Source organism: Halococcus dombrowskii (assembly GCF_022870485.1).
Taxonomy (GTDB): Archaea; Halobacteriota; Halobacteria; order Halobacteriales; family Halococcaceae; genus Halococcus; species Halococcus morrhuae.
This window is the reverse complement of sequence record NZ_CP095007.1, coordinates 57,672-113,505: the sequence shown is the minus strand read 5'-3', so window position 1 is coordinate 113,505 and position 55,834 is coordinate 57,672. Positions and strand designations below refer to the sequence as shown.

General features: G+C 54.8%; 55 protein-coding genes and 10 pseudogenes (2 of these 65 only partly in view). 27 read left to right on the top strand and 38 right to left on the bottom strand.

The annotated features are described in order from the left end of the window. A protein-coding gene (locus MUK72_RS16845) for a DUF4013 domain-containing protein (RefSeq protein ID WP_244706431.1) crosses the window boundary here: on the bottom strand, positions 1–7 show its start. Its footprint begins 725 nt before the window's first position; 7 of the gene's 732 nt are visible here — the first part of the coding sequence; it begins with the start codon at positions 5–7; the stop codon falls past the left edge of the window. A gap of 223 nt (positions 8–230) precedes the next feature. Here MUK72_RS16845 and MUK72_RS16840 point away from each other — a divergent pair, with 223 nt between their 5' ends. After that, positions 231–1,811 (top strand): lamin tail domain-containing protein, encoded by a 1,581-nt coding sequence (locus tag MUK72_RS16840; protein WP_244706429.1) that lies wholly within the window; start codon positions 231–233, stop codon positions 1,809–1,811. 3 nt (positions 1,812–1,814) lie between these two features. Next, the gene (locus tag MUK72_RS16835) at positions 1,815–2,120 is read left to right on the top strand and encodes a DUF3006 domain-containing protein (protein WP_244706427.1); all 306 of its coding nucleotides are present in this window, start codon (positions 1,815–1,817) and stop codon (positions 2,118–2,120) included. Positions 2,121–2,239: 119 nt separating this feature from the next. Here the strand turns inward: MUK72_RS16835 and MUK72_RS16830 are convergent, their stop codons facing one another. The 7 genes from MUK72_RS16830 to MUK72_RS16800 form a co-directional block, all read right to left on the bottom strand. Then, a complete protein-coding gene (locus MUK72_RS16830; protein ID WP_244706425.1) occupies positions 2,240–2,905 on the bottom strand; it encodes a hypothetical protein in 666 nt (221 codons plus the stop codon). Positions 2,906–2,912: 7 nt separating this feature from the next. Then, positions 2,913–3,929 carry a DUF7983 family protein gene (locus MUK72_RS16825; protein ID WP_244706423.1) on the bottom strand — a complete coding sequence of 339 codons (1,017 nt, stop codon included), beginning with the start codon at positions 3,927–3,929 and terminating at the stop codon, positions 2,913–2,915. 150 nt (positions 3,930–4,079) lie between these two features. Continuing rightward, a complete protein-coding gene (locus MUK72_RS20575; protein ID WP_483306171.1) occupies positions 4,080–4,220 on the bottom strand; it encodes a DUF7577 domain-containing protein in 141 nt (46 codons plus the stop codon). Between the two features lie 168 nt (positions 4,221–4,388). Continuing rightward, entirely contained in the window at positions 4,389–4,619 is a 231-nt protein-coding gene (locus MUK72_RS16815; protein WP_244706419.1) for a hypothetical protein, read from the bottom strand. Between the two features lie 49 nt (positions 4,620–4,668). Further along, the gene (locus MUK72_RS16810; RefSeq protein WP_244706417.1) at positions 4,669–4,983 is read right to left on the bottom strand and encodes a non-histone chromosomal MC1 family protein; all 315 of its coding nucleotides are present in this window, start codon (positions 4,981–4,983) and stop codon (positions 4,669–4,671) included. A 98-nt stretch (positions 4,984–5,081) separates the two neighbouring features. After that, positions 5,082–5,519, bottom strand: coding sequence for a TRAM domain-containing protein (locus tag MUK72_RS16805; protein ID WP_244706415.1), 438 nt, complete (start codon positions 5,517–5,519; stop codon positions 5,082–5,084). A gap of 93 nt (positions 5,520–5,612) precedes the next feature. Beyond that, positions 5,613–5,894: a helix-turn-helix transcriptional regulator gene (locus tag MUK72_RS16800; RefSeq protein ID WP_244706413.1), complete on the bottom strand. Its 282-nt coding sequence runs from the start codon at positions 5,892–5,894 to the stop codon at positions 5,613–5,615. A gap of 415 nt (positions 5,895–6,309) precedes the next feature. Here MUK72_RS16800 and MUK72_RS20485 point away from each other — a divergent pair, with 415 nt between their 5' ends. Then, positions 6,310–6,465, top strand: coding sequence for a DUF7563 family protein (locus tag MUK72_RS20485; RefSeq protein ID WP_425311105.1), 156 nt, complete (start codon positions 6,310–6,312; stop codon positions 6,463–6,465). An 80-nt stretch (positions 6,466–6,545) separates the two neighbouring features. Here MUK72_RS20485 and MUK72_RS16795 read toward each other — a convergent pair. The 3 genes and pseudogenes from MUK72_RS16795 to MUK72_RS16785 all read right to left on the bottom strand — a co-directional run. Next, positions 6,546–6,743: pseudogene (locus MUK72_RS16795) on the bottom strand (AMP-dependent synthetase); the annotation flags it as partial. A gap of 14 nt (positions 6,744–6,757) precedes the next feature. Continuing rightward, positions 6,758–7,777 (bottom strand): transposase, encoded by a 1,020-nt coding sequence (locus tag MUK72_RS16790; protein ID WP_244706411.1) that lies wholly within the window; start codon positions 7,775–7,777, stop codon positions 6,758–6,760. A gap of 363 nt (positions 7,778–8,140) precedes the next feature. Continuing rightward, positions 8,141–8,494, bottom strand: a complete 354-nt coding sequence (locus MUK72_RS16785) for a hypothetical protein (RefSeq protein ID WP_244706409.1) — start codon at positions 8,492–8,494, stop codon at positions 8,141–8,143. A 414-nt stretch (positions 8,495–8,908) separates the two neighbouring features. On the opposite strand from MUK72_RS16785, the gene MUK72_RS16780 reads away from it, so the two are divergent. Beyond that, positions 8,909–9,766 carry a ParA family protein gene (locus MUK72_RS16780; RefSeq protein ID WP_244706407.1) on the top strand — a complete coding sequence of 286 codons (858 nt, stop codon included), beginning with the start codon at positions 8,909–8,911 and terminating at the stop codon, positions 9,764–9,766. Further along, a complete protein-coding gene (locus tag MUK72_RS16775; protein WP_244706405.1) occupies positions 9,766–10,188 on the top strand; it encodes a DUF7970 domain-containing protein in 423 nt (140 codons plus the stop codon). The genes MUK72_RS16780 and MUK72_RS16775 overlap by 1 nt, the downstream gene beginning before the upstream one ends. A gap of 235 nt (positions 10,189–10,423) precedes the next feature. Here MUK72_RS16775 and MUK72_RS16770 read toward each other — a convergent pair whose 3' ends face one another. Then, entirely contained in the window at positions 10,424–11,749 is a 1,326-nt protein-coding gene (locus tag MUK72_RS16770; RefSeq protein ID WP_244706403.1) for an orc1/cdc6 family replication initiation protein, read from the bottom strand. A gap of 838 nt (positions 11,750–12,587) precedes the next feature. On the opposite strand from MUK72_RS16770, the gene MUK72_RS16765 reads away from it, so the two are divergent. Continuing rightward, on the top strand, positions 12,588–13,382 hold the full coding sequence (locus MUK72_RS16765; RefSeq protein WP_244706401.1) for an IS4 family transposase: 795 nt from the start codon (positions 12,588–12,590) through the stop codon (positions 13,380–13,382). A gap of 194 nt (positions 13,383–13,576) precedes the next feature. On the opposite strand, the pseudogene MUK72_RS20480 reads toward MUK72_RS16765, so the two are convergent. Next, positions 13,577–13,903 (bottom strand): annotated as a pseudogene (locus tag MUK72_RS20480) (IS66 family transposase); the annotation flags it as partial. A gap of 184 nt (positions 13,904–14,087) precedes the next feature. Here MUK72_RS20480 and MUK72_RS16760 point away from each other — a divergent pair. Further along, a complete protein-coding gene (locus MUK72_RS16760; RefSeq protein WP_244706399.1) occupies positions 14,088–14,654 on the top strand; it encodes a DUF6166 domain-containing protein in 567 nt (188 codons plus the stop codon). Positions 14,655–14,747: 93 nt separating this feature from the next. Here MUK72_RS16760 and MUK72_RS16755 read toward each other — a convergent pair whose 3' ends face one another. Next, positions 14,748–14,984 carry a hypothetical protein gene (locus MUK72_RS16755; protein WP_244706397.1) on the bottom strand — a complete coding sequence of 79 codons (237 nt, stop codon included), beginning with the start codon at positions 14,982–14,984 and terminating at the stop codon, positions 14,748–14,750. Positions 14,985–15,214: 230 nt separating this feature from the next. Continuing rightward, complete coding sequence (locus MUK72_RS16750; RefSeq protein WP_244706395.1) at positions 15,215–15,730, bottom strand: hypothetical protein; 516 nt, start codon at positions 15,728–15,730, stop codon at positions 15,215–15,217. 521 nt (positions 15,731–16,251) lie between these two features. Here MUK72_RS16750 and MUK72_RS16745 point away from each other — a divergent pair. The 5 genes from MUK72_RS16745 (at position 16,252) to MUK72_RS16725 (ending at position 21,810) form a co-directional block, all read left to right on the top strand. Further along, positions 16,252–17,637 carry an ATP-binding protein gene (locus MUK72_RS16745; RefSeq protein ID WP_244706393.1) on the top strand — a complete coding sequence of 462 codons (1,386 nt, stop codon included), beginning with the start codon at positions 16,252–16,254 and terminating at the stop codon, positions 17,635–17,637. A gap of 325 nt (positions 17,638–17,962) precedes the next feature. Next, positions 17,963–18,352 (top strand): hypothetical protein, encoded by a 390-nt coding sequence (locus MUK72_RS16740; protein ID WP_244706391.1) that lies wholly within the window; start codon positions 17,963–17,965, stop codon positions 18,350–18,352. 221 nt (positions 18,353–18,573) lie between these two features. Beyond that, a complete protein-coding gene (locus MUK72_RS16735; RefSeq protein WP_244706389.1) occupies positions 18,574–18,747 on the top strand; it encodes a division/cell wall cluster transcriptional repressor MraZ in 174 nt (57 codons plus the stop codon). A 117-nt stretch (positions 18,748–18,864) separates the two neighbouring features. After that, the gene (locus tag MUK72_RS16730) at positions 18,865–20,058 is read left to right on the top strand and encodes an ISH3 family transposase (RefSeq protein WP_425311104.1); all 1,194 of its coding nucleotides are present in this window, start codon (positions 18,865–18,867) and stop codon (positions 20,056–20,058) included. Positions 20,059–20,484: 426 nt separating this feature from the next. Further along, on the top strand, positions 20,485–21,810 hold the full coding sequence (locus tag MUK72_RS16725) for a site-specific integrase (RefSeq protein WP_244706386.1): 1,326 nt from the start codon (positions 20,485–20,487) through the stop codon (positions 21,808–21,810). A gap of 17 nt (positions 21,811–21,827) precedes the next feature. Here MUK72_RS16725 and MUK72_RS16720 read toward each other — a convergent pair whose 3' ends face one another. Further along, entirely contained in the window at positions 21,828–22,055 is a 228-nt protein-coding gene (locus MUK72_RS16720; RefSeq protein ID WP_244706384.1) for a hypothetical protein, read from the bottom strand. Positions 22,056–22,408: 353 nt separating this feature from the next. On the opposite strand from MUK72_RS16720, the gene MUK72_RS16715 reads away from it, so the two are divergent. From MUK72_RS16715 to MUK72_RS16705, 3 genes are all read left to right on the top strand, one after another. Next, positions 22,409–23,623, top strand: a complete 1,215-nt coding sequence (locus MUK72_RS16715) for an IS701 family transposase (protein ID WP_244706382.1) — start codon at positions 22,409–22,411, stop codon at positions 23,621–23,623. Positions 23,624–23,768: 145 nt separating this feature from the next. Next, positions 23,769–23,951, top strand: a complete 183-nt coding sequence (locus MUK72_RS16710; RefSeq protein ID WP_244706380.1) for a hypothetical protein — start codon at positions 23,769–23,771, stop codon at positions 23,949–23,951. A gap of 375 nt (positions 23,952–24,326) precedes the next feature. Next, on the top strand, positions 24,327–24,623 hold the full coding sequence (locus MUK72_RS16705; RefSeq protein ID WP_244706378.1) for a hypothetical protein: 297 nt from the start codon (positions 24,327–24,329) through the stop codon (positions 24,621–24,623). 107 nt (positions 24,624–24,730) lie between these two features. Here MUK72_RS16705 and MUK72_RS16700 read toward each other — a convergent pair whose 3' ends face one another. Then, positions 24,731–25,000 (bottom strand): MarR family transcriptional regulator, encoded by a 270-nt coding sequence (locus MUK72_RS16700; protein ID WP_244706376.1) that lies wholly within the window; start codon positions 24,998–25,000, stop codon positions 24,731–24,733. 130 nt (positions 25,001–25,130) lie between these two features. Here MUK72_RS16700 and MUK72_RS16695 point away from each other — a divergent pair, with 130 nt between their 5' ends. Beyond that, on the top strand, positions 25,131–25,559 hold the full coding sequence (locus tag MUK72_RS16695) for a DUF7344 domain-containing protein (RefSeq protein WP_244706374.1): 429 nt from the start codon (positions 25,131–25,133) through the stop codon (positions 25,557–25,559). Between the two features lie 81 nt (positions 25,560–25,640). On the opposite strand, the gene MUK72_RS16690 is transcribed toward MUK72_RS16695, so the two are convergent. From MUK72_RS16690 to MUK72_RS16670, 5 genes are all read right to left on the bottom strand, one after another. Beyond that, positions 25,641–26,339 (bottom strand): M48 family metalloprotease, encoded by a 699-nt coding sequence (locus tag MUK72_RS16690; protein ID WP_244706372.1) that lies wholly within the window; start codon positions 26,337–26,339, stop codon positions 25,641–25,643. Further along, complete coding sequence (locus MUK72_RS16685) at positions 26,336–26,698, bottom strand: hypothetical protein (protein ID WP_244706370.1); 363 nt, start codon at positions 26,696–26,698, stop codon at positions 26,336–26,338. The genes MUK72_RS16690 and MUK72_RS16685 overlap by 4 nt, the downstream gene beginning before the upstream one ends. A 231-nt stretch (positions 26,699–26,929) precedes the next feature. After that, positions 26,930–27,331, bottom strand: a complete 402-nt coding sequence (locus MUK72_RS16680) for a hypothetical protein (RefSeq protein WP_244706368.1) — start codon at positions 27,329–27,331, stop codon at positions 26,930–26,932. Positions 27,332–27,693: 362 nt separating this feature from the next. Further along, positions 27,694–28,863 carry an ISH3 family transposase gene (locus MUK72_RS16675; protein ID WP_244706366.1) on the bottom strand — a complete coding sequence of 390 codons (1,170 nt, stop codon included), beginning with the start codon at positions 28,861–28,863 and terminating at the stop codon, positions 27,694–27,696. A gap of 202 nt (positions 28,864–29,065) precedes the next feature. Further along, complete coding sequence (locus MUK72_RS16670) at positions 29,066–29,464, bottom strand: helix-turn-helix domain-containing protein (protein ID WP_244706364.1); 399 nt, start codon at positions 29,462–29,464, stop codon at positions 29,066–29,068. A 153-nt stretch (positions 29,465–29,617) separates the two neighbouring features. Here MUK72_RS16670 and MUK72_RS16665 point away from each other — a divergent pair, with 153 nt between their 5' ends. Both MUK72_RS16665 and MUK72_RS16660 read left to right on the top strand, forming a co-directional pair. Continuing rightward, entirely contained in the window at positions 29,618–30,268 is a 651-nt protein-coding gene (locus MUK72_RS16665) for a DUF7509 family protein (protein ID WP_244706362.1), read from the top strand. Between the two features lie 136 nt (positions 30,269–30,404). Further along, complete coding sequence (locus MUK72_RS16660; RefSeq protein ID WP_244706360.1) at positions 30,405–30,695, top strand: hypothetical protein; 291 nt, start codon at positions 30,405–30,407, stop codon at positions 30,693–30,695. A gap of 508 nt (positions 30,696–31,203) precedes the next feature. Here MUK72_RS16660 and MUK72_RS16655 read toward each other — a convergent pair. Continuing rightward, positions 31,204–31,485, bottom strand: coding sequence for a helix-turn-helix transcriptional regulator (locus tag MUK72_RS16655; RefSeq protein WP_244706358.1), 282 nt, complete (start codon positions 31,483–31,485; stop codon positions 31,204–31,206). A 160-nt stretch (positions 31,486–31,645) separates the two neighbouring features. On the opposite strand from MUK72_RS16655, the gene MUK72_RS16650 reads away from it, so the two are divergent. Continuing rightward, the gene (locus MUK72_RS16650) at positions 31,646–31,951 is read left to right on the top strand and encodes a hypothetical protein (RefSeq protein WP_244706356.1); all 306 of its coding nucleotides are present in this window, start codon (positions 31,646–31,648) and stop codon (positions 31,949–31,951) included. 44 nt (positions 31,952–31,995) lie between these two features. Here the strand turns inward: MUK72_RS16650 and MUK72_RS16645 are convergent, their stop codons facing one another. The 6 genes from MUK72_RS16645 to MUK72_RS16620 form a co-directional block, all read right to left on the bottom strand. Further along, positions 31,996–32,163 (bottom strand): DUF1931 domain-containing protein, encoded by a 168-nt coding sequence (locus MUK72_RS16645; RefSeq protein ID WP_244706353.1) that lies wholly within the window; start codon positions 32,161–32,163, stop codon positions 31,996–31,998. 104 nt (positions 32,164–32,267) lie between these two features. Further along, complete coding sequence (locus tag MUK72_RS16640) at positions 32,268–33,002, bottom strand: CPBP family intramembrane glutamic endopeptidase (RefSeq protein WP_244706351.1); 735 nt, start codon at positions 33,000–33,002, stop codon at positions 32,268–32,270. Between the two features lie 106 nt (positions 33,003–33,108). Next, positions 33,109–33,603: an Lrp/AsnC family transcriptional regulator gene (locus MUK72_RS16635; protein ID WP_244706478.1), complete on the bottom strand. Its 495-nt coding sequence runs from the start codon at positions 33,601–33,603 to the stop codon at positions 33,109–33,111. Positions 33,604–33,825: 222 nt separating this feature from the next. Continuing rightward, positions 33,826–34,359: a hypothetical protein gene (locus tag MUK72_RS16630; RefSeq protein ID WP_244706349.1), complete on the bottom strand. Its 534-nt coding sequence runs from the start codon at positions 34,357–34,359 to the stop codon at positions 33,826–33,828. An 8-nt stretch (positions 34,360–34,367) separates the two neighbouring features. Further along, a complete protein-coding gene (locus MUK72_RS16625) occupies positions 34,368–35,933 on the bottom strand; it encodes a sodium/proline symporter (RefSeq protein ID WP_244706347.1) in 1,566 nt (521 codons plus the stop codon). A 219-nt stretch (positions 35,934–36,152) separates the two neighbouring features. Further along, positions 36,153–37,625 (bottom strand): CoA-acylating methylmalonate-semialdehyde dehydrogenase, encoded by a 1,473-nt coding sequence (locus MUK72_RS16620; RefSeq protein WP_244706345.1) that lies wholly within the window; start codon positions 37,623–37,625, stop codon positions 36,153–36,155. Between the two features lie 179 nt (positions 37,626–37,804). Here MUK72_RS16620 and MUK72_RS16615 point away from each other — a divergent pair, with 179 nt between their 5' ends. After that, positions 37,805–39,142 carry an aminotransferase family protein gene (locus MUK72_RS16615; protein WP_244706343.1) on the top strand — a complete coding sequence of 446 codons (1,338 nt, stop codon included), beginning with the start codon at positions 37,805–37,807 and terminating at the stop codon, positions 39,140–39,142. A gap of 179 nt (positions 39,143–39,321) precedes the next feature. On the opposite strand, the pseudogene MUK72_RS16610 reads toward MUK72_RS16615, so the two are convergent. Next, positions 39,322–40,459, bottom strand: a pseudogene (locus MUK72_RS16610) (M20 family metallo-hydrolase). A gap of 314 nt (positions 40,460–40,773) precedes the next feature. Further along, positions 40,774–41,952 (bottom strand): M20 family metallopeptidase, encoded by a 1,179-nt coding sequence (locus MUK72_RS16605; RefSeq protein ID WP_244706341.1) that lies wholly within the window; start codon positions 41,950–41,952, stop codon positions 40,774–40,776. Between the two features lie 187 nt (positions 41,953–42,139). Here MUK72_RS16605 and MUK72_RS16600 point away from each other — a divergent pair. Continuing rightward, positions 42,140–42,959 (top strand): annotated as a pseudogene (locus MUK72_RS16600) (IS5 family transposase). A gap of 68 nt (positions 42,960–43,027) precedes the next feature. On the opposite strand, the gene MUK72_RS16595 reads toward MUK72_RS16600, so the two are convergent. The 3 genes and pseudogenes from MUK72_RS16595 to MUK72_RS16585 form a co-directional block, all read right to left on the bottom strand. After that, complete coding sequence (locus tag MUK72_RS16595) at positions 43,028–44,464, bottom strand: sodium:solute symporter family protein (RefSeq protein ID WP_244706339.1); 1,437 nt, start codon at positions 44,462–44,464, stop codon at positions 43,028–43,030. Continuing rightward, on the bottom strand, positions 44,464–44,715 hold the full coding sequence (locus MUK72_RS16590; protein WP_244706337.1) for a hypothetical protein: 252 nt from the start codon (positions 44,713–44,715) through the stop codon (positions 44,464–44,466). The genes MUK72_RS16595 and MUK72_RS16590 overlap by 1 nt, the downstream gene beginning before the upstream one ends. Before the next feature lie 341 nt (positions 44,716–45,056). Then, positions 45,057–45,768 (bottom strand): annotated as a pseudogene (locus tag MUK72_RS16585) (IS630 family transposase); the annotation flags it as partial. Positions 45,769–45,880: 112 nt separating this feature from the next. Between MUK72_RS16585 and MUK72_RS16580 the strand changes: the two are divergent. Then, positions 45,881–46,702, top strand: a pseudogene (locus MUK72_RS16580) (IS5 family transposase). A 71-nt stretch (positions 46,703–46,773) separates the two neighbouring features. Here the strand turns inward: MUK72_RS16580 and MUK72_RS16575 are convergent. Next, positions 46,774–46,974: pseudogene (locus MUK72_RS16575) on the bottom strand (IS630 family transposase); the annotation flags it as partial. 394 nt (positions 46,975–47,368) lie between these two features. On the opposite strand from MUK72_RS16575, the gene MUK72_RS16570 reads away from it, so the two are divergent. From MUK72_RS16570 to MUK72_RS16555, 3 genes and pseudogenes are all read left to right on the top strand, one after another. Beyond that, positions 47,369–48,610, top strand: a complete 1,242-nt coding sequence (locus MUK72_RS16570) for a Zn-dependent hydrolase (RefSeq protein ID WP_244706335.1) — start codon at positions 47,369–47,371, stop codon at positions 48,608–48,610. A 729-nt stretch (positions 48,611–49,339) separates the two neighbouring features. Beyond that, positions 49,340–50,490 (top strand): annotated as a pseudogene (locus tag MUK72_RS16565) (ISH3 family transposase). A gap of 445 nt (positions 50,491–50,935) precedes the next feature. After that, positions 50,936–51,226 (top strand): annotated as a pseudogene (locus MUK72_RS16555) (IS4 family transposase); the annotation flags it as partial. 356 nt (positions 51,227–51,582) lie between these two features. On the opposite strand, the gene gdhB reads toward MUK72_RS16555, so the two are convergent. Next, positions 51,583–52,881: a glutamate dehydrogenase GdhB gene (gdhB, locus tag MUK72_RS16550; protein WP_244706332.1), complete on the bottom strand. Its 1,299-nt coding sequence runs from the start codon at positions 52,879–52,881 to the stop codon at positions 51,583–51,585. 454 nt (positions 52,882–53,335) lie between these two features. Here gdhB and MUK72_RS16545 point away from each other — a divergent pair, with 454 nt between their 5' ends. Next, positions 53,336–54,304, top strand: coding sequence for an IS1595 family transposase (locus MUK72_RS16545; RefSeq protein WP_244706330.1), 969 nt, complete (start codon positions 53,336–53,338; stop codon positions 54,302–54,304). A 99-nt stretch (positions 54,305–54,403) separates the two neighbouring features. Here the strand turns inward: MUK72_RS16545 and MUK72_RS16540 are convergent, their stop codons facing one another. Continuing rightward, positions 54,404–55,186, bottom strand: a complete 783-nt coding sequence (locus MUK72_RS16540; RefSeq protein WP_244706328.1) for an ABC transporter ATP-binding protein — start codon at positions 55,184–55,186, stop codon at positions 54,404–54,406. Between the two features lie 67 nt (positions 55,187–55,253). On the opposite strand from MUK72_RS16540, the pseudogene MUK72_RS16535 reads away from it, so the two are divergent. Further along, positions 55,254–55,504, top strand: a pseudogene (locus MUK72_RS16535) (IS5/IS1182 family transposase); the annotation flags it as partial. Here the strand turns inward: MUK72_RS16535 and MUK72_RS16530 are convergent. Then, on the bottom strand, positions 55,500–55,834 hold the 3' portion of the coding sequence (locus tag MUK72_RS16530) for a PIN domain-containing protein (RefSeq protein ID WP_244706326.1). It continues 181 nt past the right edge of the window; 335 of the gene's 516 nt are visible here — the last part of the coding sequence; its start codon lies beyond the right edge, outside the window; it ends in the stop codon at positions 55,500–55,502. The pseudogene MUK72_RS16535 and the gene MUK72_RS16530 overlap by 5 nt on opposite strands.

Sequence of the window (55,834 nt, the reverse complement as noted above, 5' to 3'; positions counted from 1 at the left end):
CGTCCATGTGAACCGATTGAAGTTATGTACCACTGCCAATAAACCTTGGTAACAATTCACTTGGCCTCTGCACTCAGCGTTCGGCACCGCCGGTGAACAGCAGAAATGAACGCAACCAGAGATCAAAACAGTCCATTCCACCAACAACAAAACCCTCCCCAACCGTTTATTACGCTGCACTCTGTGAACAACATATCCACTATGAGCCGAGATACCCGTGTGAGCCGACCATGAACCGCCGCACACTTGCCGTATTTCTCCTCGGCATCCTCGTCGTTCTCGCTGGCTGTGCCGGTACTCCCGGTGGTACTCAAACCGCAGCGACCGCTGGCACCGACCTAACTACTGCCTCTATACAGACGGAACCCACAGCCGGCACAGCAGCCACACACAGCGGAACACAAACACCTTCCAACGCCGACACCACAAGCGTACCCTCGGACGGAGACACCACCACGACTGCTGCCGCCGCCACACAATCGAACGCCTCTCCAGAAGGGACGCTTGACATCCACTACATCAATGTCGGACAGGGTGACGCCACCCTCATTATCGGGCCAACCAACGAAACCATGCTCATCGACACGGGCGATTATACCGATGATGGCGAAATCGTCCTCGACTATCTCCGCCAGCACGATATCAACCGTATCGACTATTTGGTAACCACTCATGCCGATGCCGATCATATCGGTGGCCACGAAGCCGTTATCGACTACTACGAAACCCAAGCCAACGGCATCGGTGCGGTCTACGATCCCGGTCTCGCCTCCAATTCGCAGACCTATCAAGAGTATCTCGATGCCGTTGAGAAACACGGTGTTCAACTCTACGAAACCCGTGCTGGTGATTCTATCCCCTTTGAAGGTGTGAACACTGAGGTCCTCGCTCCGCCCGAACCGTATCTCGACAGCGAGCAGCGCAACGAAAACAGCATCGTCCTCCGACTCACACTTGGCCAGACGAGCTTCATGCTCCCCGGAGACGTCGAGGCGGACGGTGAGAGCTACCTCGTCGACGAATATGGTGGCGGTCTCCAGTCGACCATTCTCAAATCGGCTCATCATGGTAGTGCCGGCAGCAATACCGGGCCGTTTCTCGATGCTGTTCAGCCACAGGTGGCGGTCATCTCCAGTGCGTATGACTCACAATACGGCCATCCTGCCGAGGAAGCACTCCAACGGCTCGCAGATCGTAACATAGACGCCTACTGGACTGCCACCCACGGGAACATCGTCATGAGCAGCGATGGCGAAACGATCTCCATCGCCACCCAGCAGACTGCGCCCACCGACCCCAACTCGCTCCGCAATGGAGAACCGGTCGAACCCGGCTCCGATACCCCGGTCGAACAACGCACAACGATCACTGTCAGCACGGAGCCAACCCAAACCCCGGCTCCGACCTCAACGCCAACAGTAACTCAGACAACCACCGAGACCGAGAGTACGCCAACACCGACTGAGACATCCGCCACTGCCAGATCATTAGCTGTCGCCGAAATCCACGCGGATGCCGAGGGCGATGAGAGCAACAACCTCAACGACGAGTACATCGTCTTCGAAAACACCGGGAGTGAAAACCTCGACCTCTCAGGGTGGACCGTCGCGGATGCGGCCGACCACGAGTACACGATTCCCTCGAACACCGTTCTCGGGGCTGGTGAGACGATTACGCTGCACACCGGCGATGGGACCAGCACCGACACCGATCTCTACTGGGGTTCCGGGTCGGCGATCTGGAACAATGGCGGCGATACGATTATCGTCACAAACGACCAAGGCAAGCCCGTCATCAAGGAGGACTACTGAACGATGCCAGCCGACGGCAAGTACACGGCAGTGGTTGACCGCTTCGAAGGAGACCTCGCCGTGCTGTTGCTCGAACGCGACGGCGAAACGGTTGACGACATCCCTCTCCCACAGACAGAACTACCGGAGAATGGTTGCCACCAAGACGCGATTCTGTACGTGAGCGTCGAGGATGGGGAGGTACGGAACGCGACCTACAAAGCTGAGGAGACTGCCCAGCGTACAGAGCATTCCCAATCGCGATTCGACCGGCTCTCGCAACGTCCCTCCGAATCAGAGGCAGAAACGGATGCTGATCCGGAGCGATAGATACAGCCAGTCCGCCCGTCATCTCTGTGGACCGTGGGGTTGTCGGATCAGTTGTGGGCGTCGATTTCGGCGAAGCAGTGCATTCGTCAGGAAGAAACCACCATCTAGCGGCAGGAATTTCACTCGGAACGCAATGTATCGAGCCGCCATTTGTGCTCGCTGCCGGGCGTCGGCTCACCTACCCATTCCAGCCACTCACCGACCGCCGCTGCCGAGAGACCGACCCGACGACGCCATGAGGACGCTGTGAAGCCCGCTCGGTCGAGGGCAGCCACGAGCGCGTGACGTTTCCGCTCGTCCATCGCCGCGAGCGATATTTGGGCGGTTCCGCCGTCGCGTCCCGCCGGCGACAGCGACCCATCGCAGGCGTACCAGACGCGCGCGGCTTGGCGTGTGAGCCGCCACCCCGACTCTGGCGGTGCCGAGCGCCACGACAGATACTCTCCGAGCTCGGGATGAGACATGGTTTGGAGACGGTAGACCCGCGCACCGTCCTTGTGATACCGGGAGACGCCACGCGAGAGCCATCCGAGTTCGCCGTGTAGCCACTCGATGTGAGCGCGGCGGACTGACTCGACACGGAGATTCGGCGACTCACGTCCACCGAGAGAGCCATCACCGAGGAGCAATCCCCGAACAGTCTCGTGCTGGTGGTCCGAGAGCGGTCGGTGGTCGCAGTCACGGGCTTTGGTCCAGTGCTGGGAGAGCGAGCGATACTCGGAGCCACACTGCCCGCATGAGCGGGTACGGTCGTCGATGATCCAGTCGCGTCCGGTGGCACCCATCCCCCATTCAACCCCCTTCCGCTTGAACGTCGAACGTACTGCCCGGCGCAAACTCGGTGAGGTCCTCGATCTCCTGTTCCAGCCGATCGACCTCTTGACGAAGCACCTCCGCCTCGGGATCGTCGCTCACCGCCAGCCGGTCTTTGAGCCCCTGCAAGCGCGTCTCCTTACGCTCTTCGTCCACCTCGGCTTTCCGGACGTACTCGCTCTCGGAAACATCGTAAACGGCCGACTCGGGCATTGGGACGACATCCAGTGCTTCCTCGACCTTGCTCCGGTCGACACCGAGCAGTTGCTCGCGATCGATACCAGTCTCAGCGAACGCGTCGAGCACTGCCTCGTCGTCTTTGAGTGAGCGGTTTCGGCGCGTCGTCCGCTGGATCGACCCGTACTGGCCGTGCAGCGGGCGGTCGTGCCCGACGCGTTCCAAGAGAACGTCAGTCACGTCCTGTCGCAGGTCGTTGGCGTTGCGTTGGACATCCGATAACAAGGTGTAGAGGTTCACCAGCACGGGCGTCTCGACGCTTTCGAGAGCGCTCATGTCCTCGCGTTCGAGCGCGTCGATCAACAATAGCATATCCGAATAGACGTCGATCTCGGGCTCCTCGCGCCCGCTGTCCTGTTCGTCGTCCGAACCCGCGGCCATCGACAAGTGGGGTGAATCATCCAGTACGGCGCTTTCATCTGCCTCATCGAGCTCGGTCAGCGTGTTCTCACGCTCGTCGAGGACGTAGCGCGGGTGGAGTGCAAGCACCGCCGCGTAGGGCTCTGCTTTCGGTGGGAGACGTTCGAGTTCGTAGCCGTCGACGGCCTCGCGTGTGTGCTCAGCGAGCGCTGCGAACTGCTCGCGTTGCAACGGTTGTGAGTCACCCGAATCGACGTCCTCGATGATGATTCGCTGGTCCTGAACATCGGTGATCTGGAATCGCTTCGACGCCAACGACGTGATCAACGTCGCGTCGGCGGGCAGTTCCTCACACCGCTCGATCAGCGTCCCCCACGTCGCGCCGAACGGAATCGCCATAGGCACCACTCAGAACGTCACTGTCTAAAGAGTCGTGGGCGACAGACCGGATTTCGAGTGAAAAACCCGGCTCTCTGGCGCGGTTCACCCCTCACACCACGTCGCTGTGGACGGGCACGGGACGGGCGGGACGAAGCAGCTCCTCCCAGTTCATGAAGCAATTTCATAGGACGCGATCTCGGTTGATCCGCATCCCGGGCAGAAATCGGCCTCCGGCTCGACGTTCGCACCGCAGTGACGGCACTCAACGATCGACTCCTCTGTCGTTCGCGAGAATATCCGTCTGATCATCTGTATCATGAAAGGGAAGGAGCGTGTGACACGCTTGTTCGAGGTCCGGACCCGTTCCGTCCCTCGATATTCAGCTATCCACCGGACGATGATAGAAGCTTTCCAAGCGGACTGAAAGTGAAATTCCGCCAGAGACGACCTGCTGGCTGTGTCTCGGCAAGTTTCCACTCACTCGTCGGTCGGTGTGATTCGGACGGCCTCATCGACATAGTAGATATGGCCACGGCTTTCGAGTTCGGTCAGCGCTGCTTGGGCGTCGGCTTCCCCAAAGCGCTCGTCGGCCCGAATCACTTCGAGAGCCTCGTCTTTCGCAAGCTTCTCGCCAGACCCACCCGCCGCGTCGGTCAGCAGCGCAAGCGTGTCTTCAGCGAACGGCGGCAGTCGCCGCTCTTCGTTCATGCAGGGAGTTTCAGCTGGCTGTATATGAATCTGTATCCGTCCGCTGTGTTTACAGCTCGTCGAGATACTCGATGCCGTCTTTCGAGACGTTCGCTTCAGTGATCGTCTCGGGCATCCAGTCGGGTTTGTCCTCGGGTGCTTGCTCACGCCACGCCCATCCATCGTAAATGTGGAGTTTCTTCGTTCCCTTCTCCCGCAGACGAAACCTCTCTCGGCTCGCTTGGGCTTCGCTATCGGCTGGGTCGAGTCGCCGAGCGGCTTTGAGTGCCGCCTGTCGTGGCGTCTGCCCGGAGAAAACGCTCGTTTCCTCCCCGGTCTCCTCGCGCAGTGCGAAGTTTCGGTGGTCGTCTGACGTGCTGGTCATGAGTTGTTCCGGGTGAACACACTACAGATACAGTGATAAATGTACCTGCGTCTGTCGGTTTCTCTCGACAAATACTGCCCTCTTCGGTTGAAAGGGAGTTACTGGCCTTCAGACATCTCGCCCTGATCTCGACCTGATCGAACCTCTGCGAACGCGACGTTCTCGCGGACTTCAGTGATCTCGACGGTCACTTCGTCGCCGGGACGCGCTCCCGGTACGATCAGCACGTATCCACGATCGGTCTTCGCTATTCCATCACCCTGATCGCCCAACGACTCGATGGTCACCTCGCGGATCGCTCCTTCAGACACGGGTGGCTTCGAAGTCGCTGAAGTTGCCGAATTCGTCGATGGGTCCTGCTGGTCGTCGCTTCCCGCGGGCGCTGCATCCTCGAGGATCACTACTCGATAGGTCTCGCCGGCCGTAATCGCTCCCACGTCGAACTCCTCCTTTGGAACCTCAATCGTGTAGGAATCGCCCGTCTCGGTGACTGAATCGGTGAACAGACATGCCAGCCGATCGGGGATCTCGACCATTAGGCGTCCTCGCCGCCGTCACCGGTCATTGCTGTTCCCGAGCAACCGCTTCCGAAAGCACGTGTCCGAGAGATTGTAACACTACGCATGACTTCACGTTTCTGGCGAGACGTATTGGTCTTCCCACTCTCGGCGGGCCTCGATTTCGCGCTGTCCACGCTGGGTTACCTGATAGTAGTTCGTTCGTTTGTCGAGTTCACCTTTTTCGAGCAGTCCTTTGTCGACGAGCGTGTCGAGGTTCGGGTAGAGTCGTCCGTGGTGGATCTCCTTCTCGTAGTACCCTTCGAGTTCCTCTTTGAGCTCGAGGCCGTTCGGTTCGTCCTCGCTGGCGGTGACATACAGCAGGTCGCGCTGGAAGCCAGTCAGATCACACATGTCTCTAATATGGTTGTTCTACCAGTAAAATATATCGATATACAGATAACGAGTGAGCTATCCAGCACGACTCATGCTTCGAACTATCGAAAACCGTGCGAAGAAGGCATTGTACCGCTAACTCAGATCACATACAATCTCGGAGAAAGCTGCTTGCGTCCAGACCGATTCCGAGCAGGCGACCGTCTCTGTGTCGCGCTCTCGCCTTGTGTACAATCGAAGGCATAGAGGACTATCGAGCGCTACATAAGGTTATCAATCAACAACGGAAAGTGGGAAATCTGTTTCCGGCACGCAGTAACCCCAGATATCATTCAGCTCATCCGCACTCTCCAGCATCTCGAACGTTCATCCGCAACACAAATTTCGAGGTCGGGGCGATAGAATGAAGTTCTGGGGGTTAGCGGACTCTACTATGCCAGATTGTCTGAATTGTGGAGAGTTCGTCACCGAGCAGTACGTGCGTGTGTTCGCTCCGACTGGGATGAACACCGTACGCGTTTGTCCGAACTGCCCTGGCATGGTGCGGGAAGGAAATGAGGTACGTGAAGCAAAGGCACCTCGGCAGTAATTGCTAATCGACTACCTCTGAATCAGGTGAATGGTGATTTCTGAAACAACTCGCCGTGATGTTCAAGGAGATGATCGTTATGCTTTGACCACAGTCCCGCGCTCGTCGTGGAGGCTGGCGACTGCGGCGGCCTCGGTAACGGCCTCGTGATCGACGAGTGCATCCTCAACCTCGAACGGCCCGATCCGGTAGCTAGAGGGGATGATGATGTCATCGGCGCGACCTTCGAAGAAGAAATATCCGCCCTCATCACGTGTAGCAAGATCGCCGGTCCGATGACCCTGTTCGGTAATTACCACGGCTTCGCTTTCCTGAGGTTGGCGGTTGGGTTGTCGAGGCGGTTCGCTAGTGCGGTGAGGAGGCGGTCGATCAGCACCAGACCGACGTGTGTTTCTACCCGCTGACGGCCTTGTACGCGGAAGCTGAGGCGGCGGTCGTCCTCTTTGGCCGTGCTGAAAAAGCGTTCGACGGCGATTCTGCCGTCGAACGCGTCCTGTAGTGCAGTACGGTCGAGCTGGATATCGCTCTCTTCGGCAAATGCTTCGATCCGGAACACGATGTCGAGCGGATCGGCAGTATTCCGCGGGTTGTACGTGCAGACCGGCAGGATCTGCCGGTCTACACACCGGTCGTGAAACTCCAGCGTATCAAACGCCGAATCGCCGAGAACAGTCGTGACGTCCGTGTTGACGATGAGACGCTCGAAGCATTCGAGCGTCGCGGTTTCTGGGTGTTGTTTACGCTGGACCACGACTGCGCCAGCGGGGAGATCGCTGGCGCAGTCGACCGCGACGAGCAATCCGTAGCCGTAGACCCACTCCTCGGAAGCTGATTCCCACATCCACACACCGTCAGGATCGGTGCGTGAACACGGGAGATGCGTTGAATCGAATGCGAAGCGATCGCCATAGAGGCCGACCGAATCGAGCAACTGCACGATTCGGTCGAAGACGCGCTGAATGTAGGGTTGGAGCCTGTTCCAACACTCCCAGATAGTGCTGAGGACGGGCGTCTCATCGTCGAACTCGCAGATGAGACGCCCGATCATCGAGTCGAAACATTCCTCGAGTTCGCGGAACTGGAACTTGACTTCGGCCGTACAGAGCAGCAGCCCGCGGAGCATCTGTGATCGGTCGTACTTCGGATTTCGTCCGGGACCGTTGTCCATCCACTCATCGAGAAAATCGAGGTCAAGCGCCGCGATGACGCGGCGCTTTGCCGATCGGAGCACCTTTGCAACCGGCGTGTCATCCAACACATCGGCCGGCGAGGCAGTTTGAGAGGACATACTTAAACTGCTACTGCCGGCCACTTTTGCCGTCTCATTCGTTCATAGAATCAGCAGACGGCGACCCGATCATGAACCACGATCAATTACCGAACAGGGTCTCGCCGGTCCGATAGTAATCATCCAAGGGTCTGCTCTTCGAGGTAGAGTTTCCCGTAGTAGCCGTCGAAATCCCCAGCGGGTCGACCAAGACGGCAATCTCACCGATCTCGCCGTCATCGACTGATTCTTCGTCATCGACATCGAGCAACGTCGCATCAACGGGATGTCCCAATAGCAGCTGTCCGGACGCGGCAGAAGCGGGTGATCCTCTTGGCCCCGGTGTTTCGGTGCTTCTTACCAACGATTTTGAGGAACACGGCGTTTAAACTGTTGGTAAGAACGCAGTCAGCGCTCGTCGGTTCGCCCGAGGCACTCCCAGTTGCGATCGGTTCCCGACCCGGTGACACGCCAGTCGTAGGGACCGTGTGGACAGCCACCGCAGTCTTTTCCGCACTGCTGAAGTTTCGAGACGATCAGGCCCTCTCCAACCTCGTTCTTCTCAACGTCGACCATCGTATCGCCCTCATCGAGGTCGGCCTCGATCGGTTGCGCTTCGCGGTGATCGGCGAGGTCGTTACACCACGCGGCAATTTCTCGCAGCGTCTCGTTATCTTGACGTACGATCGGTTCATAAACGTATGTCGCGACGTCAGTAGGTGGGGCGGGTTCGGGCGTGTCGACATCAGTCGTTCGGCTCATTTTCTTACCAACAATTGGAACCATACTGTATTAAAATTGTTGGTAAGAGTCCGAGAGAAGGCCGAAGCGCGGCATGAAGTATCAGAAAACGAATTACAACTCTATCCCGTTTCGGCGTGATAAGGCTACCGAGCAACGTGAACAGTAACGTCCCGCGTACTCTATGAAAATAGCTGCCAATCCCTACAACTGACTGTGAATTTTAGCTGTACTTCCCATTACGGATCGGCCTGTGTATGTGGTTATGCTTGTGATGTTCCGTTAATAAAATACGCTATGAAGTATAGCCATGTGATACAATCATAGAGTATAACTATATGGTATAGTCATAGAGTATAGCTATGTGATATAGTTGAGCGGCGTAGCTACCTTGTCTGACTAAGTTTTATACACACGCTCTACAACTACACACGTATGTTGACGTATGCTCCTGTGTCGGAAGCAGGTGGGGTAGGAAAGACAACGACGGCAGCGACGCTCGCCGTCAGTCACGCTCGGGCAGGCAACGATGTCCTTGCGATCGACCTGGACACACAGAACGGGAGCCTGAGCTATCTCTTCGGGCCCGAGTACAACCGTGGGGATCCGACCACCGACAACCTCGTTCGGCATCTCGTCGGACGGCCCAAGGGAACCTTCGCTGATCTCACCCACAGCGTCGAACATGGTGTCGATCTCGTTCCATCTCACAACATGCTCGAAGATGTTCATGAGTTCCTCCTAAACGAAAAAGACCAGGCGGAGAAACTCGGTGAATCCTACAGTATGTATCACCAGCTCCATCGTGTTTTGAACGAAGCGGATGTTCACGGACGCTATGATGTCGTCATCATCGATTCAGCTGGGAAGGCCGGCCCGTTACTCTATAACGCACTCGTTGCCGTTCGCAACGTCGTCATTCCGTTTGAGGCCACGGCGAAGGGTCAAGAGTCGATCGACGGTCTCGACAATCTCGTCGGTGGTCTCGAAGCAAGCGTCGACGTCGATGTTGGCGTTCTCGCGGTCGTCCCGATCGGGTATAAAGACACGCGTGATCAAGAAGAAATCCTTGAAGAACTTCGAGAGAGCGGATTTTCGGTTCCCGTCGTGATCGGCGAGCGCGGCTCGCTCATGGAGGGCTGTTGGAAACAGCAGTGCAGTCCGTACACGTATATCGAACAGCATCGAAGCCGAAAGCGTGACTACGAACTTCACACCTTAGAGCAGTTCGACGAACTCGCTCGCCACCTCGAAGCCGAGGTCGGACTCGAAACCAAGGAGGTTATCGCCTGATGGGACTCAAATCGGGCTCGCGCGATGCGGGCTACGACGATGGCGAAAGCGAACCCAAACAGTCGGACCGCCGAGAGCGAAACCACGGGGGAACGGCCCCCAGCGAATCGAGTGCAGAACGAATCGGAAATGAAGAACAGTCCCCGGCAGATAAGGCAAAAACGGTTGATCGACCGCGCATGGAGTCAATCCCGTACAAACTCCGCCGGGAAAAAGTAAATGAGGGACGCGAACAGGTGCCATACTTCCTTCGAGAGGACGTCATCGAGGCTGAAGGAGAGTTGCAAACAACACTTGAGGAAACACTCGGTGAGAACGTCTATAAGTCCGATTACAGGGAGGCGGCGATGATCGTTGCACAGCGAAATCCCGGACTCGTCGCAACAGTGCTTCGAGAGTGGGGATACGATCTGGAGAGATAACGGACTATCGGCATTCTCCCCGTTCTGAAGGGCAAGGCTCTGTTGCTGGCGAATAACTGTTGGACTCACTGTGGACGATCAGTTCTTGTAGCAGGTTTTGCGGTGCAACGAAAGTCCAAATAGTACGGCAGACCCACCCCTATCGATTTGTTCCGGTAGCGTAAGTAGAGACATTCAGTTGGACCCTCTCACCTCTATCGATTTGTTCTGAAGCGAACTCACTCTGGAAAGGATCTCACTTACCGAGTTGTGCGTTGACGACAACACGGAGTTCATTCTCATCGACGTTGTTGAACCGAGAATCCTTCTGTAACGTCTCGATGATTGTCTCCGGGTTCTCACCGAAGGTGAACTCAAGATAACTTCCGGAATGAGGCCCCTGGCTCTGTCGTTCAGTCTCGACCAACGAGTACGTAGTGAGCTCTTTCATCTTGTTTACATACGTTTCTTGATGGTACTGTGTCGACCCGAGAGTATCCGTGAGATACTGATAAACTACGTAGCCGGCAGGGCTTTTCGCCGCACCCGTACCGGTCTCGCAGGCGACAGCCGCCGTTGCAAAGAGACAGAGCTTTTTTTGGGTGCTGATGCCACGGGTCACCTCTAGAACCCGATTTCGTTCGACCTTGTTTTGTGCCTCTCGAATGTGGGTTTCACGGACGCTATCCACGTTTGCTTTCTCAGCGAGTGAACCCGCCGTTCGTAGCAGGTCGATCGCTTTTCGGGCGTCACCATTGGTTTGTGCGGCGAATGCCGCAGCAAGCGGAATGACGTCACCACTGAGTGCGCTCTCATAGAACGCGTCTCGGCGTGCTTGGAGGATTTCCCTGAGTTGGCTCGCGTCGTAATCGCTGAAATGTACGTCTTCAGGTGTAAACGAACTGAGCGCACGGCTCCCGACGTTTTCCATCATCCGCGTATCATTGGTGATCGCAGTCACTGAGACTTGAGCAGTGATTTCGTCCGTGCTACCGGCGCGAGAGAGCTGATAGAGAAGGCGTGAAAACGCTGGTTCGTCCATGTCACGCCGACCGACGAGCATATCCAGTTCATCAAGGATGAACACGATCGTGTCGTAGTGTTCGTTAATGAGACGGTAGAGCTCGCGCCATTTCTTTTTGTTCGGGATACCGTGCTCGGGGACTTCCACGGTCGCCCCGACGTCGTTTGCCACCTTCCGTGCAAGTTCATAGACGGCTGAGCCGAGAGTGCCCACGTTCTGGCAGTTCATCTGGATGACACCAAAGCGAATGTCGCGACTCTCGCAGAGTTCGAGGATGTTCTTACAGACAGCGTTGATGATAAGCGACTTTCCCGTCCCGGATGGTCCGTAGAGAAAGAGGTTGGGTGGTTGCTCGTTGCCGATCGCGACGCGAAGGTGCTGTGTTATATTGGTGAGCTGTATATCACGACCCACGATACGTTTCTCGTCAACGATCTCATTCGGTTCGAGCAATGATCGCTTCTTGATTAGGTTCGCGGCTTCTTCTTGTTCCAGAATGAGATTCTTGATCGAACCGATCGATTCAGTGGATTCGCCCGAACTGTGCTCCGTAGGCATATTCGTGGCAGTCATTCACAACACAAAAATCTTCCCTTATCGATTTCTTTCTAGTCGTCATAGTAGCCAAGGACGGTGTTTAGAGTCTTTAAAATATTTCTTATCTCGACCTCCAGCGATTTGTTTGTGCTGCATGATAAACTATGCTGTGCGGCAGTGGTGTCGTTGAATAATGAGATCTCGAACACACCCACACCCCTATCGATTTGTTCTGGAGGAATGAGTGTGGGGAGGGGGGGGAGAGGGTGAAGACCAAACACGGGTTGGGATGAGACGCGAGATCTCGATTAGGGAAAATTCTCGTAGCGGTCCACATGGGATCTCTACTCATGTTATCCGTGATCCAACCCTGTTGTCTCGGTTGATACCGCACTCATTTCTCTCTTTGCTACCGCGTTTTTTCTCTCTCTATTCTAGTTCTAGTCTATCCTTGGTCTAGATAGACGTAATTCACTCTAGGTTGATGTAATACACACACCCCTATCGATTTGTTTTGCTTGGTTTACGCGTGGTGACTCTAATCAGATGAATACGTGCTATGTAGACGTCAAAGCCGGAGAGAAGCGGGTTCAACCTGTATTCTCATACAACCGTTTCCCACCTGATTTTCAGCCCCCCTTCCCTTTCCCGTTGGAACAAATCGATAGAGGTGTGGGTGTGTCCGGTGTAAGCAGAACCACCGGGACTGTACGGATGCGCTCGACAAGGGCACGCGTTCAGTCCCATCAGAGACACCCGCACTCTCTCATCAGTCAGATATTGCCGGCACTACGCGGGGCCGCTGAGCATCCCGACATGGCCGGGCAACGCATCCGTTCAACTCGCTACTGGTCCATGGGTGGAGAACACGTTGCTGCTGTTCGACCAGGCATACTTCGATTATCGGACGATGGACCTGATCGACGCCAACGGCGGCTGGTTCCTCACGCGGCTCAGATCCAACGCAAACCCGGAGATAACGGCTAAATACAGGAAATGGCGTGGTGACGCCATTTCCCTCGAAGGCAAGCAGGTACAGGACATTCTCGATGATCTTCACCGCGACGTCATCGACGTCGACGGTGAAGTCGGATTCAAACGACGCATCTACAACGGCACGCGCAGCCGTGCCGTCGAGACGTTCCGTGTCGTCGGCGTCTGGAACGACGAGGAAGAACGGTATCATCTCTACATCACGAATCTGTCCGCTGAGGACTACAGCGCGCCTGATATCGCGAAGCTCTATCAGGCGCGCTGGGAGGTGGAACTTCTCTTCCGAGAGCTCAAGACCACGTACGGACTTGACGAAATCAACTCGGGAAAACCGGAGGTTGTGGAGGCGTTGATCCTGATCAGGCTGCTCTCGCTCATCGTGAGCCGCACGCTCAGAGAACTGTTCATCGAGATCATCGAAGCACAGCAGGACGAGGAGAGCGACGACGTGGAAGCGTCGTCGCTCCTGCCTCGGGAACGGTGGGCGCGAGCGTTCGGACGGCACAGTGACCGGATTCTCCGCCGAGTCGCCGAGCGACTCGGCTACGAGCCGCCAAAGTTGGTCGAATCGCTGATGAACGATGCGCTAGACCCGAACACGCACCGCATCTCGTTGCTTGACGAGGTGCAGTACGAACCGTTCGACGCTGACCTCGCGTAATCCGGCGTGATCGGGCTGGATTCGCGGGACTCCTTAGCTACATCACTCGCGTTTGTCGAGAATTTCGGAGCGCTCACGCCGGTGAGCGCTCCTCAACGGGCTCTGATCCAGCGACCGATTGCATTCTCCGATTGGAAAAGCAGATTCCTGACCAATTCGTCTCGGTCACAACAGGATTAGCCTAGAACGGATGGACCAGGGTTGCGTCCAGGTCCGGACGAGGAGTCGCTGGCGGCGTCGGAGTCGCCGCCAGCTTCGTCATTTTCCTCGTCTTGCTCCGACTCCTCATTCTGTGGCTGTTGTCCGGCACCGTCCTGTTGGCTGGACGGCGTGTGAGCATTTTCGTACTTCTTGAGGCGGTTTTCAAGCTCCTCGATTCGTTCGTTTTGGGCGGCGTTTTGCTGACGAAGAAACGCGTTCTCAGCGAGAAGAGCGAGATCTCGCTGAGGAAGGATCGTCCGACCCGCAGAACGGATCGCCGAGGTCGAACGACCCGGCGATCCGTCAGGCCCGGAAAGCACGATTAGCAGCCGTTCGTCCTACTCTTCCCTGAGAGCTACGATTTCGACTCGACTGTTCCGCTAAACACCTACGGACTACCTCTCGAATCTCGAGTTACTTGCCATTCGCACCACGGAGTGGAATGAACGCTTACCGTCGAGAATCTTGAGGCACTTTAAATATATCCGATTCAGTTGTTCTCCTATGCATGAGCGCGTAGCGTGGATGCGACCAGTTGATATCGCGATCTTAGAATTACTTGATACTATTCCAACTCTCCAACTTACCGCAGGGAATATAGCTACTAATATAGACTATGAGCGAAACTATGTGAACAAAAGATGTAGGAAGCTTGCAGATGAAGGGCTTCTCAATCGTGAGGATCTTGGCGACCCTTATTATGACATCACATCTGAAGGTGTAGCTGTCGTTGATAATGATACGGATCCTGAGGAACTCAGAAGTGATTATCGCGTGTATCGAGGCGAGCGGACGGACGAGGGCTGGAACAAAGTGACAGTCAACGGAGAATCTCTCGGCCCGCGTACTGATCTTGTCAAGCAAGAAACTCCGGCCTTTGAATGGGGATACTATGGCAATGGTCCGCTCCACCTGTCCGTGGCGATGCTTGCTGATGTCGTTGGAGACGACAAAGCCAACGAATGGAGAGAACGGTTCTGTAAAGATCTCGTATCAGACTTTTCTGACACATGGGGGTTATCTGCTATAGAAATCAAAAATTACGTAGACAGATGTGAATCCGACTCTTGATCAAAAGTGCGCAACAGAACTCATTCGTGTCCTGTTATTCCGTCGGGACTCTCACGAAACGCCGCGAGCCGATCCAGCAGATGTCGAAGGCATTCACTCGGCCGCGCTCGGCTTTCCGACCGAGGCGCTCGACGGGCTGGCCGCCGAGACCGGCACACCGGTTCTGTTCGCCGCCGACGGTCCCCAAGACGTGATGGCCGACGCGCGTACGTCATCCAGGACGCCGAGCGGCCCAGCAGCGATCTCGACGAGAACGGACGGCTCACACTGACCCACTCTGGCGAGGGTCTCTGCGGCGTGCTCGATACCGTCGCCTATCTCGCCGAACACGATATCGACGCCGAGTTCGCCGAACTCCCGTGACCCGACCTCGATAAGGTCAACCTCAACGACTACCCCAACGATGGATCGACGACGGCTCGCTCAACTCCGTACTCGCCAGCGCGAAGCCCGCCCGAGAGCATCCCGTTCATGACCCACAGGACGCCGCGATCGACGCTACCACGCGCGACCGGCTCGATCCGCTCGGTGACGACAGTTCTGACTCCGGCTACTCAGCCCTATTCGACCTCGATATTCGCGATACGAGTAGTCTCGATGTCGACTATCAGGATCCGAATCCCTTGGGCTATCACGGCGAGAGCGAGACGTATTTCGTCGTCATCGACGAGCACGACGTCTCTTACGACCACAAGTACAAAGCCGCCTACAACGCGCTCACGTACCTTCTGTGAGACGCCGACGAGCGCCCACCCGATAGCCCTAATAGACGCCTCGATGATGCCGAGGTGTTCGCTGCATGGCAATACGCCAAACAGGAGGGCTTCCTCCCCGACGATACCCAATTCCCCGCCGCCCGCTCCGTCACGTCGCCGTTGATCACGGCCACTGCGAATCGGCGACATCGAAGACGGCTGGAAACTCCCCGGGACGCCCACGACACCCTCACTGAGGAGTACGGCCTCAATCCCGGACGTGAGCCGATCGGTACTGGCTGGGGCCACTCTTCCGATGCGGTCGACCCCATCACTCTCGATATCATGCTGACCTCGTCCTAGAATTGACGGCACTTCCACTGGTACAGGTTCTCCACCCTTGGGAACACGCCTATCTGTAGTTACCCCACGCTCTCAAATTCTGAACGGTTAGTGGGGTAACTATGGATAGGGACAAACGTCTCGTCCCGCCGGAGTTGCCAGCGTATGTCTGCAAGATGATTGAGCACCAATCACCCGAGAACCCAAATTAAATCACCGTCTACGCCAGCGAACTTGTCGACTGGAAACACAAGCAATGCGAGTGCGAAAAACAGCAACGTTACGAAACCGAGCGCGTCACCGGCAACGGTCACAAGAACTTGCAGGAACGTGAGATCGCAACAGATTCTAATGAATGCGAGGATATCCCCGACTGACGGTATCTTCTTAATCCGTTCTCAAGGTACGCCCAAACCAAATTTCTGGCGGACCGGCTGTATCGAATATCGATGCACCGAGAGCTAGATCGTCGCCAGCATTCACAACGGCAAAATCTACAGTAACAAAATCTCGATTTAGATAATCGTCAGTATTATCTTCTTCTGTCCAGAAGCGAGAGTATGGTACAGCAACAGTTCGTCAATCGTGAACACGAACGTGAGACGCTCAAAACAGCGTTTCAGAGCGAAACCGCCGAACTACTTGTCATCTATGGCCGGAGGCGGCTCGGCAAGAGTGCTCTCGTTCGTAAAGCAGCGGCCGATGTCGGCGACGCCGTCTATTGGCAAGCCACCGAGGAGACTCCCGACGTTCAACTCGCCGATTTTGTCGCGACGGCCAGCGAGACGTTCCCCGTTCTCGCAGACATCCAGCGCGACTGGGAAGCGCTCCTGCGGGCACTCGGTCGACAAAATGCGGTCGTCGTCCTCGACGAGTTTCCGTATCTCGTCGAGTCTGACGAGGCACTCCCCTCGAAGATCCAGCGCGTCTGGGACACCGATCTCGAAGATACCAGCATGACCCTCGTCCTCGTTGGATCATCGATCAGCGTCATGGAGGAGAAGGTCCTCGGTGGTGGCAGTCCACTCTACGGGCGACGAACGGGTGCCATTGATCTCCCGCCATTGTCGATCAACGATGCGAGACGGTTCTATCCATCCGACGGCCCAGACACGACGATCCAGTCCTGGGGTATCTTCGGAGGAACGCCGTATTACCTTCGCGCTCTCGATCCGTCCACGACGGTCGGAGAGAACATTCAATCGCAAATCCTCTCGGAACACGGCGTCCTGCACAACGAGCCCGAGTTCCTGTTGCGAACGGAGTTCGGCATTCGCGAGCCCCGAACGTACTATACGATTCTCCGGGCGATCGCCACCGGGAATCGCGAAACCAACGAGATCGCGAACTTCGCCGGTGTCGACTCGAACAGCCTCGGGTCGTACCTCTCGAAACTCCGGCGGTTACGGCTCGTCGAGCGAGATGTTCCGGTCACAGCAAACCCGAATGCAACGCGTAAAAGCCGGTATCGACTGAAGGAACCACTCTTCCGATTCTGGTTCCGCTATGTATATGGGCAAATGGGAAAGCTCGCGCAACTCGGGGATGCGGCCTACGAGGAGGTCGTTGAGCCGACGTTCACAGAGTACATGGGCCCGGTGTTCGAGATCGTCTGTCAGAATGCACTTCCGTCGCTGGTGCCGAACACATACCAGGGAATTGGCTACTGGTGGCATCGGGACAACGAGCTCGATGTCGTCGGCCTCGGGAGTGACGGGACGCTCGTCGCCGGTGAGTGCAAATACACGTCGCGGCAGATGACTGAAGGCGATCTCGCCGACCTCGAACGGGCGGCACGAGAGGTTCAATGGACACCGGATGTCGGTGGGGAGCCGACGCTTCACTACTGCTGTTTCTGTCGATCCGGGTTCTCCGACGGACTGCAGAGTACCGCTGTTGAACGAGAGGACCTCTCGTTGTTCACACTAAGCAATATTGTCGGGTAAGAAAACCTGACATCAGCATTTCCGGCGTGAAATTCGCCACACAGGACTACAAATCCCAGAGAGAGTAACAAAGTTACCCCACAAAGTAGACCATACACTTGGAGTGGGGTAACGGAGAATGTGAATCCGATCATCACGGAAGGAATCCCAAGTGCACCGTTCTATGAGGGTGAATATCGAGATGCACCTTACATTCATCAATCATATATGATATTTAACCGCAGTAGACCGAGAGGTGCGGTTTACACTTCGATAACGGAGGGGCATCCTGCTACTGCCAGAGTTACCCCACATATTGATGTAGTACGCCGATAGTGGGGTAACTATGAACGAAAGTCGCTTGGAGAAACCGCCAGCACCGGAGTTGCCGAAGTATCTTCGCGAGCCGCTTGAGAGTCAATCACCGGAACGTCTGGAAGCAGTCGCAGCGTACGCGGCTGACTTGGCAGAATGGAAACGTCAACACCGCCAAGGCGAACTCGAACGCCGACGAGCGGAAGAACAAGTCGATGAAGAAGAACTCGGGGAGCTGTACGAACGCGATATCTCGACAGATCCAGAGGACTACGAAGATGCCCCGGCTACCGGAGCATACATCACGGTGAAGACAACAAAGGAAACAAGCGAGAAATCGTACCGGTACTACTACTGGCAGTGGCGGGAGGGAGATACTTGGAAGAACGAATATATCGCTCCAGTGAATCCACAAAGATAGGGGAAGGACGCAGAGCGATCCAGTAGCAATCTTGATAAAGATAGCCACTTCACGCTGATCCTGACTAGCGAAGGCCTCTGCGGCGCGCTCGATACCAACGCTCACTTCGCCGAACTGCTACGACCCGGTCTCAACCAATCACTCTTTTTGATCCGTTAATCCACATCCAGATATCCGACCCAAAGAATTATTACTGTCTTCAATCCAATTATCGGGACAAGATGAGCGCGCCAGAAGACCAGATAGAGTTCAGCAAGAAGGTCGACGAGAAAGGGCGACTAGTAATCCCACAGGAGATCCGACAGGCGCTCACGATTGACAACCGCGAGGCACTGGTCAAATTCACTGCCGAGAAAGTGACCTACCTCGACGAAGACGACGGGGGTGAGTCCTAAAGCTGCCGCTGAGTGTCGCTAGTTGTCCACTCTGGCCAAACGGCTCAGCTACTGACAAATGCAGTGTGAGAGCAGATGAATCAGTGACCTGATTCATCCGCTGTCCGGATTTGTGGCATGAGATTTCCTGTGTTGAAGCAGGTGCTCACAGATCCAGACGAGTTCATTACGAACAGCCAGCTCAAGACGCTTTCTCTGGAGTTGCTCGCGTTGATACCGATGCCAGGAATCGAGGGCTCGTCCCTCGATTCCGGCGATATTATGGAAGTCGTTCTCCGTGCAGCCGTCGGAACGACGTCAATCAACGGAGTCACGACCCACACAGACAAGACGCCGAACCGAGAGCCCGTGATGGACTGGCTCCATACCCTTGAGAAAGAGCCGGTGTTGGAGGCTGTAAACGATATCCTCGCCACGCTGGCGATGTCGGTTCTCGACCGCGGCGGGTCGAGAACCATCTGTATCGATTTCATGAACAACCCGTACCATGGCGAGCCAGAGAACGACGAAGACGAACTCAGACGAATGGCTCCCCGAGATGGAACGACGCAGTGTCACTGTTACTGCACAGCGTTCGTAATCGCCTGTGGAAAGCCGCTCACGCTGGCGATCGAACCGGTCGACGGTGATGACAGCAAGGCTGACGCGGTCGAGCGCGTGCTCGCCCGCGTCGAGACGTATCCCTTCGAGGTCGAACGCATCCTTATCGACCGTGAGGCCTATGCCGGAAAGCTGATCGGCGTGCTGCGGGAGACTGCTCCGCCCATTTTCCCGGTCAAGACCGGGAAAGACTCGCTTCGAGAGAAACTATCGGTGAACGCGTCGTACATGACCGAGGAGACGATCTGTGAAGGCAAGCAGTACGAACAGACGTACCCGCTGGCGGTGAACGTCACCTACCAGAACGGTGATCGAGGCAAATCGGGTGTGAAGACGACCGGCTACGCGGCGTACGGTCTGGAAGACCGCACGCCGGCGCAGGTAGCATCAGTGTACGACAAGCGCTCACAGATCGAGAAGAGCTACGAGAAATTCCGTGAAGCACGTGCGATGACAACGGCTCCGTCGCCAGAGATTCGGCTGTTCTACGTGGGTGTAGGCTTCCTGTTGGAGCAGCTGTGGCTCGTAGTTCAGTGGGCAGTGCTCGCCCAGCCACAGCGTGGCGGGCGAGCACTCCCGGTGGGGTTCACGTTCGACGATTCGTTTCTCCATGGAATCGAACGTGAGTTGGACGACGAACTCGGCTGGAAGGATCGATATCAAACGAACGGCGTTGGATTACCCGCAGGGTGCGAGTGCGGGTTTGGCTGAGCCGCCTCGCTTCAGCCGAAGCGAGGCCGGCGAGGAGCGACAGCTATCTTCTGTGATCACACTTTTCCCAGAGTCATCGACGAGAAGTCCGTAGCTCGACAAATTCTCATCGGAGAACTGCCTCTCGTATATGCTACACTAGGACTCCGCTTCACGTACAGCCGATTGCTACGCACTTACTCGTCTCGTGAACTAATAGAGTGGACAACTAGCGACGGTCGTACCGATAAACGGTTCCAACCGACCCTTATCAATCAGATCATACTCAACCAACATCAGTACTATTCGAGCCTTAATAACTCGAAATCGAGTTTTGGCTTTCAGAACTCATTTTCGAGCATACAGCCCGGTCGAAAACACTGATTTCAACCCACCAGATGCACCAAAAGTATTTCCGCCTCCCCCTCTGAAGCATCCAGCAACCTCATGGATCGAAACCCAGGGCACCAAATCGAACTGGAACGTGAGAATCTCAGAGAATTGGCTAATGAAGGTGAAATCTCGACCGAGTGCTGCGACATTCTCCTCGAATACGCCGACGCAGTTGACAGAACAAAAGCTCGGCATCAAATCATCGACGAAGACGGAAATGCCGTCTCCCTCTCACTCAACACGGCCAAACGGTACGTAGCAAACACTCGCATCCACGCGACACACGGGATCGATTTCAGCGACACATCAGCCGACGAGGTCAACGATGTTCTGATCTGGATGCACGATGAAGCTGGCAAGAGCGATAGTACACTGGCGACCTACGTCGGAGCGCTGAAGCTGCTGTTCGAGTTTCGAGATCTGGGAGTCGAACCAGAGAATTTGAGAACCTTCTCGTCTGACAGTTCGCCGCGTCACGATCAAACTGACCTCTTCGACGATAGCGACATCCAGGCCCTCCGCCAAGCCGCTGAAGAAACCAGGTTCCCCAAGCGAGATCGAGCCTTCCTCGAACTTCTGATCTTCACTGGGCAACGCGTCACAGCGTTGCTAACGCTGCGAATGGAAGATGTCGATGTGGAGGAGGGGTACATCTATCTCAACGCCGAATACGCCGACAAGTACGATGGGCTTAAAGGAGCCCTTCGACGTGGCCGCAAACGCCCGATGTTTGGAGCGAAGAAGTCCGTTCAGCAATACAAGCGATACCACCCCTATAAGGACCACGACAACCCGTTCTTCTTCGTCAGCGACCCCAAATCTTTTTACGGCAATCCAGAAAAATTCTGGAGTAAATCCGCCTCCAAGAGCCTGCTCAGGCGATTGAAGGAGATGGCAGAAATCGAGAAGCCTACGAACCCTCATAATTTCAGACATTATTTCGCTACGATAATGTATCGGGACTACGGTCTCAGACCCGAGACGATCAAGATGCTCTTGGGACACGTCAAGGGATCGACAGTGTTTGAGACGACGTACTCGCATGTGATCGACGCCGATCATATTGCGACTGCCGAGGAGGCTGTCGGAATCAAGGAACCCGAGTCCTCCAACCCCCTCACCCCCGAAATTTGTCCAACGTGTAACGAACTCCTGCAAGACGACTGGCGAGCCTGTCCCAGCTGTGGGGAGGAGTTCGGACCCGCCATCGAGAACGACATCGACGCGGCTGCCGACAACCTCCAGGACGAGGTGACCGATCGGGCTCTCGACAGCGACACCGACCTCTCAGAGGGCGACGCGGCCGTCTTGGACGCAGTCCTTGACGCCGTCGACGACCCGGACGCCCTCGCCAACCAACTCCGCCAACTCGGTGGCTGAGAGACTCGATCGAAAAGTTACGACAATCTCCTCCCGTCGAGATCGTCGTCGTCACGTACGAACCCAGCGCCCTTGAGGTCCGACGCTGCAGGGTCCTCATCGTTTGCAAGCGCGGCCAGTACGCGGACAGCAGCCCCGACCTGCCCGCTCCAACTGGCGATCCTCTGGACATTCTCTGGATGCTCACGGATCGTCTCGAGAGCCTCCTCGAATTTGCTGTCGTATGGATCTGAATCCGGACTCATCGTTCGCTACGCTTTTCGTGTATGAAACTGGTCTCCGCGCACCGGATCAAGTAGCATTTATCAACACTTGCTGCGGTTCGGCGCAGCTCTGTTTGGAGATTCATCACATAACCCATCACAGACTGGATCATCTGTCTGGCTATCGCATCAGTCTCCTTGATTATAGATATGCGCCACCTGAATTGGATAGAATACTATCAAAACATATCGGACTTGTAAAACAAAGCGGTTGTTGAAAGATGGCTATCCCCAGTTCTGTCCACGGGTTCGATGAGCGATCACCAATTGGGTTATATCGTAACTCGGCTCTGCACGTTTAAGTCGGAGCGCGATGTAGACGGCAATGACGGACGATGCTTCCGATTACGGACTTCCTGTCCTGCACCGATCCACTGGACGAGTTCGACTCGCTGTCGTATCACCAGACTCACTACGCCAAAACGTACGTGACAGGTCTTGCTGCGGCCAGCAGCAAGACCGTCACCGGGATCGCACGTGAAGTCCTTCCAGCCCAAGGCGACCGAGCACTCAACAAGTTCCTCACTGAGTACGACTGGAACGAAGATCAACTCAACCACGAGCGATTAGAGGAGTTGCAAAAACACGGCGAGACGCGCTGGTCACAGGACGGCTACATCGTCATCGACGACTCGGTGTTCCAGCGAACCGGGAAGGAACTTCCCGGTGCTGGAGAGTTCTACGATCACACCGAAGGAGAACCCGTCTGGGGACAGGACCTCGTCTACGCATTCTATACCGACGATAAAACCTCCTATCCACTCGCATTTCGCCAGTATGAGAAAGCTGACGACGAAGACCAGGACAACGAGGAGACGAAGTACGATCTCTCCCGAGAGATCGTCACAGAACTGGAAGAAGAGGTAGGTGTACCTGCGGACACCTACCTCTTCGACTCGTGGTTCGCCCACGACTCGGACCTGATCAAGCACGTCAAGTCCTACGGCAAGGACTGGATCGGACCACTACGGAGCAACCGGCAGGTGACCTTCGATAACGAGGAGATGCGCGTCGATGCGCTGGAAGAGCGCATCGACAAAGTAGAGCGAGAGATCAACGAGGAAACGTACAAGATCTGGACGAAGACGCTCCCGATCTCGAAGTTAGGTGAGGTACGGCTGGTAATCGCTGAGAAAGTCACTGACGAGGGCGAAAGCAACCCGGTCAAGTACCTCGCAACGAACAAGATCGACGCTCCCTCTGGCCATCTCATACGGAGCTATTCGTACCGGTGGCGGATCGAGACGTTCTTCGAGGACTCGAAGCAGGATCTCGGCCTTGGAGGCTGCGAGGTGCGTGATTCTGACGGTGCCAGTCGCCACTGGCACCTTCAGATGCTGACCTACAGCCTCCTTCGCCTTGGTCCCGAATCGAGCGTCTCGGAGCGACTCGTCTCGAAAGCCTCGTCGCTCCGAGCGCAGCTCGAACACGGCCTCAAAGAGACGATCTACAACATGTTTTCGTGGGTGCGTGACCAGCCAGACCACGATCTCGACGGACTGATGGAGGAGATCGACCACCTCTTCCTCCATTCTGAGGGGAGTTTATGAACGTGCAGAGTCGAGTATCGTAATTGAGATCAGAGGACGATCCTGCATGACAGAGAAAGCGCCAGATTCAGTACCTCGCAAAGCTACCTCGTTGATATTACCGTAAATCCCTGCGTTTTTACTGTAATCGAACGGAGAACGAAGCATGCCTCCAGAAGGCTATAACACGATCACAGTCCCTGACGAGGTCTTTGAGCAGGTAACTGAGGTCATGATCGAGTATGATTGTGACAGCATCGCCGACGCGGTTGCGACCGCGTCGGCTGTTGCACTCGAACGTGACGAAGCAGCTCTGGCTCGACTTCTCGCTCAACGACTCGCCGAATAGGACTCAAAATCGCACGACTTCACCGTTACAGTAAATAGCGGGCAAATTACGGTAATGTCAGGAAGACGGCTTTGTGAGGTACTGAGATTATGGATAGGGCCGTATCCATATCCTTATAACTAGCCACGAGCAAGGAATGTGTAGAGGAGAACGGTCCTACAGGGCGTAATTGCGGTTCGGAAACGCCCGGGTGATGTGACACCCGGACCGGTCTTCTCTGGAAGGAAGACCAATGCAAGCTACGAACGCACGCGGGCTTGAAGCCACCGGCTCGCGTCCCGAGAGTATCGATCGCAATCGCGTATCGACTCAGTACCACAGCACCGGCTGCAGCAGGCACGCAGCTGCTGATTCAGTCGTTGGAGGGCTGCGAGTATGACTAACCGAGACGAAGAGGAGTACGCGCTGGTGTACCCCGACGGGGACGGAGAGTGGTCGAGTGCGGACGTCCTCGGTGAGTTGATGGCGGGGGCGTACGGTTACGGTGCGTGGGTGCAGATCCACGGTGTAGACTTGCGCCTCGGCGGGAGTTCCCACACTCAAAACGTCTGGTATGTGCACCCGCCGGATGGCAACGAACCCGTCGAAGCATTGAACCTCAGCGCGTTCCGGACCGCTAGCGCGCTTGAAAACTACCTCAAACAGTTCGATCCATCGACCTCGCCTGCTTGAGACCAGTGATGTCTGGATGAGAGCCCACCGCTGCGACGCTTCAGTGATCAGTTCGCAGCGGCCTCTATCAGTTCAGGTTCTCTGAAAGCAATCCCAGAAATACTCAATCAGGATTCTTCGTCGTCGACCTCCAACTTGTCGGGATCGATCTCACCAGAGAGATAGCGTTCGCCGACGTCGGTGAGGCGGTAGTTGGAGCTGTCGATGCGCTGGATGAGTCCGGCTTCGGCAAGCCGCCGGCAGCGCCGGGAGATGTAGTTCGGATTGTAATCGATATTGACGGCGATGACGCTCGCCGAGGCGACGATCTCCTTGTCGGCGAGGAACTCCAGGGTGCGATCGTCGGAGCGGGTCATCCAGTCGATGCGCGGGCGCATTCACGAGCGTACTCGCTCGAACAGTTCTTAGATGGCGCGATACTGTTTCTATGGGTACAATATACTGTACTTCAAGTACGGTATTCAATAGACAAGATTAAGACTGTAGCCCGAACAACTCGCTACTCACATGGCGATCGACCTCCCAGAGACGCCGGCAGAACTGCTTCGATTCTTCCTTCATCCCGTGACTGAAGGTGATTTGAACGAGTACTACCATTTGCTGTCGAATAGACGACGTCGGCTCGTTATTGCCCGCGTGTTCGTTCTGGATCCGGGCGGATTTATCGAAGTCAAGCCACTCGCCCGCCAGATCGCTGGTGTTGAGGCAGGAACGGATCCCGAAGCGGTCCCGAGCTCCAAGTATGACGCCGTCTATAACGGGTTGATCCAGTCGCATCTTTCGGCGCTCGCCAATGCAGGGATCATCGTCTACGAGCCTGATCGCAAGCGTGTCCGGCGCGGGCCAGCGATCCACGCGGCGGTTGTCATGCTGGCAGCCACGATCGTGATCTTGCGTTTTCTCGGGCTTCAAACCCGGGGTGAATCAAGCAGGTGATCGCCCGCTCCATCTGAACGATGGTGTATCGCAGGCATCCTGGATTCGGCTTCTCGTGATGCTGAGCGTCTTGCGTGTCTCTCACTCGAGGCCACCCTGATCATTGTCGTCCTCCTCAGCGGAATCCTTGAGATGGTCAATACGCTCGGCAAATGATGGGTAGGTTGCTAGCAATCCAGCAAACCTGCTCTGTTGCCGGCCGGACTTCGTCTTCTTGAGATAGTTCAACGCGTTAATCATCGAGTCGTAGCCCACCTGCTTCCCAGCGTACGCGTCGGCGCAATATTCTGTCTGGCGCTCGATCCAACACACGAACAGTACATACAGGGGGAGGGCTCCAATCCCACCCACGAGCGCGTACGGTACACCGCTCGCGATAGCGAGGGGCCACCCGATGAGGGCGACAGCCAGTAGTACGACCCGCAGTAGTGGATGCCAGCCTCGATGGTGGGCGACCTCATGAGCCACGATCGCTCTGTTGGCCGACTCGGAAAGCGACGCGAGCAGTTGGTCGCAGACGAATACATACTGATATCCGGGAACGATGCCCAGCGCACGTGCTCGCACCGAAACAGTGTCTAGGGAACGTTCCGTAATTCGCAGACGTATGCGATGGGCACCGTCGATGCCGCTTGTCAGTCGTTCGCGTTTCGTCCCCGTCGGCTTCCGGGTGCTCTTTTCGCGATCAACGACAAGTGGACGGATCGCAGTAAGCACAGTGGCCACGACGATGAAGCCGATAGCTGCGAGCGTGAGGAGCCACGAGAGATCCGGAATCACGGATTGTTGACACCGATCTTCGGGATTCTCTGTTGCTCATACCGGGCTTGGAGCGTCATCGCTTGGTTTGCTGGTGGATACGCGTCGATGGAGACGGTGGCGAACGGGTCTCGATAAGATGATTTCTTGAGAGCGCTCGTCTGGGGATAGGTATCGACATATTCTCCGATATCGATCAAGATTTCAGCGAACTGGATCCCTATTTCGATGACCTGTGGGGCGTCTTCCTGAGCAACTTGATCAGTCTTCAGAGGCTCCTTGGCGGATCCAGCAAGCCCATCGAGCGCTCGGGCGACGGTACGGAGCGCCCCAGACTCTTGTTCACTTATGGATTCGTCGTCGGGGTCGAATGCAGCCATGCAGCTCCCAGTCCACCTTCTCAAGGTATAGATATGAACCGCCTACACGTGAGAGACTGTTTGCAGTTCTTCTGTTCTCTTTTCTCGTGAGGCGGAGGTTGTACACAGTTCGTTCAGCGAAGAATTGGAGAGTTTATCGGGTTCGGGGAGAGGGCGAAAACATGACTCCCAAGCCTCAGTGACGGTCCAGGACGTGACTTGTTCGCGGGTTCTGCGGTTGGTTGAGTCACGTTACTCCAGGGTGGTCAGCGTGTAACCCGGCGGTTCGTCAGTAGTTCGGCGCTCAGGCTCGTCGTGGACCCCGATTTCGGTCTTGAGGCGTCCTTCCGGGTAGTAGTGGATAGAAATGGTGAGCTCTCTGTTCCCCGGTGGATGACCACCCGAGACGTCGACATAATCATAGATGGTACTGTCGAGTGACTCATCGAGGCTCAGATGTTCGAAGTGATCGTCGACACACGCTTTGATGCCGGCCCATCGCTCGGCGAACGGAGTGTCAGTGGCCGAGACGTCCTCGATCATTTGATCGTAGTTGGATTGGTCGAGCGTGGGCAGACCATCCTCAACGACGTCCGCGAGGTCGTTGAGTGTGCGAGTTGCGACGCGGAGTGCTGCTGCCTGCTGTTCAGACATAGGATCCTCCGTATGGTTGATCGTGCATGTGACTATCGAGTTTGGTGGATAGCATATAGGTATGTGGTGCCTAAGTCTGGCAACCACCTGCCTTTAGCCAAGCGGTAAATGTGGTAGTTCCCAACTGGAAATCTCAGCATCTCCTCTGAACTATCTTCCAAACCGGCAGGACAGACTCAGTACCTCACAAAGCACGCCAGTTGATTGCTTCTGAGGCGTGAATTTAGTGGAGAAGTCGGTATCGAGCAACTGCTGAGGGCGAGGTTCAACACCGAAAGCATCGAACCTGTCGCAGTCGGCGGCGGAACGCCGCCGACGCGACGGTGTTGCCACTCATCGAGCAGGCATTCCCGGTCGGTGGGTTAGCGCTCGAAACGGTCGTCCGGAGGCTTGTTTGCGGGGACGGCGCGACGTACAGCGAGTGCCGTCTCCGCTGCACGACGCACCATTCCGAGGAATTCATCGAATCGCCATGACCAGAGGCGTCGCGCGCCTCGGCGCGGCGACGCCACGTACTCCCAGTGGAGATACCGCCACGCATTCTGGAGGAGGAAGCTAATCAGCACGTACAGGAACCGCACCGCTGGATTCTGTGTCGTCGTGTTCGCTACACTTCGCTCAGACAGACGGTAGGACGATTCGATACCGAATCGACGGCTGTAGTGTTTCCTGGCTTGGCGTGGCGTCTCGATGAACGGCGCGTCGACGGCGTAGCCGTGACGCGCCACACCTTCCTCATCGTACTTCCCTTGCTGGTACGTACAGTCGATATAGACCGGGAAATCGACGGTCCACGTGTGACCGTCGATTTCGCCTTGGAGGTCGTGATCGATCACGCGACTCCAGCCTGTGCTCAATTCGTTCTGAATCTTCTCGCCCCACTTCACGATCGGCATGACGAAAGCGTAGTTGTGGGCAGCAAGCAGCGTCAAACAGTACGTATCGTAGAACTCGCGGTCGAGGTAGACGGCCTTGACTTCGAGGTCAAGGCCGTCGAGCACGCCGAGTAGTTCCGCGAGGATCGAGCTGGCGGTGTCGCCGTCGGTCAGACGGCGCACCGCCAGCGTATAGCGTTTGTTGCGTACGCGGGCGTAGAGCGTGGCATAGCCGTGGAACGTCGTCGTTCCGGCTTTAGCGAGTGAATTGTAGAGCTCATCTTTAGATTCGTACTCCTCGCCGTAGTACGGACGGAGATGGAGGTCGGCGACGACCTCCACCGGCCGATCCGGAAGCAGTTCGAGGATATCCTGCTGGATGAGTGTCTTGCCGACTCGTTCGAGCTCAGAGAGTTCGAACTTCGTCCGAAGGTGGTGGAGAATCGTATTGCCATGCGGTGAGTCCTCTGAAATCTCGCAGAGGTGGCTGACCGAGTCCTCGTCGGCTGTTGCGCCGACGAGGACGTCCCAGATGTCCTCGGAATCGATATCGGCGTTTTCGCCGAGTTCGATATCGATCTCCTCGTCGAGGGTGTTGACGAGAAAGTTAAGGACCTGGTCCTCTGTGAGTTCACTGGCTGCTTGGTTGGCCTCCATCAATCCACCAAGCAGCCCCTTCACATAACCAGCTTTGTGAGGTACTGAGACTATTGTTTGATGGTCTCCTGAGCATACAATTGCCTCCCAAATAAAGCAGAGAATGGTTGACTATACCATCAAATTTGAGTGAGTGATAAATGTATATGTGTCATTTCTACACGTACGGGTTGGAATCTGTCTAAGACATAGGTAGTACTCGTTAACTACTATACCGATCTTTGAATTCACGCTCGCGACGCATGAGTTCCTCGACACCGTGTTCGAGAATGGCTTTTCCCATACCGCTGGCAACGTAATAGGAGAATAGGCCGTCACTATCGGGCGTATTCTGCTTACGATTCTGTACGAGACCGACATCACAGAGTTTGCCGAGATGGTAGTGGAGGTTGTTGGGGCGCATCTCGAGTGATTCCTTGAGTTGATTCGCACTCATCTCGCCCTGCTGTTTGAGCGCATAGAGGATGCGAAAGCGGGTTTCGTTCCCAATGGCGTCCTGCATAGCGAGATATTCTTCGAGCTTGAGCACGCTGTGTTCGGGCAGGAGCTCCTCGGGATCGATGCTTTCGTCGTCGGTAGTGCGCTGTTCTTTTGTCGACATCAGGTTGGTCTCGTTTTGCGTGTCTTACTTCCTATTCGTCGCTGGCAACATGTCGGTCGTATCGATCATTGGGATTGTACCGGTATAACTATTTCTGAGTCGATACAGACTGAAAAACACTATATTTATAAGTATAACAGGAGAGAATGAGATATGCGCGAGCGGCTCTTGGGACGTCTTCGTGAGCAGTTCGATGGGTCTCTCGATACGGACCAGTTTCTCGTCTACTTGATGAGCCCGTACAAGGAATTCCAACTCGACGACTTACTCCCAGAAGGGACGACGCCCGAGGACGTCAACGTTGATTTCGCCGAGTGGGATGACGAAGAGGGCGACTACACCGAACAGGAAGTTCTGGAGCAACTGACGTGGCTACGGGATGAACTGCGAACTGATCCAGGAGTGAACGCATTCATTGCGCTGGATCCGGACATCCCCATCGAAGAGGTGGATCCGGCGACTCAGAGCATCGAGTTCGCGCGCGCGAGCAACGTGGTGGTGTTCGTCGCACCCCACGTCGGCCGGAATTTGGGTGTCGGGATCGAAACGGGATCGGTGCTTGAAGCGTTCTACGCCGACGACGAGAGCGATCCCGAGGATGTGGCCCGTCAGGAACGTGTACTCTTCGTCCATGAGGACACCCTCTCCAGTGCAATGATCGGCTCAGTAACTCGCCGCTGGGAGACGGCCGTCCGCTCGTATGCCGATCGCGAGGAGCTACTTCACGAAATCAAGCTGTTCGTGGTGGACGTGATGAATCGCGAGTTTGCTGGTGACCTGCCGCGGTTGGACGAGAGTGACTAACCCTTCGATGTCACGCGATTTCTCAGCAACATGGCCTTCCGTGAGGACTCGGAATCCGATCGGTTAAGACACGCTCGACGCCAGGATGTGTGTTCCCCGCCGTTCGTTTAAGTCTCCGGAGACGTTGTTGACGGATATGGCCAGAGGAGACCGGACGGTCGATCGTACGCCCGAGAAACCGCCGCGGGGAGAAAGCGGGACTGGCGACAAGCCCGGGTCTGTCTGGCTGGATCGGATCCTCACCCGCCTCCTGCTTGGTGAGTCGGCCTCCAGTGAGGAGCACAACGATTCGACGCCCGACGGCGCTATCGATCGCGATCCGGAGAAACCACCACCCGAAGAAAGCGGTGCATGGAACAAACGCGGCTCGAAGACTGTTGATCGGATCGTCAACTGGATCGTCACCGGTGATCCAGACATGCCGTAGCGTGCGTTTCCGCGCCCGTCATCGCAGAACGGTGGATCAGCTCGGTACTACGCTCCTGGGTATTCTCAGCGTGTCATAGAACTCTTCACATACCTCACCAGGGGCCCGAGAAACGGTATCTGAGAAACAGCCAGTATTGTCGTAATTCAGAGCCAGCGGTAGCGTGCCTCTCGATCGATACGTGAAACCCATGCCAACCATTCTATGACACTCTGTGGTGGTCCAGAAAACCCACCGAAGGCGGCTCCACTGAGAATGACGATATGCTCAACCACCGACCATGAGCAATACAGACGACGTCCTTGACCTCCGTAGTGGCTGAACACGTGTGAGACTACGGCGAGACAAACCCAACGTACTGCGCGTCTGAACTCTCACCGACAGGCGGATTCTTTGCAAAGAGTGTCGACAAAAGGATCGCCGACAGTAATCACCCAACCGACGCGATCAAACCACGGCCGATGGTGGGCAGTGACTCGTTTCTCTAAAACTGTGTCAGACAGCCGTCCTAAGCCTCAGTAGCGACGTACTGGTCTTCCCACTCACGCCGCGCATCGATCTCGCGACGGCCACGCTGGGTGAGGTTGTAGTAGTTGGTCCGCTTGTCGCGTTCGCCCTTCTCGACGAGTCCTTTCTCGACCAGTTCGTCGAGGTTCGGGTAGAGTCGGCCGTGGTGGATCTCGCTTTCGTAGTAGCCTTCGAGTTCATCCTTGATCGCGAGCCCTTTCGGCTCGTCCTGTCCTGCAATCGCGTACAGCATGTCGCGCTGGAACCCAGTCAGATCGTACATGTCCTGCTATTGGTTATTCCTACAGGAAAATATACCGGTTTTCGAAACGACTATTCCGCCGAAATAGGGCACATATTCATCGATTTCACCCGTGACGTGCCTCCTCGGTTTGTTCTTCAATAACAAGGTTTACTTTATGCGAGATAAGATAACAGACGCCATGATAGATCGATTGGAGAAAGAAGTCGATATGCTGGAACGGCATCTACAGGTGCTGCGGATGGTCATCGACAACGAACCGATCGGCATCGTGAAGATGTCGAACGAGACGGGCTACCCCCATCACAAAATCCGCTACTCATTGCGTGTACTCGAGGAAGAGAGCCTGATCGAGCCGTCCAGCCAAGGCGCGACTACGACCGACCAGACGAGTGGATTCGTTGACGAACTCGACGGACGAATCGACGCGGTGAGCACCAAACTCGCTGAGATGAAACTCGACACGACAGGCGAAATGAGCCAGTAGTCCGGATCAGCAGTACGAGCAGAGATTCGATATCGCTACCGAACTCAGAGATCGCGTGGCTGGACAGTCTTGCGATCATTGGCATCTGATCGCCGTGTCGCATCCGCAAGCAAGTCCGCCACTTCACTGTCGAGCGCATCGTAGAAATCCGATGAGACGTTCTGGTCTGCGAGCTGTTCTTTGACTGCCGCTTTGACGATGAGATCCGTCATGCAACCTGTACTCCCGGCTATTCGTACTTATACCTCATCAAAGCGTGGTGAACGTAGACTCAGCTCTTCAGCTTGGCAAGATCGTGTAACTCAGCGAATGGTGACTAAAATGCTGTCACGTAGGTTGTGAGAAACAGAGTTGCATTGTAGAGCCCATGAGCGAGGATCGGAACGGACAAATTGTCGTATTTTTCGTACAGCGCACCCAGTATGACTGCGAGTGAGAACGGGGCGACACTCAGCAGAACAATCCCTTGTATCCCTCCAAGATAGCCAATCGCATGCGGAATAACGAACAGAAGAGCGGCCACGCCGATAGCAGCGGGTGTTCGCATACTCCGGGTGAGTCGTCGCTGAATCACACCACGAAACAGATACTCCTCGGCTGGCGCGATGATGACGAATGAAAGCACTGCCAGCACGAGGACCATCGTCGGATCCCCTGTGAGGAGTTCCTGGTCGGCACGCCCGATCTGGATGCCCGTTCTGGTACTGAGTGCGCCGATTCCGCTTGCAATCCCGAGCATGACGAGTGTGCTGACAACTACCCATCCGAACTGTTGTGGCGTCGGAATCTCGATTGATATCTTCTCAGTGAACCACCGGTGGACATACATCCATCCAGCGATGGCATAGCCCGCTTCCGAGAGGACGAACACGACGGTGAGCGCGGCGAGACTGGTTCCGCCCACGAGAATCGGGACGATCGAAAGTACCGTCCCGATCACAAGGGCAGAGATGACCAGTCCAAGTCCAATCGCGACAGCACGCCCGCGAGTTCTCCAGTTGGTTCGTGGATGTGGGTCACTCCGGCCGTCAACCGGTTGTGTACTGGCCATTGTTCATATGTTCCATCGATATGTTATACAGCTATCGGAGAGAAAGAGAGAGACCTCTCGCGCTGCGACTGTCCGGCTTGTCGACGATTACGACGTCGAGCGCTTACTACTCGTCCTCAGCATCGGCGATCGCTTCGAGCGTCTCGAACTCGAAGTTCTTGAGCAGCCGTGGCTCGTTTTTGATCGTGGAGATGGTGAACATCGATCGGGTACGGATCACCTCGTCGATGCCCTCGAACTGGCTGATGAGGTCCTCGACCATTCCCTGGTTGCCGAGACGGACGATGACGACGAAATCGGTCTCGCCCATCGTGAAGTAGACCTGATCAGCGCCTTCGATGGCCGAGAGTTTCTCGCCAACGCGCTCGTGATAGCCCTCGTCGTACTCGGCGATGACTTCGGCGATGACCGTGACGCCGAGCCCGACCTTCTCGTAGTCGATATCGTAGAGGTCGTTCTCGATGACGCCCTCTTCGCGGAGGTTGTTCAGCCGGTAGTAGATCGTCGACTTCGGGATGCCCGTCTCCTCGTGGAGCCGGTCGGGGCTGCCGGTGCCGAGGTTCGTAATCGCCGAGAGAATTTTAACATCTCGTTTGTCCATCATTGAATGTATTAGAAGATATCGTCCATTCTTAGTCTTTCTATTCTGAATGGCCTCCACATAGCAGCTAGCTTGTAGTACCAAAGAACGCCATGGGATTTCCCATATCTCTACACTGAAAAATAGTACCGAGGACCGATCCGTAATGATATTATTTGAAAGCAACAAAAGCGGTTGGGCAGGTTTCACAGGGCCGGTGGAAGTAACTAATCTTCATTTCTACTATGAGGAATTGTCCACCCCCACGTAGAGGCGGTGATAATCACCCAATATACTATCAACCGCATACTGAAGAATATTTCCATCTGTAGTTTCAACCTCTATACTATAGAATAGTCTGTAAAGCAAACCATTTTCCACACACTGAATTGTTGGTGTCCTCAAAGGTTTCAATTGCCGATTCACTATTTCTCGAATATATGTTCTGGCTATCTGAAGTGCCGTCTCTCGGTTGCATTCCCTCGGCAGCACTTGATCAGAAATCACTGATCTTCTTTCAAATCTCGGTTGCTCGTCGATCAGGAGTTCTTTTTCATTAACTAGATCTACACCACAGTGAATGATGCCATCGTCTTTCTGCCCCATCATTGAGGATTCCACTTGAAATGTGGCTACTAAATATGGGTAGTATATTTTTTCATTAATTTGACCATTCTTAATTTCACTGTCTGTTCTCTCAAGTATTTTTTCTGCCTTGCATTCAGAAACTTCCTCAGGAAATGCGTCAATTGTCGTGAGAGCCGACTGCTTCTCCATGATTTGAGTTAGTTATCTGCCAATGATTTTTCTGAAAGGTGCGTTGCAATAGCTGTTGCCTCTGGAGCGAGCGAATCTGTGGACTGTTTGACCGTGCCAGTAGGAGCATCAACTGATTTGCGTGCAGTTTGTACTGCATTTATCACGTCGGTATCCGGCGGTTCCGTGATTAAGGAGAAAACAACCATACCGACGGTGGATATCACGATTCCCGCTAAAAATGGATGTACAGCAGTCATACTCTGCAGTCCAGCTGCAGTCCAAATAATATTCGTCCCTGAACCACCGATCATGGCGGCAAGTGCACCCTGCCAGTTTGCACGCGTCCAGTATACGCCAGCGACATTCGGAACTAAAAACGCGCACGCAAGAGCACCAAACGCAAAGATAACAAGGTCGGAAACACTTGGTGGTTGATATGCCGCGACTACGATTCCGAGAACCCCAATACCAACCACTAATGCCCGGGAGTAAAGGAATGCTCTCTCATCAGAGATTTCACGACTACTAAATCGCTGAACGATGTCCCGAGATAGTATAGAGCCAGCCATGATAAGGATCGAGTCAGCTGTACTCATGACTGCTGCCATGAGTGCTGCCAAGAGTATCCCAGCCACGGCAGTTGGTAGTAGCGTAAGAGCAAGCTGTGGGATCGCCATCTCAGGATCGTTGAGCGATGGAAGAAGAACAATGGCGGCAAGTCCCAGGATGTACGGTTGGTAGACGAAGAACGTATTGAAGAAAACATTGATACCGATTGCACTCTTCGCGGTATCCGACTCTTCCATGCTCAAATGTCGTACAACGGCATGGGGAATACCCATATATCCAATAGAATAGAGGAGGACAGCTCCAATGACGACCCCAAATGCACCTGCATGCTGGAAACCTTGCCCCCATACTGAGAGATAGGTTGGGTCTTGGCTCGCTATCGAACTGAACAGACCGGTAAATCCACCAACTTCCATGAGCACAGCAGCGAGAAGGATATTAATACCAAGAGCCATCACGATTGCTTGTAACGTGTCTGTCCATGCGACTGCGAGATAGCCGCCGAAGAACGTGTACAATACGATGATTGATGTTCCGAGAAGAAGCCCATAAATATACGGCAATCCAGTTACTGACTCTAGTGCTTTGCCTGCGGCAATGAACTGTGCGAATACGTATGCTGACAAAAACACGATACTAATTAATGACCCAACAGCACGGATGCTCGGGTGGGGGTATCGGTCTTCAAGATATTCAATCGGAGTAAGGGAACCAAATGTTTCTGAAAGTTGCCGAAGCCCGCGTCCTAAGACTGCAAGGTTCACCAATCCGCCACCAAAATCTCCTATTGCGTACCAGAGTGCCCAGACGCCTTGTCTAAAGGCCATGGAAGGTGCACCTAAGAACATAAATCCACTCATCGAAGTAGATTGCAAGGTTAGTGCTGTCACTCCTGCTCCGAGACCACGACCTCCCAACAAATACCCTTCTAGATCCACCAGGTAGCGATTCGCTATGATACCAATTGCCAGCAATATCAACAGGTAAACAATAAATGGAGCTACAATCGAATAATTAACCATTCGTTACCTCGTCTCCTTGGCTGTTTTTCTTGTCATTCTGTCGCATGCGATACACACTCACGGCCGCTACGAACCACCAGAACGGGATCCATCCAAAAATAAGGACGAATGTTCCAGTTGGCATTCCAAAAACACCCATCTTTTTGATTATTTCCCCGAGTGTTTTTCACTCATTTCGTCTTTTTGAACTGGCGTCATATCTGAGTAATTCATGACAAATCAGGCTTCAGGCCAGCGCTCGATGTACACCGCCTCGTCGGTGTAAAAACGGATTGCATCGTCGTCCTGTGCGTGGAGATCACCGAAAAACGAGTCCTTCCAACCGCCGAAGTGGAAGAAAGCCATCGGTGCGGCGGTGCCGGCGTTCACCGCGAGGTTGCCAGCCTCGACTTCGTGGCGGAAGCGCTTGGCCTCCCTGCCGCGTTCGGTGAACAGCGACGCCGCGTTGCCGAATCGAGATTCGTTAACGATGTCGATGGCGTCCCCGAAGTCAGATGCTTGAAGAAGGCTCAGAACGGGGCCGAATATCTCTTCGCTACCAATGGTCATTTCGGGCGTGACGTCCCCGAAGAGCGTCGGTGCGAGGAACGTCCCTCCCTCCGGAACATCCGCATCACGACCGTCGTAGAGGAGCGTCGCTCCCTCCTCAACTCCAGTCTCGATGTAGTCAAGGATGGTCTCGCGGTGGTCGTCGGAGATAAGTGGTCCCATCTGTGCACCCTCATCGAGACCGGGCGCAACCGTGTACTCGGCGACCGCCTCGGTGAGTCGGTCGGCGAACTCCTCGTAGATGTCGTCGTGGACAACCGCCGACGGGTTGGCGAGACATCGCTGCCCAGAGTTGGCGAACGCGGAACTCACCGTCTGATCGACGGCGAACTCCAGGTTGGCTGAATCCGAGACGATGATATGGTTTTTCGCCCCGCCCTGAGCCTGCACGCGCTTTCCGTGTGCAGCGGCCGTCTCGTAGATGTGCCTGGCGACGGGCGTTGACCCAACAAACGAAATTCCTTCGATGTCGTCGTGTTCGAGCATTGCGGTGACGGTCTCTGCACCGCCGTTGACGAGATTGACGACGCCGTCCGGGAACCCGGCTTCGTCAATCAACTCGAAGAGGTACCGTGCGGTGAGCGGCGTCTTCTCGCTTGGCTTGAGGATGAACGTGTTGCCCGTGGCGACGGCGTATGGGAGGAACCACAGCGGGATCATCGCGGGGAAGTTGAACGCCGTGACGGCGGTGAACACGCCGAGGGGCTTGCGAACGGCGGTTTCGTCGATGTTGGGCGCTGCGTTCGGGAGATGACCAGCTTGCATCATCGTGGGGATACCACACGCCACTTCGACGTTTTCGATGCCCCGACGGATCTCCCCCATGGCCTCCTTTTTCGTCTTGCCGTGCTCTTTGACCAGCACCTCGGCCATCGGCTCTTGGTGTTCTTCTAACAGGGCTTTCAGCCGGAAAACCGGCTGTATCCGTTCTTCGACTGATAGTTGGCGCCAGTCGTCGAACGCCTGTCTCGCCGTCGCAACGGTGTCGTCAATCGTTTCGGGCGAACTGGAGTTCACCTGAGCAATCGTCTCGCCCGTCGCCGTGTTCACGATGTCCTGCTGGTGCGTCCCATCGATCTTGCTCCACTCGCCGCCGATATAGTTATCAACACTCTGCCCTTCGGAAATGAGATCTTGTCCCATGTACTCGTTAGCTAAGCGCATTCGTCTTAAATGTTGGGATGAATTGGGGAGATTAGCAATCATATTTCTATACTCTACAACTGTAGCTCAATATGACTGGAAGACATGCTCTGGAAAACGATATATTGAGATTAATCCGAAAGCTAATAACGGAGGGTCACAAACGTGGCTAATAGAGCATGGCACCACAGGAAAGCAGCGACCAAGCCTTGAATCAAATCGAACAGATGGATCAAAAGCATGTCTTTGGGACTTGGTCATACCAAAGTGAGGTAGAACCGACACAGATTGTTGAGGCAAACGGCGTAAGATTCACTGACTCTCGAGAAAACACGGTCATCGATTTTTCGGGACAACTAATGTGCTTGAACCTCGGGCATTCCGCCGAGCGAGTCGAGGATGCTGTTACCCAACAGGTTTCCGAGGCAGAATACGTTTCGCCGAGCTACACGACAGAGGCACGCGCAAAATTAGGGAAAAAACTTGCTGACGTCACCCCGGGGAACCTCACGAAAACGTTCTTCTCAACCAGTGGAACGGAGGCCAACGAAGCTGCGATCAAGATCGCGCGCTTTTACACGGGAAAAGAGAAAATCCTCTCACGATATCGCTCGTACCACGGGGCGACCTACGGTTCGATCAGCGTCACCGGTGATCCGCGTCGCCTTGCCTCAGAGCCCGGAATCCCCGGCACGATCAAAGCACCTGACCCGTACGCATACGGCTCAACGCTCGACCCGATGGAGAGCCTTGATTATATCGACGAAATGCTCGCACTCGAAGGTGATACCGTCGCTGCGGTGCTAGTTGAGCCAATTGTCGGTTCGAACGGCATTCTTGTCCCGCCCGACGAATACCTCCCGCGGCTCAAGGAGATCGCACACGACCACGGGGCGCTGTTGATCTGCGACGAGGTGATGGCCGGGTTCGGACGGACCGGAGAATGGTTCGGCTCCGACGTCTTCGACGTGACGCCCGATATCATGACAATGGCGAAGGGTCTTACCAGTGCGTATCAGCCGCTTGGGGCGACCATCGTCACCGACGAAATTGCTGACCACTTCGAAGACAACATGCTGACACACGGGCACACGTACGCTGGCCACCCAGTCGCGTGCGCGGCCGGACTCGCAGCCATCAAGACATATGAGGAAGAGAACCTCATCGAACGCGCAGCCGATATTGGTAGATATCTTGAGGACCGCATTGAAGATCTAGCTGATAGCCACCCGAGCGTGGGCGACACCCGTGGTGTTGGCCTGTTCCGCGGCATTGAACTCACGCAGCATCCCGAAAGACGTGAACCCTTCGGGGAACGAGAGGATAAGGTGAGCAAAGGTAGCACGGTTCTTGATGAAGTCACAGCCACTGCCTATGACGAAGGGGCATATGTGGCAAATATGATAAATACCCTAATTATCGCACCACCCCTCACAATCACGGAAGACGAGATCGATGAAGCAATTGCTGCTCTCGACAGCGGACTCTCAGTCTCTGACAATGCAATGAGTCGATAGCGAACTAATCGCGAGAGCGACAGTATCATTGGCAAATCGAGCCATGGACATTCCATCAAACATGATGTTTCTGATTGAGGCAGACCGCGTACGTTCACATGATTCAACAGGATTGGGCTATGGAGCGACTCTGCGCTTGATCGTTGGACCGGCTGTCACGCTTGACACCAGGACTGTCCTCACGGATTGGATGTCGCAAGATCGCAGGCGGCGTTCACACACATCGTGACCGCTGCGCGACAGTCCGCCCAGCTCGTGTGCTCGGCTTCGGTGTGGCTCTTCCCGCCGTCGCTGACCGCGAACACCATCTCGGTGTTCATGAGGTCGGCCATGTGGGTCGCGTCGTGGCCCGCGCCGCTGAAAATGCGCGTGGCGTCGTAGTCCGCGTCAGTCGCGACGCGTTCGACGGCTGTGACACACTGGTCGGCGAACTCGACAACCTCGTCGGACGGGTCACGAAAGCCCATGTGAACGTCACCTCGCCGGGAATCGTGTTGATCGAGTTCGGCTGCGCGTCGATGTAACCCGTCGAGCCGACCGTCCGGTCGCCGAGCGTTCCGGGGATGCGCCGTATCTGGGTGATGACGTCCGCCGCCGCGACGAGCGCGTCGTTTCGATACTGCATGGGTGTTGGTCTAGTGTGGTCGGCCTCGCCGTAGAAGGTGATGCCGCCCCACGTGAAGCCAACGATACCCGTGACCACCCCGACGTCGTACTCTCCCTCTTCGAGATACGGGCCCTGCTCGATGTGGAGTTCGAGGTACGCCTCGTACTCCTCGGTCGGTTCGGCCGGGGCGTCACCCTTGTACCCGATGCGCTCCAGTTCGTCTTCGAAGCGAACGCCATCGGCGTCGGTCGTGTCGTACTCCTCGTTGATGTCGTGGACGCCAGCCCAGACGCCGCTTCCTTGCATGGCGGGCTGAAACCGTGACCCCTCCTCATTAGTCCAGTTGACGATCTCGATAGGGTGTGCGGTCTCGATGTCGTTCGCTTCGAGTGTGTGAACGAGCATGAGCGCGGCGACGACGCCGAGAGGACCATCATAGATACCGCCGTACGGCTGCGAGTCGAGATGTGAGCCGACGAGAACGGGCCCCTATCCGGATCAGTCCCCTCACGCCGCCCGAACATGTTTCCGAACTCGTCGACCCTGACGTCGAGACCGAGCACGTCCATCTGTTCTACGAGCCAATCGCGGACCCGTTTGTCCTCGTCGGAGAGTGCCCGACGGTGCAAACCCCCATCAGCGGTAGCGCCGATTTCAGCTTGTTCTTGCATCGTATCGACAAGATCCTCCTTGGCAACACTGAGTTGCATATCTCTACAGTGAATACATTCATATTAAAAATTTCGACGTAATGAACAAGGTCAGTACCTGCAAAGCGCACGTTTTAGCCTTAAGGCCTAGCGAAGTTCTCGATGCGCGACTACGTAGAGGTATCTCGTGGTGATAGAGAACGGTAGGTATGATTTTCGTCTATCGATCGAGAAGTCTGCTATCGCTGCATCTGGATAGCAGTGATATTGATTGCTTATTAGGTGCCGTCTCTCGGGCCGCTACTGGGATATACAAAAATTCTGTGAGATCCTCGGTTCACCGTAGTGGGAACAGTTCACCAATAAACATACAATTAGTCATCAATTGCCCCGTTGAGGATCTCGCGTGCAGCGCCAGAGAGGACATCAAAAGCAATCATAGCATCTGACAATTCGATGTGTTCATTGTAAGTATGTGCTTGTGAGATGTCTCCAGGACCCCAAGTAATAGCTTCAATATTGGCATCGTTCACTAAGTTGCGAACATCCGTTGATGCGTTAATTCCCCATGAGTTAGTCGGTGCGTCATCGGTTTTGGCTGAGTGACGTCTGAATACTTCTGCTAAAGGACTATTTTCCTCAATAGCAGCTGATTCATATGTCCGTATTCGTTCCCATGATACACCAATATCGTTGACCGCTGCGATTTCTAAAAGCATATTATCTATCTCATTGTCAATATTTTCTATATCTTCTGAAGGAAGAAACCGTCGATCAATTGTAATGGTAGCCTGCTCAGGAACTACGTTTTCTTTTGTCCCTGCTTCAAACATTGTTACTGTCGAGTACGCTTGTCCCACAAGGTCATCTTCGCGCGTACGTACTTCAGTGTCATAATCATTAAGTGCGTCAAGAACTGGTTGTGCAGACTGGATGGCATTCGTTCCTTGGTCAGGACGGCTTGCATGAGACGGGTCACCAGTAACAGTGATTTCATACCATGCCAGACCTTTTTCACTAGTAGCGGTCCGCATCTCAGTCGGTTCAAGAACGACACCATAGTCACCATCATAACCTTCCTCTAAGAGAGTCTTCGTTCCAGGTTCGGCGGTTTCTTCGCCGATGGCCGCTTGAAATACAATCGACCCATCTACGTTGCCTGACCTAATTTCATCGGCAAGAGATGCAGTCGCCAGCATTCCGACTGCAACACCCGTTTTCATATCTACGCTCCCACGACCATAGAGCTTCCCATCCTCTACAGTAGCGCTATAGGGATCATGATCCCACTGTTCTCTGTCACCTGCAGGAACTACGTCAATGTGACCGTTAAGAACTATGGTTGGGCTCCCGTTTCCAATCCGAACGCCAACCTGTGGGCGGTCAGGATATGGTCTCTCGATCAATTCCGCATTGATATTGCGTTCTTCGAACCAGTCGATAATATATTCTGAGCACAGTCTTTCATTACCAGGAGGATTTTCGGTTTCTATTTGCACCAGGTTTTTTATAACATCTTTCAGATCATCATCATCATCTGTTACATTGGACATACATTCAATGATTTTCCGAACGGTAAAGTTCTAACTGAAATTTTTTGTCACAAATGAGATTTGAGATAGTTAGTTGGTATTAGAGTGGGGAAACAATTACAACTCAAAAGGGCTCTGATGAATCACTATACAGCGGCAGGATGGACCGTGAGACGAAGGTGTCTGGAAGGAGAAACCCTGAGATGGTATGTCCGAAGTTTCCCGCTTCACGACTCGCGCAGTTACGTTGGCCAAAAACGCTGTCGATGAGAGGGACGAATCCGCCGCCCCTACTGGAGGCGGCGGATTCGCCGACCACGCTCTCGTATCACTCCACTGTCTCCGGGTTTACCTCGAGAAATCCTACCGTGTTGCCCTCGTCCTCCTGAGCGAGATGCCACAAATAACCGGGGAGATCGGCCTCGACGCGGCCGATCTCCCTGATCATTCGACGTTAGTCAAAGCATTCGATAGGTTCACGATCGCGATCTGGCGAGTGCTGCTGCGCCTCTCGGCGCAGCTGCACAAACCCTCTGAACACGCTGCGATCGATGCAACGTTCTTCGACCGCGAGAACGCTAGCCGCCACTACTGCCGTCGCACGGACTACCGCGTTCAGACGCTCAAAGCCACCGCGCTCGTCGACACAGACACTCAGGGGTGCTGACGTTCACTGTACGACGTCGAGACGTCACGACACGAAGATCGGCAAGCAGGTCGTCCTGCGGAACGCGGGCGACCTGCTCAGCCTCGCTACCGACAAAGGCTACGACTGGATGGCCTTACGCAAGGAACTGCGTGACGAGGGCGTGAGACCGCTGATCAAACACCGAATCTTCCGGCCCGTCGACCACGCGCATAACGCGCGGGTCGACGGCCCTCGATATCGCCAGCGCTCGATGTCCGAGAGCGTCTTCTCGACCATCAAGCGCACGCTCGGCGACGCCGTGCGTGCGCGAACTTGGTACGGTCAGTTCCGCGAGATCGTTCTGATGTGCACAGTTCACAACATGAAGCGTGCTCTGTGAGCACCAAACCAACCGCCGTATGGCGATTCACCAGAGCCTAATATTCAAAACCTAGATTAGCAGAACTATCAATCCCCCACTGTTGAACCGCCTTTCGGCTTAGTGCCAGAGGATAGCGTATGTATTATCATTAGAACTAATATTGAGGAGCCGACACCAATGAAAGTAGCTGGAATTCCAAATAATCCACCTGCAAGATCGGCTCCAACTCCGGAGATTGCTCCGACAACGATTGATCCTATTATGGCTAATCCGCTCAATCCTGCCCAGTAAAGTCCCACGTAAACTGGAATGAGAAATGCACTCGTCAGTAAAACAGCACGAAGATTATAGAGACCAATAATGGTCCCCGGTGGATCAACTGCTACCGCAGTTGCTGCAATTCCAAAGAAAATTGTGGCGATACGGGAAACGCGAAGTTGACTTTTGTCACTGGAATTGGGTCGGAAATAACTGTAGATGTCACGAGCAGTTGTGATACCAGCCGAATGCAACCGTGTATCTGTTGTTGAAAGTATAGCACTCATTACTGCTAGAATTATAACGACACCAATGCTGGAAGGTAGATATTCTGTAATAAGAGCGGGGAATGCTGCATCTTGCGCTGCAACACTCAATCCATTAGAGTTGAGCGCAACAGTAGTTGCTCCCCCCAACAGGACAAGTGCTGAAAAGAAAATTGAAAGGATAAATCCCGATGCAGCTAGATGAATTTTCGCTGCCCTCACATCTCTAGTTGCTGCAATCCGAACTATATAATTTTGTTCTGTGAATATAGTTCCAAAAAAGGCGATGATGGAGGCTATTATTCCGATAATAGTTCCGCCTTCGCTCATTGGTTGAACATTGCTAGGATCAAGCGCTGCAAATTGTTGGTTTATAGACAAAAAACCACCCAAATCGAACAACATATATCCGAATCCAAATAGAACCGCACCAACCATTAACGTACCTTGGAGAAGATCGGTCCAAGCAACACTAACAAGTCCACCTAATACAGTATAGGTGATGAATACAACACCGATAATCCAAACCATATACTCATAGGGCACACCTGTAATAGTAGTAACAAGAAGGCTTGCTCCTACCAATTGCATGATCAGGTACAACCACGCATTACTGAGTAGAACTGTTCCAGCAATCGGCCGCGCACTTTCAAATCCGGTGAGATTAGCGATGATATCTGGGAAGGTGAGAAGATCAAGATCTTTAATTTTGTCAACAACAAAGTAAAGGGCACTTATACCGAGCATAAGCCCAAATATAGTGTTTGTCATGAGTGAATATCCTCCACCATAAACAGCACCAATAAAGCCAATAACGCTAACTGCGCTCACAAAGTTGGCAACAAATGACCAGGTTGCCAACCATGGACCCATGTCCTGACCGAACGCCCAGAAATCCATAGCATCAGTAGTTTTGGTGTAACCCCATACACCAATTGAGAGGACAATGGCGAGGTATACAACAAAGGTCCCGAGATAAAATGGATTAATGTCTGCCATTACTCATCCCCTCCGTCAGCAATTCTTTCTTTTTCCGGATTCGCTGTCTCTGGTGTGCTACCTTGGTCTACACTCTTAATTGACTTTCCGAGAATCACATAGGTTAGCACATAGTGGATTGCCCCAATGCTTCCTGCAAGGATCGTTCCAACGAATACGACGAATGTCGGATCTGGCATGCCAAATATTGTCATTTTTCCTCTGTTGCTTCTATCACAATCCAATGTTATGAACATACTGGTGATTTGCATCAGAAAGATGAATGAATATATATACGTATATTTTTCACGAAGATAGCGTTGTTTCCGAATAGAGGTTGATGATTTCCATCTGATTGTGTAATAGTATCGAGTAGAACATATGTTTGGGTACTGTCTATTTACACTGGTTATCGCTTTAGGTCAGAACGAGCGGTCTGTGCGGAATCTGGCTTGCTGATCGCTGTGGAATTTCTCAAAGATGGAGGTTGAAGAGACAGGTAGAGATCAATATTGCTGGGGTCACTGATATCATGTTGGTTTCTGCTCAGAAATGCGTCAAATCGGGACCATTTCCACTCAACGCGAAATTTTCCCGGCTGCCGCTCTAATGATCAATATAATTTTTGAAGATCAAGGAACGTTTCACACCAGGATTGTACGTAGCTAATTCGTCGAGTTATTTGCTTGAAAACATCTTTGACAAGCACTTTGAATTCTAACACCTCGCAAATCCGTTCTTTCGTCTCGTCTTCAGTGAACGTCACGAGACTCTCACCGTTGAACGCGTAGAACCCTACCGCAGAATCCTCTGTCTTGACTAACGGTCGTTCGACGTGTGGATCGTCGACGTACCAGACACGTCGCGAATTATCGTACGGCTGTGGGTGTGAAGCATCAAAAATCCAATCACGGTGCCGCCATCAGTGCAAACGTCCTCGTCGACGATCCGTCCTTCTTCGTCATCACCCATGCGTTTGTTGTGTGGCTGCTCATCCTCGTCGAGAATTTCATCCGGATTCTCCGGCTGATTGGGACGCTTTGGTCGCGGCTTCGCGTACGAGAGACCGGGGTCGCGGAGGAACGTCCCGAGATAATCTGGATGATACTCAACATCGAATTCATCCATCAGAAAGTGTTGAACCCCCTGTAATTTCCATAATAGACCGTCACGAAGGAGTTCAATAAGTTCGTCTTGTTCGTCCTCATTGAAGTTCAGGGGGGGGGGGGCCTTCCGTCCCCGAAGTTCGGGGTCAGACGACCGAGTCCACCCTTGTTCCATCGTCGTACCCAGCGAGTCGCGGTTGCAGAGGACCTGCCGACATTAGTGACCAAGAGAAGTTTTACATATAAGCTGATAGGACTCTGGTGAATCACTATACAGCGGCAGGATGGACCGTGAGACGAAGGTGTCTGGAAGGAGAAACCCTGAGATGGTATGTCCGAAGTTTCCCGCTTCACGACTCGCGCAGTTACGTTGGCCAAAAACGCTGTCGATGAGAGGGACGAATCCGCCGCCCCTACTGGAGGCGGTGGATTCGCCGACCACGCTCTCGTATCACTCCACTGTCCTCGAGTTTACCTCGAGAAATCCTACCGTGTTGCCCTCGACCTCCTGAGCGAGATGCCACAAATAACCGGGGAGATCAGCCTCGACGCGGCCGATCTCCCTCACCATTCGACGTTAGTCAAAAGCCTTCGACAGGTTCACGATCGCGATCTGGCGAGTGCTGCTGCGCCTTTCGGCGCAGCTGCACGAACCATCTGGACACGCTGCGATCGATGCAACGTTTTTCGACCGCGAGAACGCCAGCCGCCACTACTGCCGTCGCACGGACTACCGCGTTCAGACGCTCAAAGCCACCGCGCTCGTCGACACAGATACTCAGGCGGCGCTGGACGTTCACTGTACGACGTCGAGACGTCACGACACGAAAATCGGCAAGCAGGTCGCCCTGCGGAACGCGGGCGACCTGCTCAGCCTTGCTGCCGACAAAGGCTACGACTGGATGGCCTTACGCAAGGAACTGCGCGACGAGGGCGTGAGACCGCTGATCAAGCACCGAATTTTCCGGCCCGTCGACCACGCCACAACGCGCGGGTCGACGGCCCTCGATATCGTCAGCGTTCGATGTCCGAGAGCATCTTCTCGACCATCAAGCGCACGCTCGGCGACGCCGTGCGTGCGCGAACTTGATATGGTCAGTTCCGCGAGATCGTTCTGATGTGCGCGGTTCACAACATGAAGCGTGCTCTATGAGCACCGAACCAACTGCCATATGGTGATTCACCAGAGCCGCTGATAGCGATTTGCCGTTTGTGGGCGCAGAAACGTGAACTCCTCTTTCCTCTACACCCAGAACTTCCCTCGTTGACTATCGTCGGCAGGTCCTCAAGCGTTGCGCCTTTGTAGAGTCGTTTGACGAACGTCAGCCGCTTGCTTATTTTGTCATCGTCGGTCTCGTCGAGCAGCCGATCGAGATCGTCTTCGCTGAGATGGCGGACGATCTCTTTGTGACGATCTCCAGCCATAACGTTCGCTGTCCCGCGTCATCTTCATAACTTTTCTGGGTCATTGGGGCGGCAGCCGGGCTGGTGCGCCCAGTACTCGGCTTCCTTCGCATTTGGACCAGTCATTCGCGCAATTCGTTGACAATCTCCGGTTTGGTATTGCGTTTGAGACGGCTCACGAAGTAGCCGCCGTTCAATTCGATCCGGGAAGGATTCTGGCGACACACCGAACTCCTCCTCATTCCATTCATGAATCGACTTCGCTTCCAGCCGCCGTCATGCGGTTCCGTTCTTAGCTAAAAACGAATAAACTACTCGACAATTAGATACTATCTGAAGAGATAAGGGAAAGATCTAGACGAACAGTGAGAAACATGGACAAACTTATTAATAGTTGTGGCGAAATCACGTAAGCATGGTCGTCAATATTGACCAAGATCGGCTTGAAGGAACGATGAAAGAGCAGGCACAAATTGGGAGTACAGAAAATGGCGGGCTCTACCGACTCACCCTCTCTGACGAAGACAAAGAGGTACGAGATTGGTTCTACAAACAGATGGAAGCAGAAGGGTTGGAGATTCGCGTCGATGAATTTGGGAATATGTTCGGCCGGCGAGAAGGACGCAATGCTGAGAAAGGGGCAGTTCTTGTTGGTTCGCATCTTGATTCCCAACCATACGGCGGGATTTATGACGGTGCACTCGGCGTTGTTGCAGCACTCGAATTCATTCGGACACTCAACGACGAAGACATCATAACTGAGCATCCGATTGAGATCGTTAACTGGACAAACGAAGAAGGGTCGCGCTATCAACCGGCTATGCAGGGAAGTGGTGTCTGGGCTGGTAACCACGATCTCTATGAGGAATACAACAAAACCGACGAAGAGGGTGTCCGTTTTGAAGATGAATTGGAGCGTATTGGTTACAAAGGAGAGACCAGTGCAGAACCGTCTGAAGATTATGAAGGTTATCTCGAACTTCACATTGAGCAAGGGCCATATCTAGAGGAGAAAGGAAAAGATGTTGGCATCGTTACCGGTATTGTCGGGTTTACCTGGGGTGCAGTTACTTACTATGGAGAGGCAGATCATACTGGCCCAACACCTATGCATTACCGAAAGGATGCTCTCGCTGGCGCTGCCGATGTAATTACGCAAATCCGCCGTCTTCCAAACATGCTGGGGGAACGAACCGTGGGATCAACCGGCCACATGGATGTACAGCCAAATTCAATCAATACGATACCCGGTGAAGTCACCTTCACATGGGGGTTTCGTGATCCGAGCGACGAGATTATCGATGAAGCATTCAATCGTGTACTAGCTGAAGCAGAAGCAGCAGCCGAACGCGAGAGTCTTGACTGGGAATGGGAAGAAAGAATGCGTGCACCGTCTGTGGATTTCGACGAGACAAACATCAATGCAGTCGAAAACGCAGCGGAAGAATTAGAGTATGACGCAATGCGAATCTTTAGCGGTGCCGGACACGACGCAACCCACGCTGCAGATATAATGGATACATCGATGGTTTTTGCTGTGAGCGAAAACGGTAAAAGTCATACCGAAGAGGAATTTACCACATGGGATCACTGCTACACAGCAGCGAATACCTTAGCCAACGCTGCACTCAATCTTGCTACAGAAAATAGTCTATGAAAACTCAGGATCCAACCAGCTCAAATTTGGAGCGAAGAGCAGTGAAAAATCTGGATGATACTCCATCCAATATATCTAAGAAAAATTAAGCCTGTTTACAAAGTGACAATACATCATCCAAATTGATTGCTGGAACATCTTCAAACCACCTCGTAGTGATACTGGTGGTGAGGAGTACGCGGGTGAAGTGCTGGCACTACCTGTTGATTCCGTGTTCCGATTTCTACGCCGCCGCCTGAACCATTTGATCTTCCTCTCGCGGTGAGAGCAACCGTGATGAAGATTCTCCTAACACCTGATCAAAGCTAAACGAACCGTGACGGTGATCGAAGCTCTCCGCCGGTTCGCCGTTCGCAAACGTCGACAGCGAATCCCGCAGCGCCAACAGTCGATGTACGCACGCGTGCCGCACGGCACCGCGCGTACGGAACCCCGAGACCGTATTTCAGCCGCCAATTGCCGCTCTCTATCGCATTCGCACTCACTGGCCCGGTGAACTCCTCCGCCTCTTCGTCCTAGAATGCTGAATGCTCTTCCCTGAGCGTTGCCACTATCTCCTCGTACGCGGTTTCGTACTCTTCTTCGAGATATTCGCGTAGCTCATCCAACTTACCCGCTTCGTGCAGGTCGAACACGTGCTCGTCGCTGCGAGCGCGTGGCCGGAGCTTGTGGACCAGCCACTCAGTACCTCGCAAAGCCGGTTAGTGGCAACGTCTGCTTGCTGGAGATGTGACCTCGAAACAGCAAGCAGACGACGTAATCCACGAGAACCAACTCCTTAATTTCCTCGTCAACATTCTCACTGGTGCGTTCTCCCTCACTCTCGGCGAGAACGCTGAAATCGATCCTGCTGACATCTTCGAGGTCCTCGTCGGCGCGTGCGCCGACGGGACCTCCATCTCCTCGCTCTGCAGGCATAGCGAAGACGCTCCCTCCGGGACTGACGTCTTTCACCATCTCTGTGCGAAATTCGATCTCAACGACGTTGCTTCCGTCGGCAATCTCCTGCTCCAATGCGACGTGCTCGAACTTCTTCCCGAGCAGGTGGAGGTCATTGCCGATCTCCACCTGCGGCCCTACTACGGTGATGAAGACGAGACTGAGGAACTCTACCACTCCGAAGCCGAACGTGGCACGACCGCGTTCCACGCCTACGCCACTCTCTACGCGCGCGTCCGGAACAAACGCTACACGCTGACGATGCGCCGTCTTCGAGACGGCGACACCACCAGCAGTGTCCTCGCGGAATTCCTCGGTCTTCTTGAAGGCCTTGATCCCGAGGTTAAGGCCGTCTATCTCGATTCAGAATTCTACGACGGCAAGTGTCTCACGCTGCTGCATGTGTACAACTACGCCTACGTCGTCCCGATCATCAAGTGGGGAGCAGCGATCAAGACGGAGCTTCGTCAGGGATGGAGTCGGACCATCACTCACGACCTCGAAACTGGATTCGACGGTCACGAATGGACCGTTGAATTCCCTGTCTATATCGACTGTACGTACCAGAACGGTCAGTACGACGAGCACGGCGTGGCGCGTCACGGCTACGCCGTGGACGTGCCGTTCATCGAGACGCTCTCACAGGCGCGGACCTACTACAGCCGCCGGTTCGGCATCGAATCGAGCTATCGCCTCGCGGAGAAGACAACGATTGATCCGACGCAACGGCTGCTGTTCGTTGTGATCAGTCTGCTCTTCCAGAACGCCTGGCGGTATTTGTACTGGAAGTACGTGGCGACGCCCCGCCGTGGCGGGCATCGCCTGTGGGAATGGACGTTTGAGGGGTTCATCCGCATGGTGACGCGGGCAGCGTGGACGGCCCTCGACGTACGTCGGGCGTCCCCACGAACAAGCCACCTGACGAGCGCTTCAAGCGCTAATCCACCGATCAGAACCGCCCTCCTGTCGAGTGGCAACGCCGTCACGTCGGCGGCGTTCCGCCGCCGACTGCGACAGGCTCGATGCTCTCCATGTCGAATCGTCCTTTCCAGCAGTTGCTCGACACCGATTTCTCTACCGAAATCACATCTCAGAAGCAGTCGGCCGACGAACTTTGTGAGGTACTGAGACTGCGTACGGGAACCGAAGTTCCCGCTCTTTGCCCTTGTACATCGCGGATTTGGTCCAGTAAGAGGCATGCGTGTCGAGTTGGTCGCGCAGCCGTTCGCCCTTCTTCACGACTGGGAGAACGACAGGAGCGGTAGCTCGAGCGCGTCGAATGACGCGCTCTTGGTAGTAGCCACGATCAGCGAGGATCGCATCGACCTCGAACGGAAGCTCTTCGACAAGATCAAGGACGCGCCCGACTGCGTCGGCCGCATCCTCGTGCTGCGGCAGATACGAGCAGGGCTCGGATCTGCCTGTTGTGGCTCTGTAGAAGAAGAAACCGAAACGCAACCGATGTCGTTTTCGAAGCGACGGCAGTGGTACGGAACCGATGTTCTGGAGACATTAGCCCAGCAGTTCGGTTATTCGTAGGATCCCGGGTTAGCGATCATCGAGGGAGCGATTGACCGGAATATGAATCACCACGCGCTCACAGAGCGAGTGGCTCGTGGAACTGTTGATCCAGATCTGACCAACGCGGGTGAACTGGCGACGATCCGGCTCGGCTGACGGACCGTCAGCCGAGCCGGGAAAGCATCGCGTTGAGTGGCAACGCTCCCAATTCGGCGCGTTTCTGAAAGGAAACCAACCTGGATTCAGTTGACTTTAGCAATATCGTTCTCGTTTCGTCTCTTCGTTCTCTATTTTTGAGGAATTCTACGAAGATCAGCTGGTCAGACTTCGCTCTGAACGCTCATTCTGAGCTTAGGCAATAACCAGTGGTAATCGGTCAGTCACAGTCGGGAACTACCTCTACTAGTTGTGACCTTTACACTCCCTCTCGTACTTCACGCTTGGGAGACTTGAGCAGGATTCTCATAGAGTCAGTGCCAGCCCTAGTGAAATTTCAGCAATTTTAATGGCTCCTACGGCCACAGTCCGCGCGCATCGTACGCGGCACCGATGCGCGAGAGCGCGACGATGTAGGCGGCGTCACGCCACGAGACGGACCACTGTTCGAACTCCGTTCGGACGTCGTCCCACGCCGCGTGCATCTCCTGATCGAGTTCGTTGTTGACGCGCTCGCTCGACCACGCCCGACGATTGATGTCCTGTAGCCACTCGAAGTAGCTCACCGTCACCCCGCCGGCGTTCGCCAGAATATCCGGGAGCACGGGGATATCGCGCTCTTCGAGGATCGCATCGGCCGCGTGGGTCGTTGGCCCGTTTGCCCCCTCGACGATGAGGTCGGCCGTGATATCGTGGACGTTCTGTTTCGTGATGACGTTCCCGATCGCTGCCGGAACGAGCATGTCGACATCGAGTTCGAACAGCTGCTCGGGTGCCAGTACCTCGTCGGCATCGTCGGTAACGGCCTCCGGTTCCTCCTCGAACGACGGGACCGCCATGGTGTCGATCCCGTCCGGTTCGTACCGAACGCCTTTCACGTCGCTGACCGCGACGATGTCAGCACCCCAGTCGTCGAGCAATCGGGCTGCTTTGGCCCCGACGCTGCCGAACCCCTGCACGGCGATCGTCGTATCGTCGAGCGACCAGTCGTAGTGTTCGGCGGCCTTTCGAGCGATCAGCGCGACGCTGCGTCCCGGCGCACCCTCACGCCCCTCGCTGCCACCGATCGACATCGGCTTCCCGGTCACGACACCGGGCTTGGTTTCGCCGACGTTGGTACTGTATGCGTCCATGATCCACGCCATCGTCTGGGCGTCGGTTCCCATATCCGGTGCGGGGATGTCCGTCATCGGCCCGATGATGTCGCCGATCTCGTGGGTGAACCGTCGGGTGAGTCGTTCGTGCTCGCGCTCGCTCAACTCCTTCGGGTTCGCCTGCACGCCACCTTTCGCCCCGCCGAACGGGATATCCATCACCGCACACTTCCACGTCATCGCCATCGAGAGGGCCACGCATTCGTCCCTCGTGATCGACGGGTTGTAACGTAATCCACCCTTATACGGACCGCGAACGCTGTCGTGTTGTGCACGATAGCCGGTGAACACCTCGATCGAGCCGTCGTCTCGCTCGATCGGAACCGTGACCTCGTAGACGCTGTTGGGATGGGATAGTCGCTCGACGACGTTCGGATCGAGATCGATCTCGTCTGCTACCTCCGACAGCTGATCGACGACCGTCTGCAGGGCCGATTCGGAATCGTCCGACTGGTCTCTCGATTCGGTGCGATCGGTCTGGGGTGTTGTGTTTGAAGACATTGACTGATGCGGTGTGGTAAATGATTCTACTAGTATAGGCAATTTCAATAATTTTGACACTAGTAAAACATCGGCTGATTCGTGTGATACTTATCACCGAACATTGCACTCGGTGCCTTTCTTACGTTCATTCATTTACCAATGTGATTGGACACACATTCGACTTTGTATACTGTGTTAATAATAGTTATGGTATGTCGATGCCACTTGACGTGGGAGCGCTGTCTGATTACTTGGTTTCGTACGTTAGACGAACATCCTTCAATCTTGCTCTGTTGATCGCCGGTTCCGTCTGGCGATTCTCCCGCTGAGTTCAGGGGAATTGGACGCCTTCTTGCGGTATGGAACGTTTGCGACAACACGCGAAGAAATATCGGAAAATTGCCAACGCTCTTGTGTAGCGTAGCGGAACCGAGTCACGGAGATTACGGCATCCCGCCGACAGCAGTCGTACATGACTAATGAACGCGCTGCTCTCGGCGGAATGCTTGAGCAACTCGTTGACCTCGGAGCAATAGAGTTTCGGCCGGAGCCGCTCGACGCCATCGTCGAGCGGCGACTCAAAGCCATCTGGACCACCCGTACCTGCCCGAACTGTGACGCCGACGCCCTCCACGCTCTCGATGGTTCGGCCCGTATCTGGTGTGGCCGCTGTGACTGGAAAACCACCTACACCCGCGGCACACCCTTCTATGACTCGGAACTCGCCCCCGGCGAGTTCCTCGTCGCCTTCGTCCTTTACGCTGATTCCCTCCTCAGCATCAACCAAATCGCACCGCTGCTTGACCGCGCCTACAAAACCGTCTTCGAGGCAATTAGCGACGTGGAAACCGCGTTCGCTCACGGTTTCCCGACTGTTTGGGAACGCATCGAGCACACGATTGCTGGGCCGACACAGGTGGACGAAACGCAGCGGGTGTGCTCGGGGTTCAAAGGCCAGAACCCACCGCGGGACGGACTGTCCCGCGGCGGGTCCCCTGGACCCGGACGGGCGCGATGGACAGGAGAGCAGGGCGATGAGATGACGCTCGTCGCGGCCTGCCGCGACGTGCTCCAGGTGATCTCAGCCGAAGAGGGGTCGAAATACGACGAGAACCTCGGGCCAGTGATTGAGGAAGCAGGCGATCTCTCCCAGCCGCTGGGAGAGATCTGGACCGACGAACTTCCCGCGTATCAGCAGATGGAACACGAGCATCGAACCGTTGTCCACGACGATGAGTACGTCTCAGACGAAGGTGTCCACACGAATCAGGTCGAGTGCCTCTGGTCGTTAGTGCAGCCGTGGCTGGCGAAATTCCGCGGCCTGTCCAAGCAGGGCTTGGAGCAGGCCGCTCATACCTTCGGACTTCTCCGGTCCCTGAATCTCGTTGGGGCACCGATCCACAGCCTCATCGATTGTGTCGCCGTCAATGCATTCCGCTAATCTACACAAGAGCGGCGAGCTTTGTCGTTCCAGAGTGCTCGGACTGATCGCCGAAACTCGAAAATACCGATAGCGAAGGCGTGACGTATCCACCCTAATTCAGCCATTCGTCACCTCAACTCCAGTGTCGTCCGCAGAATCGATTGCATCCGAACCATCAGTAGTGAGTTCAAGGAACGCATCTTCGAGGGTCCCAGTTTGGCTGGTTTCTGCGCGTTGGGTGAGTTCTTCGGGTGTGTCTTCGGCCACGAGACAGCCATCGTACAGAATCCCGACAGTGTCAGCGACCTCTTCGACGACCGGGAGAATATGCGTCGAGAGGAATATGGTGGTTCCAGCATCGGCAAGATCACGAATCATTTCGCGAAGTGTACGAGCAGCACGTGGATCAAGTCCCGAGGTAGGCTCATCAAGGAAGACGACGTCCGGTTCGTGCAGGACAGCCTGAATATAGGCGGTTTTCTGTTTCATCCCCTTTGAGTAGTCAGTGATCCGGGTCGAGGCATCAGCAGTGAGATTAAGCGCATCAAGCAGTTCGTCGATGCGCTGTCGTGTCGATTTCTCGGGAAGGTCACGAAGGCCGGCAGCATATTCGAGCTGTTCGTTGGCAGTCGCCTGTTCATAGAGTGGTGGTTCTTCGGGGAGGTAGCCGATCTGCGGGCGAAGATCGTCACGGTCTGTGATCGAGACATCAGCGATAGATCCGGTCCCACTTGTCGGCCGAGTAAGACCGGTCAGCATTCGCATTGTCGTGGTTTTCCCCGCTCCATTGGGCCCGAGAAACCCATAGACGGTCCCTTCGGGGATGGTGAGTGAGAGTTCGTCGACGGCGAGGGTGGTTTCGTAACGTTTCGTCAAGTCAGTGGTGTCAATTGCGCTCATTCGTAGCGTATGATGAATCACCAGTGATTGTTGATGTTACGACTCAGTTGAATCCGCAAACGGCAGCGAGCATACGGATGTCGAGTACAGGGGGATCATCGATTGGGCGAAGAAATGGAGCGTATTCGGTTTCTATTGGGCCTTCAGCGCAGGAGGGGTTTCCCGCACCTTCGACGCTGTGCAAGGCGTTCACGGGCTCTGATAAGCATCTGGGGAGAGCTGTTCCGCCGCTCGACGGAGCAGCTCACCCAGACCGGTCACGCCGCGATCGATCCCACCTACTTCGACCGTCACCAGACATCAACTCACTACCTCAAATGGACACTAGATCGTCAATGAATCTGAAGCCGTTGACGAATGTTACTGCGTCATCGTAGCCTTCGCTCGCGAGCACAGTTTTTGCACCCTCGCCGGCAGCAATATCGGTCGTGTAGATGTAGGCATGAGCCGTGTTTTCCGAATTGAGTGCCTGTGCGGCAAGTCCTCCAAGGGCGGGATCGGCTCGTTCGACCTCATCGGCTGGGCGATCGTCAGCGTTCGCGATGTATCGTTGGATACCATCCATCGTCTTCGAGACGACTGGAGTCGCGTAGTCCAATGAGTCAGCAATGCGAACCCAGCCATCGTCGATAGCAGAATCGATCGGAA

What these genes read in the sequence shown, in the direction of transcription:
- MUK72_RS16840 (WP_244706429.1), top strand. Translation starts at nt 231, where the DNA reads ATGAACCGCCGCACACTTGCCGTATTTCTCCTCGGCATCCTCGTCGTT.
- MUK72_RS16835 (WP_244706427.1), top strand. Translation starts at nt 1,815, where the DNA reads ATGCCAGCCGACGGCAAGTACACGGCAGTGGTTGACCGCTTCGAAGGA.
- MUK72_RS16830 (WP_244706425.1), bottom strand. Translation starts at nt 2,905, where the DNA reads ATGGGTGCCACCGGACGCGACTGGATCATCGACGACCGTACCCGCTCA.
- MUK72_RS16825 (WP_244706423.1), bottom strand. Translation starts at nt 3,929, where the DNA reads ATGGCGATTCCGTTCGGCGCGACGTGGGGGACGCTGATCGAGCGGTGT.
- MUK72_RS20575 (WP_483306171.1), bottom strand. Translation starts at nt 4,220, where the DNA reads ATGATCAGACGGATATTCTCGCGAACGACAGAGGAGTCGATCGTTGAG.
- MUK72_RS16815 (WP_244706419.1), bottom strand. Translation starts at nt 4,619, where the DNA reads ATGAACGAAGAGCGGCGACTGCCGCCGTTCGCTGAAGACACGCTTGCG.
- MUK72_RS16810 (WP_244706417.1), bottom strand. Translation starts at nt 4,983, where the DNA reads ATGACCAGCACGTCAGACGACCACCGAAACTTCGCACTGCGCGAGGAG.
- MUK72_RS16805 (WP_244706415.1), bottom strand. Translation starts at nt 5,519, where the DNA reads ATGGTCGAGATCCCCGATCGGCTGGCATGTCTGTTCACCGATTCAGTC.
- MUK72_RS16800 (WP_244706413.1), bottom strand. Translation starts at nt 5,894, where the DNA reads ATGTGTGATCTGACTGGCTTCCAGCGCGACCTGCTGTATGTCACCGCC.
- MUK72_RS20485 (WP_425311105.1), top strand. Translation starts at nt 6,310, where the DNA reads ATGCCAGATTGTCTGAATTGTGGAGAGTTCGTCACCGAGCAGTACGTG.
- MUK72_RS16785 (WP_244706409.1), bottom strand. Translation starts at nt 8,494, where the DNA reads ATGAGCCGAACGACTGATGTCGACACGCCCGAACCCGCCCCACCTACT.
- MUK72_RS16780 (WP_244706407.1), top strand. Translation starts at nt 8,909, where the DNA reads ATGTTGACGTATGCTCCTGTGTCGGAAGCAGGTGGGGTAGGAAAGACA.
- MUK72_RS16775 (WP_244706405.1), top strand. Translation starts at nt 9,766, where the DNA reads ATGGGACTCAAATCGGGCTCGCGCGATGCGGGCTACGACGATGGCGAA.
- MUK72_RS16770 (WP_244706403.1), bottom strand. Translation starts at nt 11,749, where the DNA reads ATGCCTACGGAGCACAGTTCGGGCGAATCCACTGAATCGATCGGTTCG.
- MUK72_RS16760 (WP_244706399.1), top strand. Translation starts at nt 14,088, where the DNA reads ATGCATGAGCGCGTAGCGTGGATGCGACCAGTTGATATCGCGATCTTA.
- MUK72_RS16745 (WP_244706393.1), top strand. Translation starts at nt 16,252, where the DNA reads ATGGTACAGCAACAGTTCGTCAATCGTGAACACGAACGTGAGACGCTC.
- MUK72_RS16740 (WP_244706391.1), top strand. Translation starts at nt 17,963, where the DNA reads ATGAACGAAAGTCGCTTGGAGAAACCGCCAGCACCGGAGTTGCCGAAG.
- MUK72_RS16735 (WP_244706389.1), top strand. Translation starts at nt 18,574, where the DNA reads ATGAGCGCGCCAGAAGACCAGATAGAGTTCAGCAAGAAGGTCGACGAG.
- MUK72_RS16730 (WP_425311104.1), top strand. Translation starts at nt 18,865, where the DNA reads ATGAGATTTCCTGTGTTGAAGCAGGTGCTCACAGATCCAGACGAGTTC.
- MUK72_RS16725 (WP_244706386.1), top strand. Translation starts at nt 20,485, where the DNA reads ATGGATCGAAACCCAGGGCACCAAATCGAACTGGAACGTGAGAATCTC.
- MUK72_RS16720 (WP_244706384.1), bottom strand. Translation starts at nt 22,055, where the DNA reads ATGAGTCCGGATTCAGATCCATACGACAGCAAATTCGAGGAGGCTCTC.
- MUK72_RS16715 (WP_244706382.1), top strand. Translation starts at nt 22,409, where the DNA reads ATGCTTCCGATTACGGACTTCCTGTCCTGCACCGATCCACTGGACGAG.
- MUK72_RS16710 (WP_244706380.1), top strand. Translation starts at nt 23,769, where the DNA reads ATGCCTCCAGAAGGCTATAACACGATCACAGTCCCTGACGAGGTCTTT.
- MUK72_RS16705 (WP_244706378.1), top strand. Translation starts at nt 24,327, where the DNA reads ATGACTAACCGAGACGAAGAGGAGTACGCGCTGGTGTACCCCGACGGG.
- MUK72_RS16700 (WP_244706376.1), bottom strand. Translation starts at nt 25,000, where the DNA reads ATGCGCCCGCGCATCGACTGGATGACCCGCTCCGACGATCGCACCCTG.
- MUK72_RS16695 (WP_244706374.1), top strand. Translation starts at nt 25,131, where the DNA reads ATGGCGATCGACCTCCCAGAGACGCCGGCAGAACTGCTTCGATTCTTC.
- MUK72_RS16685 (WP_244706370.1), bottom strand. Translation starts at nt 26,698, where the DNA reads ATGGCTGCATTCGACCCCGACGACGAATCCATAAGTGAACAAGAGTCT.
- MUK72_RS16680 (WP_244706368.1), bottom strand. Translation starts at nt 27,331, where the DNA reads ATGTCTGAACAGCAGGCAGCAGCACTCCGCGTCGCAACTCGCACACTC.
- MUK72_RS16675 (WP_244706366.1), bottom strand. Translation starts at nt 28,863, where the DNA reads ATGGAGGCCAACCAAGCAGCCAGTGAACTCACAGAGGACCAGGTCCTT.
- MUK72_RS16670 (WP_244706364.1), bottom strand. Translation starts at nt 29,464, where the DNA reads ATGTCGACAAAAGAACAGCGCACTACCGACGACGAAAGCATCGATCCC.
- MUK72_RS16665 (WP_244706362.1), top strand. Translation starts at nt 29,618, where the DNA reads ATGCGCGAGCGGCTCTTGGGACGTCTTCGTGAGCAGTTCGATGGGTCT.
- MUK72_RS16660 (WP_244706360.1), top strand. Translation starts at nt 30,405, where the DNA reads ATGGCCAGAGGAGACCGGACGGTCGATCGTACGCCCGAGAAACCGCCG.
- MUK72_RS16655 (WP_244706358.1), bottom strand. Translation starts at nt 31,485, where the DNA reads ATGTACGATCTGACTGGGTTCCAGCGCGACATGCTGTACGCGATTGCA.
- MUK72_RS16650 (WP_244706356.1), top strand. Translation starts at nt 31,646, where the DNA reads ATGATAGATCGATTGGAGAAAGAAGTCGATATGCTGGAACGGCATCTA.
- MUK72_RS16645 (WP_244706353.1), bottom strand. Translation starts at nt 32,163, where the DNA reads ATGACGGATCTCATCGTCAAAGCGGCAGTCAAAGAACAGCTCGCAGAC.
- MUK72_RS16640 (WP_244706351.1), bottom strand. Translation starts at nt 33,002, where the DNA reads ATGGCCAGTACACAACCGGTTGACGGCCGGAGTGACCCACATCCACGA.
- MUK72_RS16635 (WP_244706478.1), bottom strand. Translation starts at nt 33,603, where the DNA reads ATGGACAAACGAGATGTTAAAATTCTCTCGGCGATTACGAACCTCGGC.
- MUK72_RS16630 (WP_244706349.1), bottom strand. Translation starts at nt 34,359, where the DNA reads ATGGAGAAGCAGTCGGCTCTCACGACAATTGACGCATTTCCTGAGGAA.
- MUK72_RS16625 (WP_244706347.1), bottom strand. Translation starts at nt 35,933, where the DNA reads ATGGTTAATTATTCGATTGTAGCTCCATTTATTGTTTACCTGTTGATA.
- MUK72_RS16620 (WP_244706345.1), bottom strand. Translation starts at nt 37,625, where the DNA reads ATGGGACAAGATCTCATTTCCGAAGGGCAGAGTGTTGATAACTATATC.
- MUK72_RS16615 (WP_244706343.1), top strand. Translation starts at nt 37,805, where the DNA reads ATGGCACCACAGGAAAGCAGCGACCAAGCCTTGAATCAAATCGAACAG.
- MUK72_RS16605 (WP_244706341.1), bottom strand. Translation starts at nt 41,952, where the DNA reads ATGTCCAATGTAACAGATGATGATGATGATCTGAAAGATGTTATAAAA.
- MUK72_RS16595 (WP_244706339.1), bottom strand. Translation starts at nt 44,464, where the DNA reads ATGGCAGACATTAATCCATTTTATCTCGGGACCTTTGTTGTATACCTC.
- MUK72_RS16590 (WP_244706337.1), bottom strand. Translation starts at nt 44,715, where the DNA reads ATGCAAATCACCAGTATGTTCATAACATTGGATTGTGATAGAAGCAAC.
- MUK72_RS16570 (WP_244706335.1), top strand. Translation starts at nt 47,369, where the DNA reads ATGGTCGTCAATATTGACCAAGATCGGCTTGAAGGAACGATGAAAGAG.
- gdhB (WP_244706332.1), bottom strand. Translation starts at nt 52,881, where the DNA reads ATGTCTTCAAACACAACACCCCAGACCGATCGCACCGAATCGAGAGAC.
- MUK72_RS16545 (WP_244706330.1), top strand. Translation starts at nt 53,336, where the DNA reads ATGACTAATGAACGCGCTGCTCTCGGCGGAATGCTTGAGCAACTCGTT.
- MUK72_RS16540 (WP_244706328.1), bottom strand. Translation starts at nt 55,186, where the DNA reads ATGAGCGCAATTGACACCACTGACTTGACGAAACGTTACGAAACCACC.